The sequence below is a fragment of the Croceivirga thetidis genome (assembly GCF_012272815.1).
Lineage (GTDB): Bacteria > Bacteroidota > Bacteroidia > Flavobacteriales > Flavobacteriaceae > Croceivirga > Croceivirga thetidis.
Genome location: NZ_JAAWWL010000003.1, coordinates 1 through 57,671, shown reverse-complemented (window position 1 = coordinate 57,671; position 57,671 = coordinate 1). Strand labels below are relative to the sequence as shown.

General features: G+C 39.7%; 39 protein-coding genes (1 of these 39 running past the window's edge). 20 read left to right on the top strand and 19 right to left on the bottom strand.

Annotation, left to right across the window (positions count from 1 at the left end; translation table 11 throughout):
- Nucleotides 1–232, top strand: partial view of a LytR/AlgR family response regulator transcription factor gene (locus HCU67_RS15510; protein WP_168553584.1) — the end only. Its footprint begins 878 nt before the window's first position; the window shows 232 of its 1,110 coding nt (coding positions 879–1,110); its start codon lies beyond the left edge, outside the window; the stop codon is at nt 230–232.
- A gap of 4 nt (nt 233–236) precedes the next feature.
- Here the strand turns inward: HCU67_RS15510 and HCU67_RS15505 are convergent, their stop codons facing one another.
- The 15 genes from HCU67_RS15505 to HCU67_RS15440 form a co-directional block, all read right to left on the bottom strand.
- Complete coding sequence (locus HCU67_RS15505; RefSeq protein ID WP_168553583.1) at nt 237–1,139, bottom strand: DUF5777 family beta-barrel protein; 903 nt, start codon at nt 1,137–1,139, stop codon at nt 237–239.
- Nucleotides 1,132–1,686, bottom strand: coding sequence for a YceI family protein (locus tag HCU67_RS15500; protein WP_210423752.1), 555 nt, complete (start codon nt 1,684–1,686; stop codon nt 1,132–1,134). The genes HCU67_RS15505 and HCU67_RS15500 overlap by 8 nt, the downstream gene beginning before the upstream one ends.
- A complete protein-coding gene (locus HCU67_RS15495; RefSeq protein ID WP_168553582.1) occupies nt 1,667–2,185 on the bottom strand; it encodes an OB-fold protein in 519 nt (172 codons plus the stop codon). Before HCU67_RS15495 ends, HCU67_RS15500 begins: the two co-directional genes overlap by 20 nt.
- A 147-nt stretch (nt 2,186–2,332) precedes the next feature.
- On the bottom strand, nt 2,333–3,217 hold the full coding sequence (locus HCU67_RS15490) for a dienelactone hydrolase family protein (RefSeq protein WP_168553581.1): 885 nt from the start codon (nt 3,215–3,217) through the stop codon (nt 2,333–2,335).
- A 72-nt stretch (nt 3,218–3,289) separates the two neighbouring features.
- Entirely contained in the window at nt 3,290–4,270 is a 981-nt protein-coding gene (locus tag HCU67_RS15485) for an SMP-30/gluconolactonase/LRE family protein (protein ID WP_168553580.1), read from the bottom strand.
- A 12-nt stretch (nt 4,271–4,282) separates the two neighbouring features.
- Nucleotides 4,283–4,909, bottom strand: coding sequence for a hypothetical protein (locus HCU67_RS15480; protein ID WP_168553579.1), 627 nt, complete (start codon nt 4,907–4,909; stop codon nt 4,283–4,285).
- Between the two features lie 51 nt (nt 4,910–4,960).
- Nucleotides 4,961–5,572 (bottom strand): hypothetical protein, encoded by a 612-nt coding sequence (locus tag HCU67_RS15475; protein WP_168553578.1) that lies wholly within the window; start codon nt 5,570–5,572, stop codon nt 4,961–4,963.
- A gap of 642 nt (nt 5,573–6,214) precedes the next feature.
- On the bottom strand, nt 6,215–6,349 hold the full coding sequence (locus HCU67_RS16740) for a hypothetical protein (protein WP_282597832.1): 135 nt from the start codon (nt 6,347–6,349) through the stop codon (nt 6,215–6,217).
- A gap of 155 nt (nt 6,350–6,504) precedes the next feature.
- A complete protein-coding gene (locus HCU67_RS15470; RefSeq protein ID WP_168553577.1) occupies nt 6,505–7,029 on the bottom strand; it encodes a hypothetical protein in 525 nt (174 codons plus the stop codon).
- A gap of 223 nt (nt 7,030–7,252) precedes the next feature.
- Nucleotides 7,253–7,942: a BAR domain-containing protein gene (locus tag HCU67_RS15465; protein WP_168553576.1), complete on the bottom strand. Its 690-nt coding sequence runs from the start codon at nt 7,940–7,942 to the stop codon at nt 7,253–7,255.
- Between the two features lie 177 nt (nt 7,943–8,119).
- On the bottom strand, nt 8,120–8,974 hold the full coding sequence (locus HCU67_RS15460) for an MBL fold metallo-hydrolase (RefSeq protein ID WP_168553575.1): 855 nt from the start codon (nt 8,972–8,974) through the stop codon (nt 8,120–8,122).
- A gap of 38 nt (nt 8,975–9,012) precedes the next feature.
- Nucleotides 9,013–9,699: a LytR/AlgR family response regulator transcription factor gene (locus HCU67_RS15455; protein ID WP_168553574.1), complete on the bottom strand. Its 687-nt coding sequence runs from the start codon at nt 9,697–9,699 to the stop codon at nt 9,013–9,015.
- Nucleotides 9,696–10,694, bottom strand: coding sequence for a sensor histidine kinase (locus HCU67_RS15450; RefSeq protein WP_168553573.1), 999 nt, complete (start codon nt 10,692–10,694; stop codon nt 9,696–9,698). Before HCU67_RS15450 ends, HCU67_RS15455 begins: the two co-directional genes overlap by 4 nt.
- Before the next feature lie 143 nt (nt 10,695–10,837).
- Nucleotides 10,838–11,260, bottom strand: coding sequence for a hypothetical protein (locus tag HCU67_RS15445; RefSeq protein WP_168553572.1), 423 nt, complete (start codon nt 11,258–11,260; stop codon nt 10,838–10,840).
- A 77-nt stretch (nt 11,261–11,337) separates the two neighbouring features.
- Nucleotides 11,338–13,968 carry a valine--tRNA ligase gene (locus tag HCU67_RS15440; protein ID WP_168553571.1) on the bottom strand — a complete coding sequence of 877 codons (2,631 nt, stop codon included), beginning with the start codon at nt 13,966–13,968 and terminating at the stop codon, nt 11,338–11,340.
- A gap of 193 nt (nt 13,969–14,161) precedes the next feature.
- On the opposite strand from HCU67_RS15440, the gene HCU67_RS15435 reads away from it, so the two are divergent.
- Complete coding sequence (locus tag HCU67_RS15435; RefSeq protein ID WP_168553570.1) at nt 14,162–14,545, top strand: DUF1573 domain-containing protein; 384 nt, start codon at nt 14,162–14,164, stop codon at nt 14,543–14,545.
- A 33-nt stretch (nt 14,546–14,578) separates the two neighbouring features.
- Here HCU67_RS15435 and HCU67_RS15430 read toward each other — a convergent pair whose 3' ends face one another.
- Nucleotides 14,579–15,931, bottom strand: coding sequence for a PDZ domain-containing protein (locus HCU67_RS15430; protein WP_168553569.1), 1,353 nt, complete (start codon nt 15,929–15,931; stop codon nt 14,579–14,581).
- A gap of 135 nt (nt 15,932–16,066) precedes the next feature.
- Between HCU67_RS15430 and HCU67_RS15425 the strand changes: the two genes are divergently transcribed.
- From HCU67_RS15425 to HCU67_RS15385, 9 genes are all read left to right on the top strand, one after another.
- Nucleotides 16,067–17,257 (top strand): pyridoxal phosphate-dependent aminotransferase, encoded by a 1,191-nt coding sequence (locus tag HCU67_RS15425; protein WP_168553568.1) that lies wholly within the window; start codon nt 16,067–16,069, stop codon nt 17,255–17,257.
- Nucleotides 17,253–18,269, top strand: coding sequence for a UDP-N-acetylmuramate dehydrogenase (murB, locus tag HCU67_RS15420; protein ID WP_168553740.1), 1,017 nt, complete (start codon nt 17,253–17,255; stop codon nt 18,267–18,269). The genes HCU67_RS15425 and murB overlap by 5 nt, the downstream gene beginning before the upstream one ends.
- A 180-nt stretch (nt 18,270–18,449) precedes the next feature.
- A complete protein-coding gene (locus HCU67_RS15415) occupies nt 18,450–19,019 on the top strand; it encodes an RNA polymerase sigma factor (protein ID WP_168553567.1) in 570 nt (189 codons plus the stop codon).
- A complete protein-coding gene (locus HCU67_RS15410) occupies nt 19,016–19,774 on the top strand; it encodes an anti-sigma factor (RefSeq protein ID WP_168553566.1) in 759 nt (252 codons plus the stop codon). The genes HCU67_RS15415 and HCU67_RS15410 overlap by 4 nt, the downstream gene beginning before the upstream one ends.
- A gap of 59 nt (nt 19,775–19,833) precedes the next feature.
- Nucleotides 19,834–20,040 (top strand): membrane or secreted protein, encoded by a 207-nt coding sequence (locus HCU67_RS15405; RefSeq protein WP_168553565.1) that lies wholly within the window; start codon nt 19,834–19,836, stop codon nt 20,038–20,040.
- 12 nt (nt 20,041–20,052) lie between these two features.
- Nucleotides 20,053–20,616 carry an RNA polymerase sigma factor gene (locus HCU67_RS15400; protein ID WP_168553564.1) on the top strand — a complete coding sequence of 188 codons (564 nt, stop codon included), beginning with the start codon at nt 20,053–20,055 and terminating at the stop codon, nt 20,614–20,616.
- A 50-nt stretch (nt 20,617–20,666) separates the two neighbouring features.
- Entirely contained in the window at nt 20,667–21,542 is an 876-nt protein-coding gene (lipA, locus tag HCU67_RS15395; protein ID WP_168553563.1) for a lipoyl synthase, read from the top strand.
- Between the two features lie 18 nt (nt 21,543–21,560).
- A complete protein-coding gene (gene gap / locus HCU67_RS15390; RefSeq protein ID WP_168553562.1) occupies nt 21,561–22,580 on the top strand; it encodes a type I glyceraldehyde-3-phosphate dehydrogenase in 1,020 nt (339 codons plus the stop codon).
- A complete protein-coding gene (locus HCU67_RS15385; RefSeq protein ID WP_246865818.1) occupies nt 22,573–24,804 on the top strand; it encodes a hybrid sensor histidine kinase/response regulator in 2,232 nt (743 codons plus the stop codon). Before gap ends, HCU67_RS15385 begins: the two co-directional genes overlap by 8 nt.
- Here HCU67_RS15385 and lpxK read toward each other — a convergent pair.
- Complete coding sequence (gene lpxK / locus HCU67_RS15380) at nt 24,782–25,795, bottom strand: tetraacyldisaccharide 4'-kinase (protein WP_168553561.1); 1,014 nt, start codon at nt 25,793–25,795, stop codon at nt 24,782–24,784. The two genes, HCU67_RS15385 and lpxK, sit on opposite strands and share 23 nt — an antisense overlap.
- A 43-nt stretch (nt 25,796–25,838) precedes the next feature.
- Here lpxK and HCU67_RS15375 point away from each other — a divergent pair, with 43 nt between their 5' ends.
- The 3 genes from HCU67_RS15375 to HCU67_RS15365 are packed head-to-tail and all read left to right on the top strand — an operon-like array spanning nt 25,839 to nt 28,133.
- Complete coding sequence (locus HCU67_RS15375; RefSeq protein WP_168553560.1) at nt 25,839–26,933, top strand: Nif3-like dinuclear metal center hexameric protein; 1,095 nt, start codon at nt 25,839–25,841, stop codon at nt 26,931–26,933.
- A 3-nt stretch (nt 26,934–26,936) separates the two neighbouring features.
- Nucleotides 26,937–27,716 carry a zinc ribbon domain-containing protein gene (locus tag HCU67_RS15370; protein ID WP_168553559.1) on the top strand — a complete coding sequence of 260 codons (780 nt, stop codon included), beginning with the start codon at nt 26,937–26,939 and terminating at the stop codon, nt 27,714–27,716.
- Nucleotides 27,717–27,749: 33 nt separating this feature from the next.
- Nucleotides 27,750–28,133, top strand: coding sequence for a DUF4174 domain-containing protein (locus HCU67_RS15365; protein ID WP_210423751.1), 384 nt, complete (start codon nt 27,750–27,752; stop codon nt 28,131–28,133).
- 1 nt (nt 28,134) lies between these two features.
- Here the strand turns inward: HCU67_RS15365 and HCU67_RS15360 are convergent, their stop codons facing one another.
- On the bottom strand, nt 28,135–29,481 hold the full coding sequence (locus HCU67_RS15360; RefSeq protein WP_168553557.1) for an FAD-dependent oxidoreductase: 1,347 nt from the start codon (nt 29,479–29,481) through the stop codon (nt 28,135–28,137).
- Nucleotides 29,482–29,595: 114 nt separating this feature from the next.
- Between HCU67_RS15360 and HCU67_RS15355 the strand changes: the two genes are divergently transcribed.
- Genes HCU67_RS15355 through HCU67_RS15345 form a run of 3 tightly spaced genes read left to right on the top strand, consistent with a single transcriptional unit; the run spans nt 29,596 to nt 32,560 of the window.
- Nucleotides 29,596–29,733, top strand: a complete 138-nt coding sequence (locus HCU67_RS15355) for a DUF2256 domain-containing protein (RefSeq protein ID WP_168553556.1) — start codon at nt 29,596–29,598, stop codon at nt 29,731–29,733.
- On the top strand, nt 29,709–31,031 hold the full coding sequence (locus tag HCU67_RS15350) for a DASH family cryptochrome (protein WP_246865817.1): 1,323 nt from the start codon (nt 29,709–29,711) through the stop codon (nt 31,029–31,031). Before HCU67_RS15355 ends, HCU67_RS15350 begins: the two co-directional genes overlap by 25 nt.
- The gene (locus HCU67_RS15345) at nt 31,028–32,560 is read left to right on the top strand and encodes a cryptochrome/photolyase family protein (protein WP_168553554.1); all 1,533 of its coding nucleotides are present in this window, start codon (nt 31,028–31,030) and stop codon (nt 32,558–32,560) included. Before HCU67_RS15350 ends, HCU67_RS15345 begins: the two co-directional genes overlap by 4 nt.
- 123 nt (nt 32,561–32,683) lie before the next feature.
- Here the strand turns inward: HCU67_RS15345 and HCU67_RS15340 are convergent, their stop codons facing one another.
- Nucleotides 32,684–33,232: a ClpP family protease gene (locus HCU67_RS15340; RefSeq protein ID WP_168553553.1), complete on the bottom strand. Its 549-nt coding sequence runs from the start codon at nt 33,230–33,232 to the stop codon at nt 32,684–32,686.
- A 427-nt stretch (nt 33,233–33,659) separates the two neighbouring features.
- Here HCU67_RS15340 and HCU67_RS15335 point away from each other — a divergent pair, with 427 nt between their 5' ends.
- The 3 genes from HCU67_RS15335 to HCU67_RS15325 all read left to right on the top strand — a co-directional run.
- On the top strand, nt 33,660–53,795 hold the full coding sequence (locus tag HCU67_RS15335) for a Calx-beta domain-containing protein (RefSeq protein WP_168553552.1): 20,136 nt from the start codon (nt 33,660–33,662) through the stop codon (nt 53,793–53,795).
- 244 nt (nt 53,796–54,039) lie between these two features.
- Nucleotides 54,040–54,954 carry a PorP/SprF family type IX secretion system membrane protein gene (locus tag HCU67_RS15330; RefSeq protein WP_168553551.1) on the top strand — a complete coding sequence of 305 codons (915 nt, stop codon included), beginning with the start codon at nt 54,040–54,042 and terminating at the stop codon, nt 54,952–54,954.
- 77 nt (nt 54,955–55,031) lie between these two features.
- Nucleotides 55,032–57,671, top strand: a 2,640-nt coding sequence (locus HCU67_RS15325) for a Calx-beta domain-containing protein (RefSeq protein WP_168553550.1), incomplete at its 3' end; no start/stop codon positions are given.

Here is a 57,671-nt window from a genome sequence, read left to right as displayed (position 1 = left end):
GAATGGCAAACGGTCAACCACCAATAGTAGTTTAGACGAGCTGTATTCCGGTTTTGACAGCAATTATTTTTATCGGGCCAATCGGCAATTTATCATTGCTATTACAGCCATTGATAAAATCATCCGGTACGGTAACAACCAATTGAAAATTGTGGTCAATCCGAATTCGGAATTGGATATCATCATTGGAAAAAACAAGGCTGCAGAATTCAAGCAATGGTTGAATAGCTAGCCCTCTATTTAAGCTTTTGTTTTTTCAGGTGAAGAATAAAAATGGCGTTCACTCCAATATGCAAGCCACCATCTTCAAAATTGAAGTTATTGGGTGTCAAGAGAATACTCGAAGCCTCATCAAAACTTTTGGTATTGGTCATATGCATTTGCATGGTCACATCACCAATTTCCCAATTTAAACCGATAGCGAATGAGTTATAGCCTTCCGGACCTTGGTCTCGATTCGCCACCCAATGGTATTCACTGGTCAATTCGGTATGCTTGCCGATACGATAACGCCCACCTAGACCCAATGCGAAAAAGTCAGTTCGCCCTAAGGTAGGTTGCGGCCAAGTCGCATGAATATAGGTCGGTGCTATCTGCAGGGAAAGGTTTCTATTAAACTTTCTGGCAATAATCAATTGCTGGGTAAAGAAAAAACGATCGGACTGCATTCTGGGTAAACGAATACCATTGTACTCTCGCGTTAATAATGAGGTGCTTTGCAAGGCGGTTATACCAAAAGGCACCTTATTATCATCCGTTTGGCGTAACAGACGATATTTTAAAAAGCCGTTTAAAACCCCATCAAATGTATTTACAGAAAATGAGGTGGTAAACCTATCGGTAAAGGCATAGTCAAAACCAAATTGTGCTGAAAAACGATCTACTAGAAAACTATTTCGTGGCTCTTCCATGGGAATGTTCCAATAACGTGTGCCGAAATAGAGCTGTAAAGCCCCTTTTTTACGGGTTTCCACAGATTGAGCCACAGAGAGTCTTGTGGTCTTGAAGGTGGCCATGGTAAGTAAGGTGGTGTCCTTACGCTCCTTGGCCAAAATATCCAATAGACTGTCTTGTGCTCTTATCCCAGATAGGCCCAAAAAGCACACAAAAACGAAAATTATGTTAGCTGACCTATTCATATGGAAAGTATTCAAATCTAAATTCTACTTGTATGTTCTTTGCGATGTTGGGAGATAACAATGCCGGTATTTTGATATTGAAATCACTGACCGGAACTTCGAACTCCCCCTGAAAAACCGTACTGTCTGCTGTTTTATTGACCTTGGTCTTCAGTTCTATCTCTTTCTTAACCCCATGAAACTCCATTTCACCACTCACCAAATAGGTACCGTTTTCCAATTCGGGATTTTTCATGCCCTGAATCTTTCCAATAAAATTCAATTCCGGATACAGGTCCGACTCCACATAACTCTCATTAAAATGCTCTTCCATCAGAGCCTTTTTAAAGACAAAGGCCCGCATCAACATGTTGACCACAATTTCCCCCTTTGGCACATCTATAATGCTCAATACTTGATTGTTGGTCGCTTCGATATCCTCCACTGAAGTATAGGAGAAGAAAGACACACTACCCTGTCGGGCAATGATTTGTTCGCTCTCTTGGCCATTCACCCCAAAGTGGAGCATTGCCAATAAGAACAGTATTCTATGGATTGGTGTTTTCATTGATTGGAACGCAATTTAACATTATTACATCTAATAGATAGCCCTTACAAATACCACGCAACTTTAAGGTATCGCCCACGGCCAAATTCTCGATATTCAAATTTTTTGAAGCCATCTCACACATCACAAAACTCTTGGTGAAGTTTTTACTTTTCAATAAGATGGTATAGCGGTCATTTATGAATGAGATTTCCTTGATTTCGCCTTGTACTTGCACCACTTGTTCTACCAAGGCATCAGAAGCAGTCTCCTTATCTTCTTTAAATAGTTGTATCAAATCGTCGGTATCAAGAACGGCAGCCACCTCCAATTTCGTGACATCTTTTTGCGCCGGTTTCTGAAATTCATTGTAGAAATAGAGTAGCCCGACCACAAGGGCCACCAGCGGTAGGTAGTAGATTATTTGTAAGATTTTTTTCTTTCGCACGGTCTTCATGTAAAACGGGCAAGGCAAGTTACGCTCTTGCCCGATTCTTTCATAGCAATGGAATTTTCCCATTATTGCCACAAATGAACCACGACAGCAGCGTAAATACACTAGAAATATGGTCGAGGAGGAATTTTCGGCCTTAAAAGTGAATTCCCTACCTCAAAAATTAGATGAACTTACCAAAGTTCAATCCAAAAACTTCTTTGTTATTCTACGCTACGATAAGTGCTCGTTAAAGAAATCAATGGTCCGACCCCATGCCAGCTCGGCGGCTGGTTTATTGTAACGGGGCGTTGACGTATTATGAAAACCATGGTTAACATCAGGATAGGTAAACGCCAGATAAGCCTTGTCATGTTCCTTTAAAGCCTCCTCATAGGCAGGCCAACCAGCATTGACCCGCTCGTCCAATCCGGCGAATTGAAGCATTAAGGGCGCATTGATTTTATCGATGTCCTCTTTGGGTTGCCCACCATAAAACGGAACGGACGCGGCCAAATCAGGAACTTTAACAGCCATCATATTGGAAATCCATCCACCGAAACAAAAACCGACAACCCCAATCTTACCAGAGCAATCTTCGTGATTTTTAAGGTATTCAAAAGCGGCAATAAAGTCTTCCAGCATTTCACCTCGGTTACGTTTGCGTTGCATGGCCCGACCCTCATCATCATTGCCAGGATAACCGCCCAAGGGACTTAAGGCATCAGGTGCCAAGGTGATAAACCCAGCCAAAGCTGCCCTTCTGGCCGTATCCTCAACATAAGGATTCAAGCCTCGGTTCTCGTGTACCACCACAATACCGCCCAATTTGCCTTTTGCATTTTTGGGTTTGGAAAGCAGCCCTTTGATTTCGCCACCGCCTTTAGGCGAATCGTAGCTGATAAAACCAGAATCCAAATCAGGGTCCTTTGGGTCTACCAAAAGCGTATTCACATAATCGGGCATCATAAAGCTCATCAAAGAAGCAACCGTTATGCCGCCTACAGCATAGGTAGACAGTTTTTCAATAAATTCTCGGCGTTGTAGTTTGTTGTGGGCGTAATCGTCGTAAAGGTCAAAAACCTCTTGGGAGACATCTTCGCGTTTTAATTTTTTCATTTTTATAGGGATTGGTGACTCCCTTAAAAATAAGACATATTCCGCCTTGAAATTGGATTATACTCGAAAAGCTTAGTTGATTTTATAAACCAACAAGCTACTTTTCTTGATGGAATCGGCTACAGCAAACTCAAAAGTCTCCTGATTTAGATATTGCAAGTTGGAGTTACCGATTACTACAGCCTCATCTTCCGTGATACAAAAAGTGAGCGGAACATCTAATTTGGGCGTATGGCTGTCTATTACCTCAACACCAAGAATACTATCTTTTTCATTATTGAGCAGAAGTTTTCTAAAGTTAAAAGAGTTAGCCCCAACGCTGTTTTGAACACCAAACAAATGGCCATTATAAAACTCGAGTCCGTCGATACCCTGCGATATGCCTAGGGTATCTTGTTGGTTTAAAATGGTCTTTGTGGCAATGTCCATAATTCGAACCCCTTTAGGTATACTGGCGATATACAATTTCTTGTCATCGTCTGAAATGGCAATACCGTTGGGAAATTCTATCTCAGGTGATTTATAAAAGAGTTCCAGACTATCGCTGTTCTTTTTAAGGATGTGGATTGAGGAATCTTTCGAATCCGTTAGGTATAAATTTCCCTTACCGTCTTCTATAAGATCATTTAAAAAGTGGTCACGCCCGTCGTTCAGGGCATATTTTCGAATTAATTTTCTGGTCTTTAGGTCAAAAGAAAAAAGGGTACTTAAGGAATCGGCAATGCGGTAATACCCGCCAATGGCATACAATACCTTCTCGGCCTTATCAACATATATACCAGCTCCCGGCATATACCCAAAAGCGTTCTCTTGAATAAAATCGGTTTGGACACCGGTCTTTCTATCGACTTGAACAATTTTGAATTTACCGACACCCGTTAGGTAAAAGGCATCATACTTTTTTGAATAGGCTATACCTTCTGGCACCAAGTCAATTTCATCAATTACATATTCTCTAATAATGGGTGATAGCTCTGGCTTGTTCGATTTTGAAGAACAATTGCTTAACAACGCTATCACCAAAATCATCAGTACGTACCTAAGGAAGTTCATGATAAACCTGGTTTAGTTCAAAGTTGGACACTGTTCTTGGTAATCTTTAATCAAGTCCATTAGACCCGCCTCTGTGTTGGTATATGTATTCTCCTTTACATTCTTTACAATTACCGGACAATCATTTGAAAATGCCTTTTTTGCCGTACGGTTAAAAGACCCCATGTTTCGTATCGCAACCATTTTTCCATTGTCTAAAGTTCTTGGTTCACCTTTTTTTGCAATAAAATAGGCATCATACAGCATAGGGCTTATAGCCTTGTACAAAATGCAGCAGTCACTTTCATTATACTTTACAACCAAGGTCTTATGAATGGGCCTTTTGCCCGTAAAGGCAACAAAATGAACGGTATCTTTATCGAGCATTTTAAATTCGCTGAAGTCTTTCACGATACGCCAGTCTTTTGTTTTTTCTTCAACTGGCTTGGACTCCATAAAGATGATTTCCCTATGGTTAAGTGGATGGATAAAACCGTACCCCTTCACAAGTTCTTTTGTTGTTGAAACAATCTCAATGGGCTTAAATTGATCACTCGATTGTTCATCTTCTAAATAGGCTGTCCCTAATTGGGAATAGGATGAAACAGCCGTTACCAGAAAAAGGAAAACCAATAAGGTATTTCGGTTTATTACTAACATTTTTAATCCGATTTACATGAATCCTAAAGTTAAGGTTTAATTGAAAATGATTTATGCTGCATAGAGCTTATTGACCTTCGGTTGAATAATCCATATGCCAACAAAGTAAAACCACAAGAGAAAGAATTCGCCTGCAAAATCCCCAAAATTCACTTCGCGCTGTAGCTCTGCTGTCTTAATGGTTTTGGCGACAAAGTATAAGGAATAAAAAATGCAAAACATTGATAGAAAGTGGAGCGGCAGCATAATCGAGATTATCCAAAAGCCATTACCAAAACCATTCGTTCCCAAACCAGAAAATAGGCCACCCAAATACATCATTAAAAAAATGATATACAGAAAAGGAATAAAGAAGAAAACTTTAAACTTTTTCACCTTCATTTTTACCTGTGGGGGAATTTTAGGTTGAAGCCCAATCGCGATTGACCAAAACCAACCAAAAAACAGAAGGCTAAAAAAAATCATCAAAACTGGAAACATTAAATCCAATTGAAGGAACCGCTCATTTAAAACTTCTGAAAAACCATTTTCATTAGCAACTGGTTCAGGGTTTAATTTATACCCCCAAATTTGAAACAAAAAGTAAAGCTGGTATAGCAGCGGAATCCCTATCATCAAAACAAATAACTGCCAATGTTTGGCTTTTAAAAACAGTCGAATCATTTTAAGGTTTTGGTTGGAATCTACTTAAATATAAGCTTTTGGCTATGGCCTCATGGCCCAAAGCATATAGTTCTCAATTAATTTAAATTAGGTATAATTGACTAGGTGATAGCCATTATCTATAGCCATTGTTGTAACTCGTTTTTTTTCGCTTATTTGGTGTTCTTTACCTTTTCATAAATATTCATGACAATCTGTGCTAATAACCCAAATGAGAGTAACGAAGCCAATATTATTGACCAAGGATACATTCCTACATCAATAAGTTTTTGTTTATCTGTGAAAAAGAGCCAGATTGGATAGACAGTCACCAATAATGTACAAATCAAAACAAATGTCATACTGAAGATTAAAGGTATCCACATGTAGATTAAAGAAAATATCTTTTTAAATACCTTCTCCACGCCTAGTCAAATTTCCGATTTTCCATTTCTACAAACTTTTGTTTTTATGTTGGCAAAATATCAGTCAATTCGAATTGATTTTGTCCAAAACATCCAACTGGACCAAACTATAGTATTAAGCCATAATATTTCCGATAATAATTATTTTTCCTCTACCTACCCAATATCGGTCAGCCCAATTTTTCTTAATTCCAGAAACCCAGTATTCATCACAGTTTTCAATATCAAAATAGTTATACTAACTTCGTTGTGCATTGGAGTTTTTCAGTGCTTTTCTGTTAAAATAAATAGTCCTTGCAGATTTAGAAAATTCTACCAATCCAATCCATGCTGGTCCGTTACCTTTAAATCCCCTTTTTAATTCAAGTTTCATTGCATTTTAAAATTCATTGTAACGTTTCAGGCTATGATTTCGGCGAGTTCAAAATCGATAGATTTTCAGTCAAAGAAATCAGTCATATTTAAATCGCTATTTCTTTTTCTTTACCCATTATTCTAAGGGAATTATAGCCTTTTTTGTAAGTAGTTTCACTCAAAATCTTTTATCTCAAATAATTGTTCTTTAATATCTTTTAATTTAAAATCTTTGGACTCAAATACTTTTCTCGCCCCACTATATCCATCATAACCAAATACTAAAACTCTTAATCGGGCACTTTTTAAACTTAATAACTGTTCAAGGCTATAACCATTCAAAGAATCAGGCAATTTGTTTAAATTAATTGATAAGGCCCAGCGACCATTTTTTTTAAGTTTAGGAAGTTTAGGTTTGTTTAAATTTAACTTAATGTAAGATGTATTCGAAGGAACAGCTTTATCAAATCCCTTTACTACAAGTTCTAAAATAATATCAACGTCTAACATATCTCTTTTACCACTATTTTTAATTCCTATCCGATATTTGTATTTCTCAGAATTGGGGATTGCAACCTTGCTAATGAATTTTCCAAATGATACTTTTGGAACAATTTTGTGAGTTAATATCCACCAAGCTAATAGAGAAGTTAAAATCCCTAATGGGATACCAATTAAAAGTCCAATAATTTCCATCATATTTATGATTAAGAATACATTTTTCTAGATAATTATAGGTGTCAAAAAATAATGAATTGTTACAAATGTTGATTCATTTTCAATTACTTACAACGGTATAATGTATGAGTAGTAGCGGATTTCTGCTCATAAACCTTTCGGTTTTTCAAAGACTTTTGTTCTATGTTTATTTTTATCACTTAAACCACTATCACTTATACACCTTGTTTGCAAGTCGCTTTTATTACCAAATCACTTCACCAACGAGGTAATTCCTAATTAAAATCCTTACCCTTAATCCACTCGGAACATGAGCAATCGAATATGAATAATTTTTCTCTTGAACTTCTTTCCAATAAGCTCTGGGAATTCCCATTTCATCAACCATTGTTCTTTGGAACGCTCTACTTCCTATTTCTGGAAATAGTGTCAGTTCTTCATTCGCAAAAAAATCATCAATCTCCTCTTCAGTTAATAAATTAATTGGTTGAAACCATACTCTATAAGGTTCTTCAAATTGAGTTTCACTATTTTCAAACTTTGCGTGTCCTTGAGCTAGTTTTTTAATAACACGTTCTATTCTTTCCATCTCGCTTTGAAAGTGTGTTTCTCCGTCTATTGTTTTCCTAGATTTTTCAAGCCTTTCCCGAAGTTTGGGTTTTCTTTTCAGAATTTTTCCAATCTTCTCTTTTTGAATCAATTCAGGGACAGTAGTTCCACAAATAACACATTCAAGTAGACAAGCTAAATACTCTTCATCTAATGAGAATCCTTGATTACATTTTTTACAAGCTTCGACTATGGGAAGGTTCTCAGGATAAGGTTTATCCAATAAAACTTTGGAAGGGACATGTTCCCTTGTTTCTGGTTCATTGAAACAGTAAATACAATGACCATCAAGTCTATTATCACTAAATGGCCTAATCTGTTCCAATTTTCAAATTTTGTTTTCTTAAATGCTCGCCATCACATTAATAAATACAACTCGCACGAAATTTCTCAAGTATATAAAGTATGTTGATTTAAAGGAACTTACCACTTAGATTCGATTAAAACGTTTACAAACATCTACAAACGACCAAAAAGCCTTATCGGTTCGTATTGTATTCTGCTAATCCGCAGATTTATAAATAAACTCTACGATGCGTAAGGGGTTGATAAAGCCAGTGCCATGGGTAAGGTCCCATTCTTTTGAGAGCCCCATTTTTTGGGTTTCGTCAAGGGTTTTACCTTCACTTCGGGCTTCAGTAACCCTATCCCGCAATATCACTAATAAATCGTAATAGGCCCGTAAGTCTTCTTTGGTAGCCACTGGCCCATGCCCTGGTATAATTTTGGTACGGTCATCAATCAACCCTAAGGTCATGGAGACATTGGCAATCAAACCATCGATATCACCTCCTGATTTTAAATCAAGATACGGGTATCGACCCGCAAAAAAGTTATCGCCCATATGAATCACATTTTCTTCTGGAAAATAATAGTAGGTATCACCGTCGGTATGGGCCGGGTTAACGTACATGGCATGCAAACTATTGCCATTGCCCAAATACAATTGCATTTTATCGTTAAAGGTGATGACCGGGTAAGAGGCTTTTGGTTTTTCAGCTTCTACCAACCGCTTTCGCACATTTTCATGGGCAATAATTAGAGCGCCGGCATTGCCAAAATTTTCATTGCCGCCGGTATGGTCGCCATGATGGTGCGTGTTCAACACAAAAGCTATGGGTTTATCGGTCAGGGTCTTTACGTGGGCGACAATTTTTTCGGTCAAGGGCCCAAATTGGTCATCGATGATATAGGCCTCCTTATCCCCAATGGCCAAACCTATGTTACCCCCAGAACCAAAGAGCACATGAATATTTTCAGCTAATTGTTCTGAAGTGATTTCTACTTTACTAAAATCGCGTTGGCCTTGGCATAAAAAGACGGTTGCCAACCCAAGTAGGGTCAATATTTTTTTCATTCTGACTAGTATTTGCTTAAAAATAAAGAATCTTGCCTTCACGAAGTGAGGCGATTCATAAATTGCTCTTTATAGGCACGGCCAATGGGTACCACCACCTCAAGCTCCATAAAGACCTGATTGCCCGATACCCTAGCAATTTTAGAGGTGTTGATGATGTACGATTTGTGCAATTGAATGAACTTTTTAGAATCAAGCACCGCTAACCAATGCTTTAAGGATTCGTTGGAAAGGACCTTCTTATCACCCAATTGTATTTCGGTATAGTCAGAATCTGAATTGATAGATATGATGTCTTCAATATTCACCTTAATAAATTCATGACCCGATTTGACATACAACTCTTTCGTATCAGCTTGAGCTTCATTGCCCCCTAGCGCTGGAACTTTGTTTATGGCCTGTAAAAAACGTTGGAACGAAAAGGGTTTCAGCAAATAATCGATAACATCGAGGTCGTAGCCCTCCAAGGCATATTCTGAAAATGCGGTCGTCAAAATAACATAGGGGCGATTCTTGAGGCTTTTCAAAAACTCAATGCCGCTTATTTTCGGCAAGTGAATATCCAAAAACATCAGGTCTACCTGCTCGGTCTTTAAAAACTCCATAGCCGATAAGCCGTCAGAGAAGACCCCTTTTAACTCCAAGCTACCAGCGTCTTCTATAAACTTTCGAAGAATGCGCTGGGCTGGGGGTTGGTCTTCAACAACGATACATTTGATGCTCATGCTTTTTGTAATTCAAGGCTTAAATTCACTTCGTAAGAACCGGTTTCCTCGTTAATATCCAATTTATGCTTCTTTGGGTAAAGGAGTGCCAATCGTTTTCTAACATTAGCCAGGCCAATGCCTTTGGCCACGGTATCCAAGCCCTCATTTTTTTCAAAGTTGTTACGGCATTGAAACTTTAAGGTGTTCCCTTCCATTTCTAAGTTAATGGAAATTTCAATATCCGATGATTGTCCTGACTGGCTGTGCTTAAATGCATTTTCAATAAAAACAATAAGAATCAAGGGGGCTATTTTATACCCCCGCCCAATGGCTTTGGTGTGAAAATCAACATTGCCACGTTCTTCTATTTGCAGTTTATACAAGCGGATAAAATTGCCGAGTTGTTCCAATTCTTTATCCAAGGGTACCAGTTCTTCTTTGCATTCATAAAGCATGTAGCGTAAGACACCACTAAGCTCCAATATAATCTCAGGGGTCTTGGTAGAACCCTCCAAGGCATACGAATAGAGGTTGTTTAGGTTATTGAACAAAAAATGTGGATTTACCTGCGAGCGCAAAAACTGAAGCTCACTTTCTTGAATAACCGATTGTAAATCGTCTATTTCGAGTTGTTTTTGAAAGGAATCCCAAGCAAATTTACCTCCAGTCAAAACGGCCATTACCGGCAATACTCCGGCAAGACTGGGTAAAATACCTGGAAATCTTTTCGCTCGACTGGAATCGGGGAATAGTGCTGGTTCTAAAACAAGTTCTTCCAACCCTATGAGAATGCCAATGAGCACAACGAGGAGTCCTGCAAATACATAATATTTTTTGGTGTAGAAAAACTTGGGCATCATGTAGTAACTCACAAAAAAGGACGCCAACGCATACATGATAAAGAACCAAATGCGGTCAGGTCGAAATTCTTGTGCATACCAATTGTACACAAAAAATGTCAGCACCAAAGCATGGAACACTAGCTGAAATAAAACTTCTCTTTTCTTGACCAAGGGTTCTCCAAATTATTCAAAATCAAAACTATAGTTAAAGGAGTAGCTTTCAAAAATGGTTCTTGCCAACGACAGTTTTTATTTGACGAACAACATAAGAACAATTAACCAAGCAAGAACTCTCAAGGCCTAGTAGACGTTAGCTATAAATCAGACTCTTCGATAACAAATTTGGCTTTTGCTTCCCATTTACCGGTAGTTCGGAGCTCCCAATCGCTTGATGTATTGAATATATTTTTAGAAGGGGTATTTGGTTTCCAAGTCTTTAAAAGTTGATTTTGAATTGTAAACACCGAAACTGAATCGAAAACCTTATAATAGGGTTCAGTTGGTAAGCCTCCAATATCAGAAATACCTTGTTCTTCAATGAGTTGCGAACTGCCCTGTTCGATGGTTTTAGAATAACTATACTCCTCTAAATTGGAATACCATTGTATTTGAAGGTTTTGGCTTGAAGCGTTTTCAATCGTAACATCTAAATCACCCACTGGGTCACAGCTTTGAAGTAAAATGCAAACACTTATCGCAATGGCATGAATCGCCGTCTTTGTAATAAATTTTCCCATCGTTTTAATGGTAGAACACCTCAATATTGCTAAATCCCTACTTTAAGAAGCAATACTTAACACGCTGTTAACCCAAATCAACTTAAAGAAGCCAAGCTTTTCTCTAAAGTCTCAATCTTTGCCTCAGCGTCAGCAGCTTTTTTTCGTTCGATTTCCACTACTTGCGCCGGAGCGTTGTTTACAAAGCGTTCGTTCGAAAGCTTCTTCTGTACCGATTGTAAAAACCCTTTGGTATAGTCCAACTCTTGGTTGATTTTGGCCTTTTCAGCTTCAACATCGATAGCCCCAGAAATTGGAATAAAATATTCATTACTCTTCACGCGAAAACTCAAGGCACCATCGACATTTTCTTTGGCTGTTTCAATCTCTGAAATATTACCCAGCTTTTTTATAATGGCATCCATACTAGAAACGGTATGTTCCGTACTTAGTTCCAGTAATTGCAATTCATCCTTATTGGGAATATTTTTCTCTTTACGAATGGTTCGTATACCCGAAATCACCTCAGCGGCAAAATCAAATTCGGCAATCAATTTTTTATCGGCCGGTCCGGATTTTGGCCAATCGGCAATGCAAAGGGCATTTTCCACCTTACGTTCAGCGATATGCTGCCATACCTCTTCGGTAAGAAAAGGCATAAACGGATGTAACAACTTTAGGTTTTGCTCAAAAAGTTCAATTACCGACTCCAATGATTTTCTGTCAATAGGTTTTTGATACGCAGGTTTTACGATTTCGAGTAGCCAGGAACAGAAATCATCCCAAATCAATTTGTACATCGCCATCAACGCGTCAGATATGCGATACTTGCTAAAATGGTCTTCAACCTCAGCCAACACTTGATTGAACCGAGCCTTGTACCAATCAATACCAATTTTTGAAGCTTGGGGTTGTTCTAAATCAGCAACTTCCCACCCTTTGACCAATCGAAAGGCATTCCAAATCTTGTTAGCAAAGTTTTTGCCCTGTTGGCATAAGGCTTCATCAAAAAGCAAATCGTTACCCGCAGCCGAACTCAATAGCAATCCCACACGAACCCCATCTGCACCAAACTCCTCAATTAATTTTAAGGCATCAGGAGAATTACCAAGCGATTTCGACATTTTTCGACGTTGTTTATCGCGAACCAGTCCGGTTAAATAAACGTTCTCGTAGGGCCGCTCCCCTCTAAACTCGTAACCAGCGACAATCATTCGCGCCACCCAGAAAAACAGGATGTCGGGTCCGGTTACCAAGTCATTGGTAGGATAGTAATAGTTTACTTCTTCGTTGTCAGGATCTAATATTCCACCAAAAACACTGATAGGCCATAACCATGAAGAGAACCATGTGTCGAGTACATCAGAATCTTGTGTAAGATCTTCTTCCTTTAGATTTGGATTTTGCGATTTGGATTTTGCGATTTCCAGCGCTCGCTCTAACGAATCTGCCACGACAAAATCGTCTTGTCCATCACCGTAGTAATAGGCCGGAATCTGTTGGCCCCACCACAATTGGCGAGAGATGTTCCAATCTCGAATGTTTTCCACCCAATGACGGTAGGTGCTTTTAAACTTTTCTGGAAAAAGCTTTACCTCACCCGTTTCCATAACCGCCTCTAAGGCTGGTTTTGCCAGACCTTCCATTTTCAAAAACCATTGGTCGGAAAGTCGAGGTTCAATAACGGCCTTTGTGCGCTCAGAAGTGCCCACTTTATTGGTGTGCTGTTCCGTTTTTACCATAAAGCCCTTTTCTTCAAGCTCTTTTGAAATTTCTTTGCGTACAACAAAGCGGTCCTTGCCTTGGTAATGCAATCCGTAGGAATTTAAAGTGGCATCTTCGTTAAAGATGTCAACTATTTCAAGATTATGCTTTTCCCCAAGGTTTTTGTCATTTTCGTCATGGGCCGGGGTCACCTTTAAACAACCGGTACCGAATTCGATATCAACATATTCATCTTCTATAATTGGAATAACCCGTCCGCATATTGGTACAATGGCTTTTTTCCCCTTAAGATGACCGTATCTTTCGTCATTGGGGTTGATACAAATAGCAGTATCACCCAAAATGGTTTCAGGTCTTGTGGTTGCTATGGTTACCTTTTCATCAGAACCTTCAATCTGGTAGGCCAAATAATACAAAAGTCCTTGCCGTTCTTCATAAATAACCTCTTCGTCAGAAAGTGTGGTTTTGGCCTCGGGGTCCCAGTTGACCATACGATGCCCCCTGTAAATCAGTCCTTTATTGAATAAATCGACGAAAACTTTGATTACCGAAGCTGACATATCGTCATCCATAGTGAATTTGGTGCGTTTCCAGTCACAGGAAGCACCCAGTTTTCGCAATTGTTTTAAAATAACGCCACCATATTCATCGGTCCAGTCCCAGGCATGCTTTAAGAACTCGTCTCGGGTCAAATCGGCCTTTGAAATGCCCTCTTCCTTCAATTTTGCAACAACCTTGGCCTCTGTAGCTATGGAAGCATGGTCCATACCTGGCACCCAACAAGCATTTTTACCCTCTAAACGCGCCTTACGAATCAATACGTCTTGAATTGTATTGTTCAACATATGGCCCATATGCAACACCCCAGTAACGTTTGGCGGTGGGATTACTATGGTATAGGGTTCCCTATCGTCTGGTTTTGAGGTGAAAAAGTCGTTTTCTTCCCAGTATTGGTACCAACGTTCTTCAACGTTTTTTGGGTCATATTTGGATGGAATCTCCATTAATGGTATAGTTTTTGTCTAGGTGTGTTGGCTTGTTAAATTATGGTGACCAAAGTTAAATTTTAGTGTCATAAGACCAGAAGCCAAGTTCATTTAATACGAAACAAAAATAAGTAACGTTATTACAAGACAAAATAATTTTGGAGGTAGGCCGTCAAGGTCTAAATTTGAAATTGTACTAAACAGAAAAATGATGAAAAAACTTGCACTTTTATTATTTGTTGGCCTTTTTTCTTTTGCAGTAACTGCTCAAGATCAAACGGCACAGATAGAATTTAAGGAAGAGACCATTGATTACGGTAACATTTCCAAAGGAAGTGATGGTGTTCGAATTTTTGAATTTACCAATACAGGGAGCGCACCTTTGGTAATCAGCAACGTAAAGTCTAGCTGTGGTTGTACCATCCCCAAAAAGCCAGATGCACCAATTGCACCAGGTGAGACCGGAGAAATTCAGGTTAAATACGATACCAAAAGGGTTGGTCCGATTCGTAAAACGATTACAGTAACCTCAAACGCGGCAGATGCGCCGACAAAAGTTTTGAAAATTAAGGGAACTGTAATGGAAGACTCTTAATGAGAAAAAAATACAATTAGCAAAAGCCTCGATTTATCGGGGCTTTTTTGTTTTAAAGACATCTTCAACAATAAAACTATAAACTAAGTCTTTGTTGTAACGCTCGATAAGGAGTTTTACCCGTTTGCCGTCGTGTTCATTGATCATTTGAAGAATCTCTTGCAGCTTATAATTGTAGACCCTTTTACCGTTTACTGCCAAAATCACATCGCCTTCTTGCAAACCAGCCCTATCCGCAGGGCTACCAGCCCGAATGGCTGAAACCACAATTTCAGGAACAAGGCTAAGTCGCGTTCTATTTTGCATTAATATCTGTACGTTACCGAATCCACCCTTATCTTTTTGGGTGACAAAACCATTGGAATCGGCAATTCGCTCTGAAATATAGCGCATGCCGTTGTGCTGTAAATCGATACCTGCGAAGTTGTACTGAAATGGAGTTTTGAACAATGAATTTTTTCGAAGCGTTAATTGTCGTTTGGAATAATCAATTATAAAATTGAAACGTTTTAGTATCTCGCCACCAATACTTCCGTTTCGCCCGTCCAATTCAGTTAAGAGTCCAAACGATTCTTTATACGGAAAAGCTGTTTTGGCATCGAATAAGGAAAAACTACCCAATCGAAAACCTTTTAATTTGGAGCGTTTACCGTAAATGTTACCGCTCAAACCCTTCCCCAGAAAGTCTTCATAATAATCTTCGGGTACTTCCAACCCCAATTCCGTGTCATGAAATAACCAGAGGGCGTCACTACTGCCAGTATCCAGTAAAAGACGAACAGGAATATTGTCTTTTTTCTCGGTATCAATTGAGCCGACCACATATGCCTTCTTATCCACTAAGGAAATAGGTACCGTTTCTTGCTTGCCCTTGGTCTTATAAACATAGCTGCTGGGAGGAAATAACTTTAAAGTCTCATTTGCATAATTGACCTCAACAACAAAACTCTTGAACAATTCGTAACCAATAATACCATGAATAGTCATCCCCATTGAGGTGGAAAAATTGATTTCCTTGTCCAAAACAACAAATAAGCGCTGGTCCAAATTGGTAGCATTGCCCAAACGTACCCTGTTATGCTCAGATTTTAATGCTTTAATGGGTTCTCCTTCCCCTAACCCACGTAAGGTTATCTCCGATACTTGGTTTATTTGAACGGAATCTTGATCGGTGAGGTTAAATAGAATGGGGTTGCTCACCCCGGTATCCAAAACAAATTTGAGTTTGGCGCCATTGATTTCAACTGGCACCACCATGAGGTTATTTATCAGCTCAAAACGTACCTTCTCAAATTTTTGTCCTTTTGGCAATACAAATTGCTGTCCAATACAAAATTGAATACTCAAAATCAGCCAAAAAAGAAGTATAGGAAAACGACGTATCATTCTGAAAGAAAATTGATTGACTTCTTTAAAGTTAGTAAAATAATAGGTTCGTAACCTAAATTTAACATTGCTGAAAAGCCACATCTTATTTGTGCAAACAGGTCGCATTCACCATTTTTGCAAAAATATTTTTACATGCCAAGGATATCTAAAAAAGGAGCGCAAATGCCACCTTCACCGATTCGAAAACTGGTTCCTTTTGCAGAAGCAGCTAAGAAACGTGGTATTAAGGTGCTCCATCTAAATATTGGGCAACCGGACATCAAAACCCCACCTCAGGCCTTGGATGCTATAAAAGATGCCCAAATCGAGGTACTGGCCTACAGTCAAACCGATGGCTCGGAAGAATACCGAACAAAAATAGCAGCATACTACGCCAAAAATGGGATTGCGGTTACTGCAAACGACCTTATCGTTACAACCGGTGGTTCAGAAGCACTATTGTTCGCTTTGGGTACCATTCTTGATCCAGAAGACGAAATTATTATCCCTGAACCTTTTTATGCCAACTATAATGGTTTTGCCACATCAAGCGGTGTCACCATAAAACCGATTACCTCAAAATTTGAAGATAATTTTGCCTTACCCCCAATTTCCGAATTTGAGGCCTTGATCAATGAGCATACGAAGGCAATATTGATTTGTAATCCAGGAAACCCAACTGGATATCTATATACCCACGAAGAAATTCTTCAACTGGCTGAATTGGTAAAAAAGCATGACCTTTTTCTGATTGCAGATGAAGTTTACCGTGAATTCGCCTATGATGGAAAACAACATCATTCCATTTTAAAAGAACCTGGTCTAGAAAATCACGCTATCGTGGTTGATTCAGTATCAAAAAGGTACAGCATGTGCGGCGCTAGAATTGGGTGCATGGTTTCAAAGAATCCTGAAGTTATTCAAACCGCACTGAAATTCGCACAAGCACGATTATCACCTCCTACCTTGGCACAAATAGCCAGTGAAGCTGCTTTGGAAACCCCTGATAGTTATTTTGAAGAAGTGGTTACCGAGTACGTTGCCAGAAGAAACTTCTTGGTAAGTGAACTAAGCAAAATAGAAGGCGTTAAAGTGGCCAAACCAAATGGTGCCTTTTATTGTATTGCAGAATTGCCGATTAAAAATGCTGACCATTTTGCCCAATGGCTGCTTGAAAATTTTGAGATTGATGGTGAAACGGTCATGGTGGCACCGGCTGCTGGATTTTACGCTTCAGAAGGTTTAGGTCAAAACCAAATTCGAATTGCCTATGTTCTCAACCAGGAGAAATTGAAAAACGCGGTGGCCATTCTGGCAAAAGCATTAAAAGAATATCCAAATTAATATTCAGGAAAATATATCACTAAAGGAATTCAATACCTTCGGTATTGATGTCAATGCCCGATTTTATTTAAAAATCGAGAGTGTTCTGCAACTTCAAAAAGCACTGCAGCTGGAATCTTTCACCGAAAAATTTATTCTTAGCGGTGGTAGTAATATTTTATTGACCAAAGACATAGAATCTTTGGTTCTGCATATTGCCATACCGGGTATTTTCATTGAAGAGGAAAACCAGGAGCATGTTATTGTACGTGCCATGGCGGGTGAGAACTGGCATGAGCTCGTTTTATGGACCTTAACTCGGAATTTTGGCGGTTTGGAAAACCTTTCATTGATTCCAGGTTGTGTGGGTACTTCGCCCATACAGAATATTGGAGCCTATGGGGTAGAACTTGTCGATGTATTCGTTTCTTGTGAGGCCATGGACCTCGAAACCCATGAACTGGTTGAATTCTCGAAAGAGGAATGCGAATTCGGTTACCGAGATTCCATCTTTAAAAATCAGGCCAAGGGCAAATATGTGATTACATCCGTTGCCTTCAAATTAACAAAGGATAAGCATCAATTGTTTACCCAATACGGTGCAATAGAAAATGAATTGCAAGAAATGGGAGTGGTGCAACCCACCATCCAAGAAGTTTCCAAGGCAGTGATTAAAATCCGTCAAAGCAAACTTCCAGACCCAAAAGAACTGGGTAACAGTGGTAGTTTCTTTAAAAATCCGGTATTGAACAAGAAACAGTTTGATGGTTTTAGAAAAAAATTTCCTGAAGCGCCCTTTTATGAATTAGAGGATTCAAATTATAAAGTGCCGGCAGGTTGGCTGGTTGAACAATCAGGCTTTAAAGGTAAACGCTTTGGAGACGCCGGAGTGCATGAAAAACAGGCCCTAGTTTTGGTAAATTATGGCAATGCAAGCGGTAACGAAGTTGTAGAATTATCAGAAAAAATAAAGGACACTGTACTCGAAAAGTTCGGCATTGCCCTAGAAACGGAAGTGAACATAATAAGATAACCCCGACTTCGAGTCCGAACGCCGGGGTTATACCAAACCAAACTAACCAAAATTTTTATATTGTCTACGCCGTTGAATTTCTTTGTAATAATGCTATTACTATCTTAGCGTTTCCTTATCTACGATGAAAAGCACTAACACGGATTTTTTTAAGTCTTATTTTTCTACACCCTTCAATTGATGAGTACAACACTTCTTGAAAAACATATCGTAGAATTACTGGCCGAACGCAATGAAAAAGCAATTTCATTGTTATATGACCATTATGCGGATACGTTATTGGGTGTAGCCTATAAAGTGGTCAAGGATGAGGATTTGGCACAGGACGTTTTACAGGAAAGTTTCGTCAAAATCTGGAAAAAATCGGATTCTTATGATGCTTCAAAGGCTAAACTTTTTACTTGGTTATTTCGGATTACCAGAAATACTGCAATTGATAAGTTGCGAAGTATTAGCACAAAAACCGATAAAGAAATCCAAATCGATGTTTCTGACGTATATAATTTAGGTGAAAAAGCCATCTCACCAGAGTTGATGGATATGAAGGAGAACCTTGATAAAATCGAGGACAAGTACAAGATTGTACTAGAAGCCTTGTTTTTTGAGGGTATGACGCAGCAAGAAGCTAGTGAAGAACTAGACATTCCCTTGGGAACCATAAAGTCTAGATTGAAAATTGGCCTTCGTGAAATGCGGAAAATTTATGGAGCAAGTATGGTGGTGGCGTTTATTATAAATGTATTGATATGAAAGAAAAAATACACTCTTTTTTAGAAACCGATATTCTAGAGCGATATCTTTTAGGTGACACTTCAACCGAAGAGTCATTGCGTGCTGAGCGATATATTGCGATGTATCCTGAGGTTCACAAAACTTATGTTGAACTTCAAGAAAATCTTGAGTTGTATGCTAAGATGCATGCCCTAAAGACACCCGAGAATCTAAAAGGTCAAATTCTTGCAAAAATCAGAGCCGAAAAGAGAGCTGGAAACAAATTTTTCCGATTGGCCATTGCAGCTAGTTTCATTGCATTTCTTTTTGCAGGGGCGACCTACTTTTTCTGGAATCAGAACCAAGACCTACAGGAAAAGAATTCAATGGTCAGCAACCAAATCAAAGATTTGCGTGCAGACATGCGCGTACAATTGGAAGACTTGCGTAACCAGTACATTGTATTGAATAACCCAAATACGCGTAGACTTCAAGTTAGAGGCAATCAAAGAGCCGAAGAACTGAAGGCCGTTGCGTATGTAAATCCGGTTAAAAAGCTTTCTTATATCAACGTAAGTAACTTACCACAACTGCCCGAAGAGCAGTGTTACCAAATGTGGGCAGAAGTTAATGGCGAATTGGTCAGTCTTGGCATTATCAATGAATTCGATAATGCTGAACAATTACTTGCGTTACCATATGCGGATAATGCCGTAAGTTATATCACCATTGAACCAAAAGGTGGTAAGATGACACCATCGGTAGACAAGATCGTTGCCAACATCAAGTATTAAGTTTTTCTTGATTCTTTTTTAATTCCCCCTTTTGTACCTTTGCATCAAAGAATTTTGGTGTGAAATTGATATTGCTTACAGTTGGAATTTTAGCCCTGGCATTTGCTGGAATCGCCATTAAGATTTGGTCAAAGAAGGACGGTAAGTTTGCAGGTACCTGTGCAAGTCAAAATCCTTTTCTGAACAAAGAAGGAGAAGCTTGTGGATTCTGTGGTAAGTTGCCAGACGAACAAGACTGCAAGAAGGATATCGTTGCCCAAACCTAACGTCTCCCCCACTTGAAAGTAAGTTCTGAAGACCTTCCCCATATAATTGAAAAAGCAAAAAGTGGCCAACAAATAGCTTTTAGCAAACTGTTGGAGTCTTTTTGGGATGATGTATATCGTTTTCAGCTTTCGCGAAGTAACAATGAAGTAGATGCGGAAGATATAACCATACAAACCTTTTCTAGGGCATTTGATAAAATCGGAAGCTATAATCCCTCTTACGATTTCAAAAACTGGTTACTTACAATTTCAAAGAATCTTCACGTAGACCTAATTCGTAAACAAAAAAAGGAGATAACGGAAGGTTTGAAGGGCAAGGGTTCCGATGCAGCGAAGAAGGTATTGGATGAAACGCCAACTGCCGAAGACAACCTAATCATTGAACAAAATTTAGCTTCATTATTGGCTGATATTAAAAAATTGAAGAAGGGTTATCAAGAAGTAATCAATCTAAGGTATTTCAATGAGATGAGCTATGATCAAATAGCGACCCAATTGGGAGAACCTTTAAACAATGTGAAGGTTAAATTATTGAGGGCCAAAAAGCTATTGGCCGAGATTATCAAAGCAAAGTAAATACCCATTGCTCGATAGGGCATTTTGTATATTTGTAACAAAGAATTGTTATGTCGGTAGAAGTTGTTGAAAAAGCAGAACCAATACGAAAAAAACCAAAATGGCTACGTGTAAAGTTGCCCACGGGCAAGAAGTATACACAACTGCGCGGATTGGTTGATAAATACGATTTACATACCATTTGTACCTCAGGAAGTTGCCCTAATATGGGTGAATGCTGGGGAGAGGGCACGGCAACTTTCATGATTCTTGGAAATATCTGCACGCGCTCATGTGGATTTTGTGGCGTTAAAACAGGGCGCCCTGAAAGCGTGGACTGGGAGGAGCCCGAAAAAGTGGCACGTTCTATAAAAATTATGGGGATAAAGCATGCGGTCCTTACTTCGGTCGATAGGGATGACCTTAAAGACATGGGTTCAATAATCTGGGCAGAAACCGTGAATGCGGTTCGTCGCATGAATCCCGAAACGACCTTAGAGACACTAATTCCAGACTTTCAAGGTATAGAAAGGCATCTCGACCGAATTCTAGAAGTGGCACCGGAAGTTATTTCGCATAACATGGAAACCGTTAAAAGATTGACGCGCGAGGTCCGAATTCAAGCGAAATACGAAAGAAGCCTTGGCGTTTTGAAATATCTAAAGGACAACGGCGCCAATAGAACCAAATCAGGAATTATGCTTGGTCTTGGTGAAGAAGAAGAAGAGGTTATCCAGACAATGAAAGATTTGAGGGAAGCAGGCGTCGATGTGGTCACTATAGGTCAGTACCTACAACCTTCAAAAAAACACCTTCCGGTCAAACAATTCATTCTTCCAGAACAATTCAAGAAGTATGAAGAATTAGGATTGGAAATGGGCTTTCGTCACGTAGAAAGTGGAGCGCTAGTTCGATCTTCGTATAAAGCGCACAAGCATATTGATTAGTCTTTACTAAGTTCTTAGATGGCAAGCTCAGAAGTCATTACTATTGGAATCAACGGCTTCGGACGAATTGGCCGAACATTGTTCCGCCTTTTGTCAAATTTTCCACAATTTAAAGTTGTGGCCATAAATGACCTTGCAGATGCACGAACCTTGAGCCATCTGCTGAAGTACGATAGTATTCATGGTGTTTTCAATCAGGAAATTACCTATGAAGAAAACAACATTATTTATAAGGGTAATAAAATTCCCGTAAGTAATAGTTCACATCCGAAACACATTAATTGGTCTGAAAATGATGTGGACATCGCTATTGAATCAACTGGCAAGTTCAAAGAATCAGAAGACTTACACCATCATTTAAACAATGGTGCAAAAAAGGTGATATTATCAGTACCCCCTATTTCAGATGACGTAAAAATGATTGTAATCGGGGTCAATGAAACTGATATTGACAAAAACGACCATATAATTTCAGCGGCATCATGCACCACGAATAATGCTGCCCCTATGGTCCAAACAATCAATGAACTCTGTGGTATCGAACAAGCCTACATTACTACTGTTCATTCCTACACTACCGACCAAAGTCTTCACGACGTACCCCATAGGGATTTAAGAAGGGCTCGAGCTGCAGGTCAATCGATTATACCGACCACCACCGGAGCGGCAAAAGCATTGACCAGAATATTTCCTGAACTATCAAATGTTATTGGGGGATGTGGAATTCGAGTTCCAGTACCGAACGGCTCTTTAACAGATATCACATTTAATGTGAAAAAAGAGACATCAATAGAAGAAATTAACTCAAAATTCAAGGAAGTCTCTGAAAATCAATTAAAAAACATACTTTTATACACAAGTGAACCCCTAGTATCCATTGACTTAAACAATAGTACGTATTCTTGCACGTTTGATTCTCAGATGACTTCGGTAATCGGAAAAATGGTAAAGGTCATTGGTTGGTATGATAATGAAACAGGATATTGCTCTAGAATCATTGACCTGCTGTCATTATTGACCATCAAAAAGTATGTATAGGATTGCCAAACATAACAACCCCCCACTACGAAACAAGCTAATTGTTTTCGCAATCCTCCTTTTTGCCTTCAACCTTGGTTTAGGTCAAGATTCAACCGGACAAAGTCAAACGATAAACTCTTACCAGAGAAAGGCTTTGCGCTTTATGCATATGGATGATTTAGGTGCAGCTCTTGAGGCCTTGAACAAAGCAGCTGAACTAGCCGAGAAGGGGGAAAATATCAAACCTGCAATTGACAACTTCAACAAATTTGGTTTTATAAACTTGGAACTCGGGAAAAGGGAAAATGCAATTTTCTATATTGACCGTGTTGCCCGTTTACTTAAAAGTGTTCAGTACCCTTACGGCGAAGCAGTTCACAAATATTTAATGGCACGCCTTAAACTGGAAGAAAACTACCCGTTACAGGCCATGGAGCTTATCGATGAGGCCACTAAATTGTCAAATGATAAAAACCTAACCAACAACTTGCAAATGTCTTTGGCCGACATCTTTCTATTTCTTGATAGGTTTGATGATGCTGAGAAAATTTACAACTCATTATTGGTCAACTCTGACGATTTGGAGCGATTTTATCTGGAGGCGAAAGCAAATCTTGGTTTGGCCAATCTGAATTTTGAAATATCCAACCTTGAAAAAAGTGTTGAATATGGCGAAAGAGCATTACAGATAGCAAATCAGAACAACTATCATAAATTGGCTTTCCAAGCCAACGAATTCTTGACCACAGGTTACGAAAGTTTAGGGCAATACGATAGGTCATTGTTACACCTTAAAAACCTGGTCAAGGTTAAGGACTCTTCTTTTACTATTGAAAAGGTAAAGGAACAGACCAAAACAACAGATCGAATTACCATTGAACAACTTAAAAATCTAACTTCGGTTCAAGAGGAAAAAATTGAGAAACTCAGTCAATCGGAGAACAGGGCAGAAATTACAGCGATATTGACTTCGGCCTTTTTGACGATAATATCACTACTCGCAGTTTCATTGTATAGAAACAACCAAATAAAAATTCGTACCAATGACCTATTACAAACTAAAAATAGTGAGTTGGAAAAAGCACGTGATGATGCGATTTCAGCGATGAAGGCCAAGTCTAATTTTCTATCAACCGTTACTCACGAATTACGAACACCACTTTATGCTGTTACCGGACTCACGCATATCTTGCTTGAAGAAAATCCGGCGGCACATCAAAAAGAACATTTGAAATCTTTAAAGTTTTCAGGGGATTACCTCTTAAACTTTATAAACGATATCCTTCAAATCAATAAAATTGACGCGGATAAGGTTGAACCGTTGAAAGTTGAATTCAAATTGAAAAACGTCTTGACCGATGTTATTGATTCACTGCAACAAAACGCAGTTGAACAAGAAACCAAATTGATTTTAAATTATGACAATACCATTCCAATGAATATGTTGGGAGACCCTCTAAAACTCTCCCAAATATTTATAAACCTGGTTGGTAATGCTTTAAAGTTCACCAAAAATGGTAATGTCGATGTCATGGCCAAATTAATACGTCATGAAGGTGAACAAGTCAAGATTCATTTCGAAGTCAAAGACGACGGTATAGGAATATCTGAAGAACAACAGAAAAAGATTTTCGACAGTTTTGAACAAGGCTCCATTCAAATCAACAGAGAATATGGTGGCACTGGACTGGGGCTGACGATTGTAAAGAGTTTATTGGGCTTATTTGATAGTAAAATTCAACTGGAAAGTCAACCTGGTTTTGGTAGTCGATTCTTTTTTGAAATCGAATTCAAGTCTGAAGAGCCGAAAGTTGTGGAGGTTACACCAAACGTAATCGATCCGGAAAAAGTGGACTTTTCAGGTATGCACCTACTTATTGTAGAAGACAATAAAATCAATCAGGTCATTACCAAGAAGATGCTGGTCAAAAAAGAAATGACCTGCGATATTGCAAATAACGGATTTGAAGCTGTAGATAAAGCAAAAGAAACCTCGTATGACTGCATATTAATGGACATTCATATGCCAGGTATGGGCGGAACCGAGGCCACAATGGAAATTCGCAAATTCAATAAAGAAGTTCCCATAATTGCCTTAACCGCGATTTCAATGGAAGACAGCGTAGAAGAATTCATAAACGCTGGTTGCAATGATGTTGTGACGAAACCTTTCAAACCAGAAGTATTCTACGAGAAAATTGCTGAAAACATTATTAAAGTCAAGACTGCCAGTCAGGCTTAGTCAAATCTTCGATTTTCTTAAGCAGTTCTTCTTCTCCCCCATTCAAAAAATGGTGTGCAATTGGTAAGTAATAAAGATTGTTCAACTTATTGCCTAATCGAGCAAAGTCTTTTTCAGTAGTTAGAACAACCTCAAATTGAGAAAAGTGTTCGATGTCCTTCGCTGAAAAGAAATAATGATCCTTGAACTTTAAGTGCTCAAACTGTAGTTCTTTCGATTTCAATTGGGCCACCAATGGTTCAGGTTTGGCGATTCCGGTAACCAAAGCCAATTTTTTATTGGCCAATTCTTCGAAAGTTAAAGTTTGCTCGTCGTTGATAAAGTTTTCAGCATAACGCAAAGAAGCAAACAGGACATTTTGATGTTCCAACGGTTTTATCTTATTTGAAAAAGCTTTACAATCTTTTTTTGACAAACTTGAAGGACATTTTGTTACAATAATTAAATCAGCTCGCTTTGATTGATTTTTAGCATCTCGAAGACTTCCGGTTGGTAAATAGAAATCGTTCGTATATGGTTTATCGAAAGTCGTTAACAAAATGGAAAGTGTTGGCTTTACCTTTCTATGTTGAAAAGCATCATCCAACAGAATTAAATCGAAGTCTCCTAATTCTTCCAGTTTTTGAATTCCGTTGACCCTATCTGCATCCACTGCAAGAGTAACATCAGGGTGCTTTCGATAGAGCTGAAAGGGTTCGTCTCCTAAAACTTCAACAGTTGATTTTTCGGTTGCAAGCTGAAATCCTTTAGATTTTCGCCGGTAACCTCGACTGAGCACAGCTATTTTCTTTTTTTGCTTCAAGTTGCTTACGAGAAAATCAATCATGGGGGTTTTACCCGTTCCACCCAAACTCAAATTCCCTACACAAATCGTGGGTGTATTAGAGATAGTGGACTTAAAAAAACCAACATCAAAAAGAAAATTCCTGAGGTATACCACCAGAGCATAAATCAGGGCAATCGGAGCGGCAATAATTCTAAGCCATCGCATTCGACGAAATTATGATATTTTAGCCTTACGTTTTTCCGAGAGAATGAAGATTAAATCAGTTTGTACACTTCTTAATGAACTTGCCCCATTGCATTATGCTGAAGATTTTGACAATGTGGGTCTTTTGGTTGGTAATTCAAATGATGAGCTTAAGGGAATATTGGTTACGTTGGACACTTTGGAAGATGTAGTCGAAGAGGCCATTTCCAAAGGATGCAACTTAATCGTTAGTTTTCATCCCATCATATTTAAGGGTTTAAAGAAACTTACCGGAAGTAATTATGTTGAAAGGGTTGTACAAAAAGCCATAAAAAATGACATTGCTATTTACAGCATTCATACCGCCTTGGACAATAGTCATTTAGGAGTGAGTGCTAAAATTTGTCAAGTACTTGGGCTCAAAAATCAAAAAGTTTTGATTCCTAAAAAGGGGACAATCAAAAAATTGGTAACCTATGTGCCGGTAGAAGCGGCAAAAGAACTCAAAAATCAACTCTTCAAATCAGGTGCAGGTGCCATAGGCAATTATGACAACTGTAGTTTTGGTGCAGTGGGGACAGGTAGCTTTAAAGGGAATGAAGAATCAAATCCGACTTTAGGGGTAAAAGGTCAAATTCATTTTGAACAAGAAGAACAGCTTCATATAACCTTTGAAGCATCAAAAGAAAAGAAAGTCTTGAGTGCACTTTTTGAACATCACCCCTACGAAGAAGTAGCTTATGAGCTAACAACTTTAGAAAATACAAATCAAAAAATTGGTATGGGAATGTTTGGTGTATTGGGATCCGAGCTTTCCGAGAAAGAATTTTTAAATCTTGTCAAAGATAAATTTGGGATTCAATCAATAAGACACTCTAAATTATTGGGCAAACCCATTAAAAAGGTGGCGGTTCTTGGTGGTAGCGGGGCATTTGCGATTGGGGCAGCCAAAGCAATAGGGGCCGATATATTTCTCACTGCCGATTTAAAATACCACAACTTTTTTGAGGCAGAAAATCGACTGGTTTTGGCAGATATTGGACACTTTGAAAGTGAACAGTTTACAAAAAACCTTTTGGTCGATTTCCTTACCGAAAAAATTCCTAATTTTGCAGTCGCTTTATCGGAAAGCATTACGAATCCTGTGAATTATTTTTAAAGTATGGCTAAAAAAACCGAAACGACCGTTGAAGACAAGTTAAGGGCATTGTATGATTTGCAATTGATTGATTCAAGGGTTGACGAAATACGAAATGTTAGGGGTGAACTTCCATTGGAAGTTGAAGATTTAGACGATGAAGTGTCAGGATTGAAAACCCGAATTGACAAGCTAAAAACCGATATCGAAACGGTTAACTACGAAATCACTGCGAAAAAGAATATGATTGAAGAATCAAAAGCTTTAATCAAAAAATATTCAGAGCAGCAAAAGAACGTAAGGAATAGCCGTGAGTTCAACTCATTGAGCAAAGAAGTTGAGTTTCAAGAGCTTGAAATTCAACTAGCAGAAAAGCACATAAAAGAATTCAAGGCACAAATAGATCAGAAGAAAGAGGTTATCTCTGAGACCAAAGAGCGTTTAACCGAGCGTGAAAGCCACCTTAAACACAAAAAAGGGGAGCTCGATGCTATTTTGGCCGAAACCGAAAAAGAAGAAAAAGCACTTCTTAAAAAGTCTGAGGAATTTGAAGACAAAATTGAAGAGCGCTTAGTTAATGCGTACAAAAGAATCAGAAGTAGTGTTAAAAACGGATTGGCAGTAGTACCTATTGAAAGAGGTGCTTCTGGTGGTTCTTTCTTTACGATTCCGCCACAGGTTCAAGTTGAAATTGCTACGAGGAAGAAAATTATCACTGACGAACATAGTGGTCGTATCTTGGTTGACCCGGTTTTGGCCGAGGAAGAGTTAGAAAAGATGACAAAAATGTTTGCAAAACTTTAAAAACAAGCCACCGTAACGGTGGCTTTTTTATTTATGGCTAAAATCGGATTGGTAGCAATTGCTTTTCTTTTATTTTCTCATATGGCATTCTCCCAGAGTTTAGCTGATTACCAATGGAAGAACCGCATACTAGTATTGGTTGCGAAGACAGAAAACTCAAGTCTACTAGCACAGAGAAAATCGTTCAGTACGCTTAAAAAAGAACTCGTAGAACGTGATTTAGTGCTCCTGGAATTATCATCAGACAAGAAAGAACTCAAGGAGCGATTTGATATTTCTGAAAGATTCGAAGGGGTTCTTTTAATTGGAAAAGATGGCGGCCTTAAATTGAAGAAACAATTCTTTGTTGACCCAAAAGATGTATTCGCCCTGATTGATTCAATGCCTATGCGAAGGGCTGAAATGAGGAAAAACTAGCTTACCTATCCATTAACTTCAAGATTTTTTCTTCGACCATCTTGGAATCCCATTTTTCTTTAATATCGGCAATTTGCATCACCTCTTGCATAATTTTTTCTTGCTTATCCCCAATTTTAAGCGCTTCTGAATAAGGTCGGTCTGAAAAAGTTACACGACTGTAAACAGGAATCCATTTATCAGGATACTTGGCAGCAAAACGCTTTTCTATTTGTTTTTGCAACAAAAACATCGGGTCCGCTGTTTTACTGCTCATTTCTATAAAATTGCGATAACTCAATTCTGCAATGGCATCTGCATTTGGCTTTCTCGACTTTTGATAAGTGGAAAATATGGAATCCCAGTCATCGCCGAGTTCATTCATCAAATCATCCAAAACGCTAATATCTTCGAAACCTGCATTCATTCCCTGTCCATAAAACGGTACGACTGCATGGGCTGAATCACCTACCAAGGCGACTTTGTTCCAATATGTCCAAGGATAACATTTCATGGTAACCATGGCACTGGTTGGGTTTTTGAAAAAGTCTTCTATTAAATTCTCAATCTGGTTACGCACATTCGGAAAGTACGTTTCGAAAAATGATTTGGCTTCTTTTTTGGTGGATAATTGTTCAAATGAAATTTCTCCCTCAAAAGGCAAAAACAAGGTACAGGTAAAACTTCCATCTAAATTGGGAAGCGCGATAAGCATAAATCTGCCCCTTGGCCAAATATGAAAAGAATTCTTATCTAAAAGATGATTCCCATTCTTATCTGGTGGTATGGTCAACTCCTTGTACCCTACGTCTATAAAATCTTGTGAATAATCAAATCTACTTCTTCGTTGCATTTTATGACGAACTCTAGAAAAAGCCCCATCACAACCAAAAATTAAATCGAATTGATATTCTTCCCAAACTCCTTTTTCGCTATCACCGGTATATAACTTGGCCTCAGGTAAATTTACATCCCAAACTTTTTCATTGAATTGAAAACGCACACCTTCACTCTCGGCTAAATCAATCATTTTACGATTAAGAATACCCCGACCGATACTCCAGATGGCCTCTCCTTCCTTGCCATATTTCTGAAAATATACAGGCTTTTCATTGACGTGCATTGCCCTTTGGTACATCGGAATGGCGATTTGCTTTATTTCATCCTCCAGACCGAGTTTGCCCAAAGTTCGCCAGCCTCGATTGCTCATGGCCAAATTAATGCTGCGTCCAGAGAATTCAATCGTACGAATATCAGGTCTACGATCAAAAACTGTTACGGTATGACCATGTCGCTTTAGAAAAATTCCAAGTAATGACCCTACTAGTCCTGAACCTACAATGGCAATATTCTTTGGAGATTGACCCATAATTTGAGAAAGCCTTTAAATATCGAAAATAGACAATTTTGAGAATTGTTTAACGACATTCAACTCCATCAAATTTAATTTTTGTTTATTCTTTTGTTAGTTTTGTTAAACAATATGCACAAGAAAGTTCATCTTCCACAAAAAACGTGTTTGGTTTGTAATCGTGCCTTCTCTTGGCGCAAAAAATGGGAGCGTGATTGGGAAAATGTCAAATACTGCAGTGAAAAATGCAGAAGAAGCTCAAAAAAATGAATACGAGTCTAGTTTGGTTTACCAACAACCTTCGCGTAAACGATAATCAATCACTAACTAAAGCATGCGCTTTTGATAAGGTTATTGCGGTATATTGCTTTGATCCACGCCAATTTGATATTGGAGATTATGGTTTCGTAAAAACCGGCAAATACCGCACTAAATTTTTATTGGAGTCCATTCGTGATGTACAAAAGTCACTTACCGAACTTAACATTGCCCTATTAATCTATTTAGAAAGACCTGAAAAGGTTTTGCCAAAAATTGTTCAAGAATATGATATTAAGTCCATTTTCCATCAAAATGAATGGACTAGAGATGAAAATGAAGTTATCGATGGGGTTCGGCAAAATCTTGAAAGTAATGTACAGATGATAGGTTCGTATGAACAATTTTTATTTCATCCTTCAACCATTCCTTTTGATTCAATCCAACAGTTGCCTAATGTGTTTACAAATTTTCGGAAGAAATGTGAGAAATATTCCAAAGTTGAGCCACCCTTGCCCATCCCTGATAAAAAAGAGATTTCCAATTTAATTGCGAAAGAAGTTGAACTTCCGACCTTAGAACAATTGGGACATCAAGATTTCGAGCTTGATTCAAGAACGGCCTTTCCATTTAAAGGTGGTGAAGATGCCGCCCTTGAACGAATACAGCATTATTTCTGGGAGACCGAAAAATTATCATTTTACAAAAAAACACGAAATGGCCTCATAGGAATCGACTATAGTTCAAAACTATCGCCTTGGCTTGCAAATGGTAGTATATCATCTCGAACCATTTATAATCAAGTCAAAAAATACGAAAGACAAATAAAGAAAAATCAAGATACCTATTGGCTCATTTTTGAGCTTATTTGGCGTGACTATTTCAAGTATGTAAGCCTCAAATACAAAGACAGAATTTTCTATTTAGGAGGAATTCTGAACAAATCATACGAGTGGGCCAATAATTCAAAAGTACTGGACTCATGGATTAATGGAACTACTCAAGAACCCTTTGTAAACGCCAATATGCTAGAGCTGAAAGAAACAGGTTGGATGAGCAATCGAGGCCGACAGAATGTAGCCAGTTATTGGGCCAAAGAACTCAAGCAAGATTGGAGAATTGGAGCAGCTTATTTTGAAAGCCTACTTCTTGACTACGATGTTCACAGCAACTGGGGTAACTGGATGTACAATAGCGGTGTGGGTAATGACCCTCGTGACCGTAAATTCAATATAAAGCGCCAAGCTGAGATGTACGACAAGGCTGGAAAATTTCAGCGCATTTGGCTTCAAGAAACCTTATTTAGATGAAAACATTACGACTTATTCTTGGTGATCAGCTGAATAGCAATCATTCTTGGTTTCAAACTGTTGATGATGAGGTTATTTATGTAATGGCCGAAATGCGGCAAGAAACCGATTATGTAAAACACCATATTCAAAAAGTGGTCGGTTTCTTTCTTGCTATGAGACAATTTTCAAATCAACTATCTTCAGCAGGACATAAGGTGCGTTATTTTAGAATTAACGACAAAGACAATCCCCATAAATTACCTGATCTTATTGATGACCTCATCGATGAATATGATGCCCAGCATTTCGAATATCAGCTACCTGATGAATGGCGTTTGGATAAGCAGTTAAATGAAATATGCGATTCACTTTCAATTACATCACAAGCTGTTGATTCTGAACACTTTTACACATCTAGATATGATTTGAAAAATTTCTTCGCCGGTAAAAAGCAATTGATTATGGAAAGCTTTTACCGCATGATGCGAAAAAAACACGACATCATGATGGTCAATGGGCAACCTGATGGCGGCAAATGGAATTTTGACCATAGTAATAGAAAGAAATGGTCGGGTGAACCTGAAATTCCCAAAGAGCTAAATTTTCAAAAAGACGTTTCTGAAATTTTAGATGAAATTGAGGACAGTGGAATAAAAACATTTGGAAACCTTAATTCAAAATCATTCAATTGGCCTGTTTCTAAAAAAGAATGTACCAAATTATTGAACTACTTCTGCGAGCATTTATTGGTGCATTTTGGTGATTACCAAGACGCTTTCCATACCCAAGAGAAGTTTCTTTTTCATTCCCGTCTGTCTTTTGCGATGAATTCAAAAATGCTTTCACCAAAAGAAGTGATTGATTATGTATTGGACCATTATTATTCGAATACAGCAAACATTGACATTTCTCAAGTTGAAGGTTTTGTGCGTCAGATATTAGGCTGGAGAGAATACATGCGAGGTATTTACTGGAAAGAGATGCCAGAATATGCCCAAATGAACAAATTGGAGAATTACAATCCACTTCCTGAATTTTTCTGGACAGGTAAAACCAAAATGAACTGTTTAAAACATGCTATTGGTCAAAGTCTTGATGAAGCGTATGCGCACCACATTCAACGCCTAATGATCATTGGTAATTTTGCCCTTCTTGCACAAATACACCCAGATGAAGTCGATGCCTGGTATTTGGGTGTTTATATCGACGCACTACAATGGGTTGAGATTACCAATACGCGCGGTATGAGCCAATTTGCTGATGGTGGTATCGTTGCGACCAAGCCCTATGTCAGTAGTGCAAATTACATTAACAAAATGGGCAATTATTGTAAGGAATGTGTGTATAGTACTACTAAGAAAACAGGTGATGAAAGTTGTCCTTTCAATTCGTTGTATTGGAACTTTTTAGATGATAAAAAAGAACATTTTCAAAAGAATCAGCGAATGGGCATGATGCTCAATTTGCTCGCAAAAAAAGAACCAAAAGAATTAAAAGAGTTAAAAGAACGTGCCAATGAGATAATCGAAAATCCAGATAGGTTCTGAAACTTTTAACATCTTCAATCGTCTTACTCACGTATATAAGTAAGAAACTATTCCGCGAGAGCGTCTATATATAGAAAGCCCTTCACAGCAAACTGTGAAGGGCTTTTCATTTTGGTGTTTTCTTTATGCCAATATGCCGTCTACAATCCCATATTCGAGTGATTCTTTAGCATCCATCCAGTAATCACGATCAAAATCTTTCATTACTTTTTCAAAATCCTGACCACAATTTTCCGCCAAAATCCTTGCTCCGATTTCTTTGGTTTTGATTATCTCCCTAGCTTGAATTTCTATATTTGAGGCTTGACCCTGTGCACCGCCACTTGGTTGGTGTATCATTACCCTGGCATGGGGCTGAATAAAGCGTCGTCCCTTCTCCCCTACCGATAATAAGATAGAGCCCATTGAAGCGGCCAATCCTGAACAAATGGTTGAAACCGGACTTTTTATCTGTTTTATGGTGTCGTACATTGCAAAACCAGAGGTTACGTAACCACCTGGGCTATTGATAATCAATTGAATTTCGTCATTACTTTGTAGGTCAAGATAAAGTAAACGGTCTACCACATGCTTGGCAGATTCGTCATTGACCATACCCCATAAAAAAACCTTTCTTTCTTCTAAAAGTTTTTCTTGAATAAGGTCTTGTATTTTCCCTTTTTTAGAGCTCATTTACTATTTTTTAGAAGCTCAAAAATAACCAATTTCGACAATAGTAGATATCACTAAAGGCAGTCAAAAGCAAGAGGGTAATCTTATTGGGAAAAATTAACATACTTCTTGAAATTCCCTAAATGACCTACAAATAAGCCTGTTACACAACAATTTACTGCACAGGACTAAAAATTTAACTTTTTTTGTCTAACGTTAATTGTAAGAGGTCTTTGCACCATTTTCAACTAGCGTTAACCAAACAAATAAGTGGGTATTGAAAAATACCTTTGTATGACCCAAATCATACGTCAACAAAATCCAACATAGTAGAACTTAACCTAATGCTGAACCAATTTACATCCCTAATTTTTGCACGGGCAAAAGCTTTAAGGTGGGCTGTTCTCTATGTTTTTAACAATCAACAGAACAGACTAACCTTAATTTTATGTCGTCAAAAATTACACTATTAAGTCGAGGCCTTTTCGTTATTGCTTTTTTGACCCTTTCAAACCTAATGGGTCAAGTTCGGGCTGATGGTAACATCCGCTCGTTCGGCAAAACCAAGGATGGTAATTTCAGACAGTGCTTTTCAGTACGTTTATTCAATGATGATTCTGATAATGACGTATGTTCGCCTCAGATTACCGTTGATTTATCTTCACTGCCAAATATTGATAATATCAGCATAACCGATTTAAGCGGTTCAGGCTTTGATATTAGCGATTTGGATACCAGTGCATCTGGCTTTAGCACGACCAACCCCTCAGGAACTATTATCGACCCCACGACAGGTAAATGCCTAGGTCCAAATTCGAACCTTACGATTGTTTTCACAATTACTTCGACTACTGCGCTATGGCCCGATGGCAACATTTACAACTGGTCTGGTACCGTATCTGGTAATAATGTGGTTGACGGCCCACAAACCGATACCGATAATGAAGACACCCAGCCCATGTATGATTCGGACATCATACCGGGTGGTGCATTGGAAGTTTTTCAAGGAGGTAGCCCTCTAGGTTATAATGGCTTGATTCAGCCAAATTTAGACGGTACTTATGATTTTGTATTCAGAGTGACGCTTGGTAACTATGACAATGATGCAAATACAGGTGGTACGGCAAACAATATTACATACACTGATGAACTGAATCAGTTGTACAATAATATGCCTATCAATTCCATCTCCGTATCAAATTCTGCGAACGGATTGCTAACTGTAAACCCGAATTATAATGGTAATGCAAGTACAATAGGTGGCAGCAGTGTTACACCTGACCAAACTTTAGTAACTGATGGTACCTTGGCACCCGACCAAGAAGACTATGTCGATATCACTTTAAATGTGGGGCCAATTCCTCTAAATGGAAGAAGACATAGCCGATGGACGACTGGATTCATCAATATGGATGATACCTTGGGCACAACGGTATTCGCAAGAACAACAGATGGTGAAGACCCGACATGGGGATTACCCGAAGGACCTTCAGGAACTTGTAGAAACGGCTTAGGTGTTCAATTTGATTACCAAGCCGATTTTAACGTTTCAAAAACCTTGGTCGGTGATGTCGTTGCCTCAAGTGGAACGAGTGGAAATCGCGACCTTACCTATAGAGTGACGATTGAGGCTGATGCAACAAACGATGTTAATGTATATCGACTGTCTGCAATTGACCCTGTAGCCAATATTTTTGGTGCCAGTTTTGTGCAATTGGTTTCAGGCCCTACGGTTACAAATGTAAGTGCATCAAATCCTCCATCCGCAAATACAGGTTTTGACGGTGCTACTGGTAGCACATATGGTGACGGGGTTGACCTTTTGGTAGGAAATAGCAGTGATATTCTTGCTCCAGGTCAAAGTTTATATGTCGAATATACCATTGAAGTTAGCCCTGACAACAACATAACCCAAAATTTGGTGAATGGTGTTGATGTAACCGGTGACAATGTATTAAATGAACAATATGTTAGCGGAAGCGCAAACTATAGCTATGTGCTTAGTTCAGTTGATCCATGTGATCCAGTTGCCTCTGGAAATCCTGATTTTGATAATGACGGAATCGCGGATATTTGTGACCAAGATGATGATAACGATGGAATATTGGACACCAATGAGGTGACCGATAGTTTTAATGGTGCCATTCTATATTCACATAACGAAGCATCCAACCCTAGAAACATCGAAAATGCTTTTCCAGAGTTAACCAATTGGGTATTGACCACAACAAACGACGAGTCTTATGGTAGCGGTATCAGCGCAACCATGGTCGGTAACGAATTGCATCTTTCAGACCCTGGTTACGCGACCTACGCAGATGCCTTCGCCAATGATGCGTATATAGAATACAGCTTTACTACATCTTCAGAGATAGACCAGTTCATTTTTACCCAGGTCTATCTTTTGACATATGAGGACGCTGGTTTTAATAATGACAGAAATGGTGACAGCTTTAAGGCAACGGCCTTATGGTCAACCGATAATTTTGCCACCTCATTCACTTTAGCGAATGGAGTACAGCATGGAGAAACGAATACTCCTGATGCATCGGATACTTTTATTTATTTGGATGGTAGCGGAAATCCCATTGTCGCACAACCAAATACGACTTATAGCATTCGATTTTACATTTTTGACTATCAAGACGATGATGCTACAAAAGCGTACGGCCTTTGGGATGATATAATTATTACCCTTGAGGGTTTACGTTTTCGTGATACTGACCGGGATGGCAACGCTGATTATGTGGATACCGATTCAGATAATGATGGTTGTTTTGATACCGTAGAAGCTGGTCATACAGATGGTGACAATGATGGTTTTTTAGACGGCACGGGAACGGATGCAGATGGTCAAGTAACCGGTTTTGCCACAGGTTATAGCGGCGCTACCGGCAATGAAATTGTAGCAACCGAAGCTGCTGTTGATACCGCACCAACCAATCAATCAGCAAACGAAGGTAGTGCTGCTAGTTTTACAGTAGCGGCCACTGCAACTAATACTATAACATTTACCGGTGCAGGGGCACCTAATTATAATGGGTCCAACGGTATTGATAGTTCAGCCCAATTAAATTATCAATGGCAAGAAAATGGTGCTCCATTGTCAGATGGTGGTGTATACTCAGGAACCGGCACAGCTACTTTGGTTATTTCAAATGTTACGGGATTAGATGGTAATACTTATACGGTCATTATTACACATGGTGAAAACAACTGTATTTCATTATCTGAAAGTGCTACGCTTACAACCATTGATCCTTGTGACGCATTGGCTTCCGGAAATACAGATACCGATGGAGATGGAATTTCAGACTTCTGCGATGTTGATGATGACAACGATGGTATTTTGGATGTTAATGAATGTGACTTTTCAGATAGTGGTTTAACGGGACCATTACCATTTACTTTCGATATTACTTCTTCGAATCCAAATGATCAGACTGTACCACACATATTGAATAGCATTACCTACGGCGGTACCACTTATTCCGATTTTATCGTTCCTGATTCCTACATGACCATGTTTACGGTTAATGATGAAGCGAATATCCGGTATCATGAAAACGGAAGTCAACCTTTTAATAGGTCATCAAATCCCAACTTTGATAATGATGTTTTAATTGGTTTCCAAAGTAGAAACCTGAACAATTATGTTCGGTTAGAATCCGGGGAGGATTATTCAAATGGGGATTATTCTGAAGTACGATATAACACCCCAATACTATCTACTGATGGTGGTTTTGTTGCTGTAACCGAGCAAGGTGGAAATAATCCTCAGGTAATTCAAGCCCTTGATTTTAATGGAAATGTAATTGGTAATTCCATTTCAGTGGCGACAACTGACTACTCTGATCTAGAACATAGAGTAAATAATGGGCAAGATATTCATATGGCCTTATATCCCGTTGATGATTTAGTTACTCCTGGAACCCAACTTTATGGTATCAGAATCTCTTACGGTCCCTCGTCAACAAATGATGGGGCTGATGCAAAGGTTTTCTTTTTTGGTAATCTAAGTTCAGTTGGTTGCGATAATGATGGTGATGGCCTAGCAAATTATTTGGATTTAGATTCGGATAATGACGGTTGTTTTGATACGGTAGAAGCCGGTCACTCTGATGGGGACAATGATGGTCGATTAGGTAATTCTCCGGTAAGTGTTGATGCAAGCGGTCAAGTAACAGGGCAAGGTGGATACACCGGTACCAATAGTGCAGTGACCAACGCCCCTATAGCTGTAACATTTGATACCCAACCTGCCGATCAACTGACTAATATCGCTGACAACACTAGTTTTACTGCCAGTGTTTCCGGTGGGGCAATATTGAGTTATCAATGGCAAGAAAGCACCAATAATGGAACTAGTTGGAGTGATATTACTGATGGAGGTATCTATTCTGGTGCTACGACCAATAGTCTTACACTAACTGCTGTGCCGGCAGGGGAACATGATAATGACTATCGATTGGTTGTTACTTCTTCTGATAACAACTGCGCCAGTTACACAAGTGACGCTGCAAATCTATTTTTAAGACCTAGTCTTACAGTAGCTGACGCGAGTGCCGCTGAAGGGGCTTCATTGGCATTCGTGGTAACCCCTTCGCATGTGGTTGCCCAAGATATAACCTTTGACTTGACCTACACTGACGTTACGACCTCAGCAACCGATTATACTCCGGTAGCTAGTGGCGTTTTAGGTGCTAGTGCAACATCAGTGACCATAAACGTTCCAGCATTTGACGACGCTTTAATTGAGGCCGATGAAACCTTTACTCTTGGCATGACCAATGGCAATGGTTTTGCTGGTGACATTTCAGATACGGCCACTGGAACCATTACCGATAACGATGCTTCTGGTCCTGGCCAAGGTATATCAGTAGCTGATTTTACCATTGGCGAAGGCGACGGTTCGGTCGATTTTGTCATTTCTTATGTAGGTCCTGACGTTCAAGATAGTTTTACTATGGATTATGTCATCAATGATGACACGGCAAACTCAGGTACTGACTATACGGCTACATTAACCGGCCAAGTTACTTTCCCAGCTGGCACCACAAACGGAGATCAACAAACCATAACAGTCACTATAATTGATGATTCCGATTTTGAAAGTGACGAAACCTTGGATATTATCCTATCAAATATCTCAAATACTTCTATCAATTTTGTGGACTTCGATGCTGAAGGTACTATTCAAGACGATGATTCGGCAGGTTCGGTTGGTTTCGACAACAATGCAGTCATTGTAACCGAAGGCACGGACACCTTTGCGCGATTTACAGTACGTTTTACAGGTGGGTTTATTCCATTTTTTAGAACAGTCGTTGTCGATTACAACACCACTGATGGCTCTGCTGTAGCCCCAGGTGATTATACCTCAGCTTCAGGCACCCTGACCTTCCACAGTTTTAACTACTCCGATAATATTGACATACCAATAAGTGACGATGGTCTTATTGAAGCCCAAGAGTCATTTAATTTAATTCTATCAAATCTCCGCTCTTCGATTGGTGCTGTTTTTGTGGGAGGTCAACCAACGGAAACTGCTTCTGGAACGATAAATGATAATGATGGTGATCCTACCGCCGGTCTTTCAGTTTCAGATTTCACTGTCAACGAGAATGCCGGAACAGCTGATTTCACGATAACTTACAATGGAGCAACCGTACAAGACGCCTTTACGGTTGATTATGATATTACAGATGGTACGGCCTTAGCAGGTTCTGATTATAATGCAACCATTTCTGGGCAGCTGTCCTTTGCTGCTGGCACTTCAAACGGAAACCAACAGACCGTGACCATAAATATTGCTGACGATACTTTGGTTGAAGACAACGAAACTTTGAATATTCAGCTTTCAAACCTTTCAACTACACTTATAAACCTTGTTGATGCTGATGGTGTTGGAACCATAAATGATAACGATGGCTCACCGACAACAGGGCTTTCCGTTTCTGATTTTACAATTGCCGAAACCGGTGCAACAGCTGACTTTATCGTATACTATAACGGTGCTACGGTTCAAGATGGTTTTACCGTGGATTACACCATTACTGACAATACAGCTACGTCAGGTTCTGATTACTCTGCAACCTTAAGTGCACAACTGACATTCCCAGCAGGTACAACAAATGGTGATTCACAAAACATTACGGTAACCATAATGGATGATACCATTTTGGAGGGAGATGAAACTCTTGACATTGTTTTGAGTAACCTTTCTACAACACTTATCAATTTGGTAGATCCAAATGCAGTTGGTACCATCAACGATGATGAAATGGCGGGCCCTACCGATGGTATAGCAGTATCGGATTTTACAGTTAATGAAAATGTGGGAACTGTAGATTTTGTGGTTAGTTACACAGGTCCTTCATTACAAAATGCATTTACCGCAGATTATACCTTTTCAGATGGCACCGCAATTTCAGGCAACGACTTTACAGCTGCGTTAACAGGCCAGGTATCGTTCCCGGCAAATACAGTCAATGGAGACCAACAAACGATTACCGTAACGGTTATTGATGATGCCCTTATTGAAGGTGATGAAGACCTTTCCATTAACTTGACGAACTTATCTACTTCCATTATTAGTTTGGTTGACGATACAGCTACGGGAACAATAACTGATAATGATGTTGCTGCGCCGACAACTGGGCTTTCAGTCGCAGACTTCTCTGTTAATGAAAATGCAGGTACAGCTGATTTTGTAGTTAGTTATAATGGTGCTGATGTACAAAGCGCATTTACAGTAGATTACGCAATTTCTGACGGTTCGGCTACCAGCGGTTCTGACTACACCGCAACTTTAAATGGACAGTTGACCTTTGCAGCTGGTACAACAAATGGTGACCAACAGACAGTTACCGTGACCATCACTGATGATACGATTATTGAAGGTGATGAAAATCTTTCCATTTTACTATCCAATCTATCAACTAGTTTGATCAACTTGGTTGATGCGGATGCAGAAGGGATTATACTTGATGATGATGTCGCTTCTCCCACAACTGGTTTAAGTGTCGCAGATATTTCTGTAAATGAAAATATTGGTAGCACTCAATTTGTAATTACCTACAATGGGGCAACGGTTCAAAGTTCATTTACTGTTGACTATGATATCACTAACGGAAGTGCAATTTCGGGGACGGATTATTTTGCAACCCTGTCCTCACAAATCACCTTCCCAGCAGGTACGATAAACGGAGATACCCAAGTTGTGAACGTTTCAATTGCTGATGACGCCATTATTGAGGGTGATGAAGATTTAAACATTTTACTATCCAATCTTTCAACTCCATTATTAAACTTGGTAGACGATAGCGCTTTAGGTACTATCATAGATAATGATGTCGCTAGCCCAACGACCGGTTTAAGTGTTGGTAATTTCAGTGTAAATGAAAATGTAGGCACCGCGAACTTTGTGGTTACGTACAATGGTCCAGAGGTTCAACAAAGTTTTACAGCGGATTACTTGATATCAGATGGAACCGCAATATCGGGATCGGATTTCAATGCAACCCTTGCGGGTCAGGTAATATTTCCTGCAGGTTCAACTAGCGGAACACAACGTAACATTTCAGTTACCATTCTAGAAGATGCAATTATAGAAGGTAATGAAACGCTAACTGTTCAATTAAGCAACCTATCAACCACGTTATTGAATTTGGTTGATGCTGATGGAACTGGTACTATCATTGACAATGATTTTGCAACTCCCGCTACTGGTCTTGAAGTTACCGACCTTGCCGAAAATGAAAATGCCGGTAATGTAAACTTTGTGGTTACCTATCGTGGGGCAACCGTTCAAAATTCGTTTACAGTTGACTATGCCATTATAGATGGAACCGCAAACTTCGGTACTGATTTTTCGGGTACCGTTAGTGGTCAACTGACTTTCCCAGCAGGTACAGCCAATGGCGATACGCAAAACATTCCATTTAGCATTATCGACGATCTTGTCATTGAGGGAAATGAGGACTTATCCGTACAGTTATCAAACCTCTCTACACCGCTATTAAATATTGTAGATGGGCTGGGTGATGGAACAATTATCGATAACGACTTAGCCGCACCAAATACTGGTCTTTCTGTAGCAGATTTTACGGTTGACGAAAGTGCTGGTTCGACCAATTTCGTGATTACCTACAATGGAGCAACAGTTCAAGATAGTTTTACGGTCGATTTCGATATTACCGACGTAACAGCAACTAATGGCACGGATTATAATGCCGTAGCCAACGGAACATTGACATTCCCAGCGGGCACTAGTAACGGAGACCAACAATCAATAGCAGTAACGATTAACGAAGATGTCTTCATAGAACAAGATGAACAATTAACCTTTACCCTTTCGAATTTGTCCATCTACCCTATCATCAATATTGTAGATGGAAATGCAGTTGGTACGATTACTGATAATGACAACACAGCTGATAAGGGTATTGACTTTCAAAACTTATCGGTATCGGTCACAGAAGGTGACCCTGGTGATACCGTAAGTGCAACTTTTACCATTACCTTCAATGGAGACTTAGAAGCTGCCGAAGTAGTTGAGGTTGATTATTTGGTAAATGGTGTAACCGCATTTAATTCGACGGATTTCACAGCCAGCCCAACACCAACTACGTTAACATTTACAAATGCAATTAAATCGCGCTCGATTACCATACCAATAATCAACGATAATGTGATCGAACCAAATGAACAATTTGATTTTGATTTAATAGCCATTCGTTCAAATGTTGGAATTCGATTATTGAACAATTCAGCAGTAGGAAATATTGCAGATGATGATGGTGGTACCGTTTCTGCTTCAGGTTTCACACTAATCGAACAAAACACCTCAGTAAATTTTGAAGTCCAGTACAATGGCGATACCGTAACTGCAGGTTTCACAGTTGATTATGTCGTAACAGATGGAACCGCCACAGCAGGTAGTGATTACACGGCGCCATTTGCCAGCGGCTCTTTAACCTTTACAGGTAACGACAACGAAGTAAGAGCTGTGACTGTAGACATTCTACAAGACAACTTTATTGAATTTGATGAAAACTTACAAATTACCATTTCTAATGCTTCAGACCCAGTTGTAAGCATTGGTACAGCAGTTGCCGACGGTATTATTCAAGATAATGATGGCGGCGCAATTGATGTTACCGGCTTCACGGTCAATGAAGTATTTACTACAGAAAATTTTGAAGTAACCTATACCGGGGACCCAATTGCCGGAGGATTTACAGTAAACTATCAGATAGTAGATGGTAGTACCACACAAGGAAGCGATTATACTGTATCATCACCTACGGGCACTTTGAATTTTTCAGGAGCTAATGGTGAAGTACTTCAAGTACCTGTGAATATTTTACAAGATGCTTTACTAGAAGGTAACGAGACCTTGGCCATTAACCTTACCGGGGTCAATCCAAATTTAATTACCATTACAAACAATAGTGCATCTGCAACTATAGTTGACATTGACCACCAACCAACTGCCGTAGATGATTCTTTTGTTGTATTCCAAGACAACTCGAATAAAGCGTTGGATGTACTTCCAAATGATGATTTTGGTTTTGACGGTCCTGCTGCAAGTAATGCGTTACAAGTCGTAACGAACCCAGTAAATGGAACTGTTACCGTTAACAATAACGGTACACCTGCGGACCAAACAGATGATTACTTCGATTATGCTCCAAGCCCGACCTTTAACGGTAGTGATTCTTTTGTTTACAGTATAACGGATAGTAATGGAAGTACAGTAACGGCTACTGTTAACCTTTATGTTAACGACACCAACCTTAAAAAGGATTTTGAAATCCGTTACCAAGGTAACATACACGGTGATTTTACAATGATTGCCAATAATGTACTCTCTAGAAATCAAACCACTGCGTATAATGGTGAAGATGGTAACCATGATTTCTGGGACAATGTATTTGTTGATATTGACAGTGACCCAACAACATTCAATTCAACAAATGCAAACCTGGTCAACCCAGAACCGACCTTGAGCTGTCTGAATATAGAAAGAGCCTATATCTACTGGGCTGCAGCAGACAAACCTTATGACGGTGTAACTGGTGGAGGTGCCACTGAACCAACCTGGAACTATAACGAAATCAAATTGATGTTACCAGGGCAATCTACCTATACCACGGTTGCCGCAGATGAAGTATTGTATCGCGGTCGTGACGAATCATTCCAGAATGATCCTTACGTCTGTGTGAAAGATATTACCGCCGATGTAAATGCACTTGCATCTCCGTTCGGAACCTATCAAGTTGGTAACGTAAAAGCAACTGAAATGCAAGTTATCAGCCATGGTGGAGGTATTATTGGAACTTCAGGTGGATGGCAGATTGTATTTGTCTATGAAAATATTTCCCTAGATCCCAAGAACATCACGCTTTACGATGGTTATGTACATACTTATGCTTCTAATGGTGAGGGTGAAACTGAATTTAACTTTAGTGGATTCCAAACAATTCCGGCCGGTAATGTAAATACGAAAATGATGATCGGATCATTGGAAGGAGACCGAGATTTAGGAGGTGATCAATTCTTGATAAACGATACCAGCAACAACTGGACAAATATCTCAACAGCATTAAGGCCTTCAAACAACTTCTTTAATAGCCGCATTACGTTGGATGGGGCGAATTTTGTAAATCGAAATGTTCCAAGTACCAATACGTTAGGTTTCGATGCCGGAAAATTTCAATTGAACAATACCGGAAACCTTTTGATTGGTAATGACCAAACGTTTGCACGTTTCAAAATAACCACGGATCAAGAATCTTACGGGCTTTACTTGATGGGTATGAGTGTTGATGTGTACCAACCGAGTTTAGGCGCATTGAGTTTGGATGCGAACACAGCAGGCCCACATAACCCAGGTGACATTGTGCCCATGACGCTCAATGTTAACAACGTGGGTAATGATGATATACAAGATTTGGTCATTAGCGTGGTCATACCGAATGAAGCTGAGTTCTCTAATGTTGGAACCTTGCCATCAGGGGTAACCCACTCTTATGATGCAATGACAAGAACATTACTGTTCGATGTTGCAAATGGTTTTATTAACATGGGTGATGCTTTTGACATCAACTTCGATATTCAATTAAGTCCTTCATGTTATTACCTTGAAACGGCTTGTACAAGTAGTTTCCCATTACAAGCAACTGCGACATTTAGTGGTGTCACAAATACAGATCCTATTACAACTGACAGTTCTGGTACAACCGACGCCTGTGGTATTGGAGAACATGACCCAACTATAATAGATGTTCAGCAACCGGCTCAGGTCAATTGGGCAACCGTTGCCAATAGTTTGGACAGAACGGTAAGCTGTGATGATACCGCCGGTTTAAATGCAGCACAAGCACTAGAACCAGTTCCAGCTTCTTGTAATTTTATACTAGACAAGGTGGCAGGAGTATTCACACCAGCTGGAGCATGTACCTCAGAGGGTACCTACACAAACACTTGGACTTTCACAGATGCTTGTGGTCGTATCAGTGCTACATATACCCAAGTCATTACAGTAGAAGATAACGCAGCACCTACGTTCAATGAGTCATTGCCAGCAGATTCTTTCGCTGCTCATACCAGTGTTCCTTCTCCACAGACACTAACAGCGAACGATAATTGCGATACAATTGCAAATGTTGTTTTCACTGAAACTTATATTGGTGATAATACCAGTACCACCTATACAATTGTAAGAACTTGGTCAACAACGGATTGTGCAGGTAATTCAAATTCACATACCCAACGAATTTTTGTTACCGAAGGCGGTCTAGCACTTGGTTTAAGCATTGATGATGTAACCGTGAACGAAGGTGACGGAACTGCTACCTTGACTGTATTGAATACAGGTGATGTTTCAGGAGGATTTACCGTTAATTTCAGCTCTACTAATGGTACGGCTGCTGAACCAGCTGACTATGTTCAAACTACTGGTATTCTGAACTTCTCTGGTGCACACAACGAATCACAAACCATTACGGTGACCATTAATGATGATAATCTTCTAGAACCGACCGAAGACTTATCAATTCTATTGACAAGTGGATCAAACACCCCTACGATTAATGATGATACAGGTATCATTACCATTAACGATAATGATAATGTTGCGGGTGTAGGAGTTTCATTCGACCCTAATGTAATAACCGTTACTGAGGGTATTGACCCTGCTGCAAGATTTACAGTGAATTTCACAGGAAATCTAGCACCTGGTCAAACTGTTACTGTTGATTTTGATTCTGCCGATGGAACTGCATTCCAAGGGCAAGATTATGTTGACTCTTCAGGTACATTGACCTTTAGCGATACTGTTACATCAATTTTTGTTGATGTACCCTTAATTGATGATAATATTATCGAACCGACTGAGAATGTGTTGCTAACATTATTCAACGTTCAATCCAATGTTGGAGTTGGGTTCTCAAACGGAGCCCCTGTGAATTCAGGTCTTGGTAATATTTTGGATGATGATTTTGTTCCCGGAGTTTCAGGTCTATCATTTCAGGCTGACCCAGTAACAGTAAACGAAGCTGACGGTACCGCAACCGTAAATGTGGTCTTGACCGGCAACGTTCAGGGTAGCTTTACTGTGGATTACGATTCCGCAGATAATACTGCTAATTCCGGTGTCGACTATACCGCTGTTTCAGGAACATTGACCTTTGCTGGAAACGATGGTGAAATTCAATCGATTACCATACCAATAGTTGATGATGTTCTTATTGAACCAACGGAAATGTTCAATATTGATTTATCGAACCTTTCGACAGCTCTAATTGTAATCAATGATTCCCAAGGGGAAGTTGAAATTATTGACAATGACAACGTACCTGGTGTTACCGGTATTTCATTCCAAAACGATCCAGTTACGGTTAATGAAGGTGCAGGAACTGTTACGGTGAATGTCCTTTTGACAGGGGAAGTTCAAGGTGGCTTCACAATTGACTATGATTCTGCAGATTTAGCTGCTATTGCAGGAGCTGATTATACGGCAGTCTCAGGTACATTGACATTTGCAGGTACCGATGGTGAAGTACAACCAATTGTCATACCAATAATTGACGATACTTCAATTGAACCAACAGAGCGATTCTTAATAGACCTTTCGAATCTATCAACGAGCTTAATCGCAATAAACGATTCTCAAGCTAGCGTAGATATTATAGATAATGACAATATCCCTGGTACAACGGGTATTTCATTCCAAAATGATGCAATAACAGTAAATGAAGCCGATGGTACTGCCACTGTTAATGTACTGCTATCTGGAAACGTTCAAGGTGGATTCACAATCGACTTTGATTCTGCAGATAATACAGCGTTAGCCGGTTCTGACTATACCGCTGTTTCAGGTACATTAACCTTTACAGGTAACGATGGGGAAGTACATCCGATAACTATTCCAATAACCGATGACAATGTTATAGAACCTACAGAGCAATTATTAATTGATTTGTCGAATTTATCGACAACCTTAATCGGAATTAACGATTCACAAGCTACTGTAGACATTATCGATAATGATAACATTCCAGGAACAACTGGAATATCTTTCCAGACAGACCCTGTTGTAGTGTACGAAGCTGATGGAACGGCCACTCTGAATGTACTATTGACAGGTAATGTTCAAGGCGGATTTACAGTTGACTATGCATCAGCCGATAATTCTGCAAATGCTGGAGCTGATTACACAGCGGTAACAGGTACTTTAACATTTGTAGGGAACGATGGTGAAATTCAACCTATCGTTGTGCCTATAACCGATGATAATTTCATCGAACCTACGGAGCAGTTCTTAATGAACTTGTTGAATCTTTCAACAACTTTAATTGCAATTAACGACTCTCAAGCAAGCGTTGATATCATTGACAACGACAATATCCCAGGAACTGGTATTTCATTCCAAAATGATGCAATTACAGTTAATGAAGCTGATGGTACTGCAACCGTAAACGTCTTACTGACAGGAAATGTTCAAGGTGGATTCACAATCGACTTTGATTCTGCAGATAATACTGCAATAGCAGGATTGGATTACACTGCAGTTTCTGGAACCTTGACTTTTGTAGGAAATAACGGTGAGATTCAACCTATTGTAATTCCAATTACAGATGATAATGTTATTGAACCAACTGAGCAATTCTTAATCGATCTTTCAAATCTTTCAACAGGATTGATAGGTATAAATGATGCCCAAGCCACGGTTGACATTATTGATAATGATAATATACCTGGTACAACAGGTATATCATTCCAAAATGATGCAATTACCGTAAATGAGGCGGATGGTACAGCCACGGTCAATGTGCTATTGACTGGAAATGTTCAAGGAGGTTTTACCATAGATTTTGCTTCTGCAGATGATTCTGCCTTAGCAGGTTCTGATTATGCAGCGGTTACTGGAACATTAACATTTATAGGTAATGACGGTGAAATAAGACCAATTACCATTCCAATAATTGACGATAATGTGATTGAACCAACCGAAAGACTGCTGATTGATTTATCCAATCTTTCGACTACATTAATTGCAATTAATGACTCGCAAGCTACAGTTGATATTTTAGATAATGACAATATTCCTGGTACAACGGGGATTTCGTTTCAGAATGACGCGATTATTGTCAACGAAGCTGATGGTACGGCAACAATAAATGTACTCTTAACAGGAAATGTTCAAGGTGGATTTACGGTCGACTACACAAGTGCAGATGGTTCTGCGGAAAATCCAAGTGATTATACCGCTGTTTCAGGAACATTGACTTTCACAGGAGTACACCGTGAAATGCAGTCGATTACCGTTCCGATTATCGATGATAATGTTATTGAGGCTACTGAAAGATTATTCATTAATCTTTCAAACCTCTCAACAACCTTGATTGCAATAAATGATGCCCAAGCTACTGTTGATATCGTTGACAACGATAATATACCTGGCACAACCGGTATTTCATTCCAAAATGATGCAATTACCGTTAACGAAGCCGATGGTACGGCAACAGTGAATGTATTATTGACTGGAAATGTTCAAGGCGGATTTACTGTAGATTTCGATACTGCAGATGCAAGTGCCGAGGCACCTAGCGATTATATTGCACAATCTGGCACATTGACTTTCGCTGGAAATGATGGTGAAATTCAACCAATAACCATTACTATCATTGACGATGATGTCATCGAAGCAACGGAAAGACTTCTGATTGATTTAACAAATCTATCTACCGGTTTGATTGCTATCAATGATTCTCAAGCTAGTATTGATATCATTGACAATGATAATATTCCTGGAGTAACAGGTATTTCATATCAAAATGATACGGTTACAGTCAATGAAGGTGATGGAACAATGACGTTTGACGTAGTACTAACTGGAAGTGTTCAAGGTGGTTTCTCTGTGAATTACGCAAGTGCAAATGGAACCGCTGTACAACCGAGTGATTATACTTCAATGGTCGGTACCTTAAATTTCGTAGGAATTGATGGAGAAGTACAGACCATTACAATTCCAATTATTGATGATTTGATAATTGAACCAACCGAGGACTTGACAGTAACCCTTTCTGGATTGTCGACCACTTTAATTACCATTAATGGTCCGAGTGTAGGTACAGGAAACATCATTGATAATGACAGCACAGGTGCGGGAGAAGGAATCTCAGTTGCTGACTTCACAGTTGATGAATCTGTTGGAAACGTGAATTTTGTTATCACTTATACAGGACCGGATGTTCAGAATTCTTTCACTGTTGACTTCCTTGTTGCTGATGGTACGGCTAACTATACATCAGATTACAATATGGCTAGTCTTTCAGGCACGGTTACATTCCCTAATGGAACAACAACCGGTGATACACAATTGGTCACGGTAACAATTCTAGACGACGACATAATTGAGTTCAGTGAGACTTTGGATATTACGCTATCGAATATTTCTCATGGTGCTATAGGCATGTTGGACGGAAACGCCATTGGAACAATTGATGACAACGACGCCATTCCTGGGGTGACCGGTATAAGGTTTGACAACAATAATGTAACCGTCAATGAGGATGCAGGTACTATGACCTTCGATGTCGTACTGACCGGTAGTGTTCAAGGTGGGTTCACCGTTGACTATGCAACTACCGACGGTACTGCAGAGCAACCTAGTGACTATACAGCTACTACAGGTACCCTTGCCTTCGTTGGTATCGATAACGAGGTGCAGACCATCACTATCCCGATTATAGACGACAACGTAATCGAGTTTACAGAAAATCTGACCGTTACACTTTCGGCTCTCTCAACTCCGTTGATTACAATCAATGGTGGTAACACCGCAACAGGTAATATCATCGATAACGACGCCATTCCTGGAGTGACGGGCATACGATTTGATTCCGACAATGTAACCGTTGATGAGGATGCGGGCACGTTGACCTTCGATGTAGTACTGACCGGTAACATACAGGGTGGGTTCACCGTTGACTACGCTACCGCAGACGGTACCGCAGAACAGCCAAGTGACTATACCCAGACAATCGGTACCTTGACTTTCGTCGGTAATGATGCTGAAGTGCAGACCATTACAATTCCGATTATAGACGATGACGTAATTGAATTTACCGAAGACCTGACCGCTACCCTATCGGCGCTTTCAACGACCTTGATTACCATCAATGGCCCAGATACGGCCACAGGTAATATCGTTGATAACGACGCCATTCCTGGGGTGACCGGTATAAGGTTTGACAACAACAATGTTACCGTCAATGAGGATGCAGGTACTATGACCTTCGATGTCGTACTGACCGGTAGTGTTCAAGGTGGGTTCACCGTTGACTATGCAACTACCGACGGTACTGCGGAGCAACCTAGTGACTATACAGCTACTACAGGTACCCTTGCCTTCGTTGGTATCGATAACGAGGTGCAGACCATCACTATCCCGATTATAGACGACAACGTAATCGAGTTTACAGAAGATCTGACCGTTACACTTTCGGCGCTATCAACTCCGTTGATTACAATCAATGGTGGTAACACCGCAACAGGTAATATCATCGATAACGATGCCATTCCTGGAGTAACGGGCATACGATTTGATTCCGACAACGTAACCGTTGATGAGGACGCCGGCACTTTGACCTTCGATGTAGTACTGACCGGTAACGTACAGGGTGGGTTCACCGTTGACTACGCTACCGCAGACGGTACCGCAGAACAACCAAGTGACTATACCCAGACAATCGGTACCTTGACTTTCGTCGGTAATGACGCTGAAGTACAGACCATTACAATTCCGATTATCGACGATGACGTAATTGAATTTACCGAAGACCTGACCGCTACCCTATCGGCACTTTCAACGACCTTAATTACCATCAATGGACCGGATACGGCCACAGGTAATATCGTTGATAACGACGCCATTCCTGGGGTGACCGGTATAAGGTTTGACAACAATAATGTAACTGTAAATGAGGATGCAGGTACTATGACCTTCGATGTCGTACTGACCGGTAGTGTTCAAGGTGGGTTCACCGTTGACTATGCAACTACCGACGGTACTGCAGAGCAACCTAGTGACTATACAACTACTACAGGTACCCTTACCTTCGTTGGTATCGATACCGAGGTGCAGACCATCACTATCCCGATTATAGACGACAACGTAATCGAGTTTACAGAAGATCTGACCGTTACACTTTCGGCGCTATCAACTCCGTTGATTACAATCAATGGTGGTAACACCGCAACAGGTAATATCATCGATAACGATGCCATTCCTGGAGTGACGGGCATACGATTTGATTCCGACAACGTAACCGTTGATGAGGATGCCGGCACGTTGACCTTCGATGTAGTACTGACCGGTAACGTACAAGGTGGGTTCACCGTTGACTACGCTACCGCAGACGGTACCGCAGAACAGCCAAGTGATTATACCCAGACAATCGGTACCTTGACTTTCATCGGTAATGACGCTGAAGTACATTCGGTGACCATTCCAATTATTGATGACACCATAATTGAAGAAACCGAATCCTTTAATTTAATTCTGTCTGGTTTGTCAACTACTTTAATTACAATAAATGGCACGGATACGGCCACGGGTAATATCGTTGACAACGACAACATTCCAGGAGTTACAGGTCTTACTATTGATGATGTTATCGTTGATGAAACCGACGGTACGGCCACACTAACGGTAACGCTAACTGGTGATGTACAAGATGGATTAATGGCAGAATTCAATACCGTTGACGATACTGCAGAAGCTGGTGAGGACTATACCCAATCATCAGGTATTGTGACCTTTGCAGGAAACGATGGAGAAACGCAATCGATAACCATACCAATTACGAATGATGTGCTATTGGAAACCGACGAACTATTCATGGTAGTTCTATCGAACCTTTCCACAACGGCAACTCAAATCAATGATGATACCGGTACAATTACGATAATTGATGATGAATTTGATACCGATGGCGATTTAGTGCCGGATATTGTAGATATCGATGATGACAATGATGGTATCTTGGATACTCTTGAAGACGACACTGCCACTGATTCAGATGGTGATGGATATCCTGATAGCATAGATATTGACTCTGACAACGATGGTATTCCAGATAACGTTGAAGCACAAACAACTTCTGGTTACATTCCACCAACCGGAATCGATTCAGATAATGATGGTTTGGACGACGCGTATGAAGGAGCAGGTGATGAAGGAGTTACCCCAGAAGATACTGATGGTGATGGCACCGATGACTTCAGGGACTTGGATACTGACAATGATACCGTTCCTGATAACAATGAAGGAAATGACTTTAACTTCGATGGAATACCTGACCAAACCTTGACTGGTGTTGATTCTGATGGGGACGGATTGGATGATGGTTATGAAGGAAGCGATGTTAACGATGGGTTCGATGTTAATGATGAGATTGATGATCCAGCTAATGATTTACCGGATACGGATCAGTTGGAAGATGTTAACTATCGCGACATAGACGACGATGGTGATGGAGTCAATACAGAAGATGAAGACCCTGACGGTGATGGTGACCCAACAAATGATGATACAGACGGCGATGGTATTCCAGATTATCTAGACCCTATCGATACCGATGGTGATAACGTACCTGACTATATTGATATTGACGACGATAACGATGGTGTTCTTGATATCTATGAAGGGGATGAAACAACGGATACTGATGGTGACAGTATTATTGATAGACTTGATATTGATTCTGACAATGATGGAATTCCAGACAATGTAGAGTCACAGACTACCGATGGCTACATTCCTCCTTCAGGAAACGATTCTGATAACGACGGACTTGATGATGCTTACGAAGGAAGTGGAGACGAAGGAACGATACCTGTCGATACGGATAATGACGGAACCGTTGATCAAAGAGATTTAGATTCAGACAATGACAATGTACCTGATAACAATGAAGGTAATGACTTCAACTTTGATGGCGTACCTGACCAATTCTATACAGGTGTGGATACTGATGGAGACGGATTGGATGATGGTTATGAAGGAAGTGATGTCAACGATGGCTTTGATGTTAACGATGAAATTGATGATCCTGCAAATGACCTTCCAGACACCGACGGTACCGAGGATGTTAATTATAGGGATGTTGATGACGACGGAGACGGCATTGATAGTATTGATGAAGACGCCAATAACGATGGTGATCCTACCAACGACGATACTGATGGTGATGGTACTCCAGATTATCTTGACCCAGAAGACGACAGGTTGTTTGATCCGAATTTTGAGGATATCACAATTATGTGTGGGGATGAGATTCCAGCCGTTCCGGAAATCGGAGATATTGGAGGCTGTACAGATCCAGTAATCACATTTACCGAAGAGACCATTTTCTCAGATGATACTGAAGATTATATGATAGAAAGAACTTGGTATGCCACAGATGAGTGTGGTAATGAAGTAACTTTCTATCAGACCATTTTCGTGATGCAAGCACAATTGGAAGAAGTCTTTATTGATATCTGTGTGCTGGATGATCCTATAGATTTGACTAACTATCTACCTGATCATTTTGATAAGAACGGAACGTTTACAAGCATAACACCTGGTACCTATCTTAATAATACGCAATTTGTGCCTTACGGATTGGTGGTAGGAGACTATGAAGTATCATATGCCGCGGTGAACGGAACCTGTACCTATTATGCTGATATAGTGGTTAGTGTTAATGATGATTGCTTGGTATGTAAGCCAGAGATCCTTGATATTTCTAAGACCGTAACACCTAATGGTGATGGCATCAATGAAGTCTTTAAAATTCGTAGCGAACAATACTGTGAGTGGACATTTGACGTCATGATATTCAATAGATGGGGTGATAAGGTTTATGAAGAAAAGAATTATCAAAACGATTGGGGAGGAACAGCACCTGATAATGCGGTAGGCCGTTCAGGAATTTTACCAGCAGGTACGTACTACTATATTATTGATATTGTAGGTTCTGAATTTAAACCAATCAATGGATATATCTATCTGGGTAATAGCCAATAACGGCTAAAACCAATAGGCATTAAAAAGAGGACATTCGTCCTCTTTTTTTGTTCACTCATCTATATTAAAAATCAATAATATGCATTCAAATTTGACTAGTTGTCCTAAAATTTAGATTTAGAACGATAAATATGCGTATTTGAACGTGAAAATTATTTGCTGACTCATAACATTTGTTCTTTTGATTCGGAGTTTCATCCCAAAGTTTAATTCCGTCAAAACGAACAACTTAACTTATTTTGTTATGAAATTTTGCTTTAGAATTTTTTCTGTTGCAATACTATTTCTTTCGGTTAATTCCTTTGCCCAGCAATTACCGCAGTTTACGCAGTACATGTTCAATACCATTTCAATAAACCCAGCTTATGCGGGTAGTCGGCAAGGAATGAACATGACCGCTTTACATCGCAATCAATGGTCTGGAATTGATGGAAATCCAACTACCAGTACCTTTTCTTTCCATACGCCATTGAACAACGAAAAAGTTGGATTGGGGCTCTCCTATATTTCTGACCAACTAGGTTTTGAGAATACGAATTTTGTTTATGGTGATTTCTCATACACCATACCAATTTCATATGAGGCAACCCTTTCTTTTGGACTTAAAGCCGGTTTTACCAATTATAATAGGGAACTTATTGATGCTACTGACCCAAATGCAGTTGCTGTCAATAACTGGAATCCTAATTTCGGCGCAGGGGTTTACATTACCACTGATCGATGGTATGCTGGTTTTTCATCGCCAAGAATTTTGAACAACAGTCTTAATATAGAAAGTCTAAATGCCGTTGAGGCCATTGAGCGGAATAGTTATTATGCAATTGCTGGATTGGTATTAGATCTTTCACTTGATATAAAGTTCAGGCCAGCTTTTATAACAAGATTTACAAATGGAGCTCCTATGTCCTATGATGCCACAGCCAGCTTTTTGTTTTACGAGAAGATTTGGTTTGGAGCTTCATACCGATTTAATGATGCTTCAAATTTTGGTGCATTTTTGGATTACCAAGTTTCGAATTCGATAAGACTTGGTTATGCCTATGATCTACCCACTTCAACAATTAGACCGTATTCAGGCGGCACTCATGAAGTGATTTTGATTTTTGAACCGAAGTCGATAAAGAGATCGAACCTATACCGTTCCCCACGATATTTTTAAGAATACTGTTAGTCTAGGCTAACTACCAATAAACCTTTAAAGTCAATAAAACCCCAATCTCTTAAGTAGAACAATTCATGATATCCAAAAAAATTTTCGCACAAAGGCTGCTATCTATTTCATTACTTGTTATTTCTTTCTTTTTTGGTGAAAAGGTAATTGGCCAAGCAAATTCAATTAGGACAGGTGTAGTTTTTAACTGGGCAGACGTACAAACTAATTTTAATCAGTCAGCAACATTAGAGTCTATTGAAATTAATGGAACGGAGTATAACACCTTTGTTATTCCAAGTACATATGAACTTACGAGATTGGGTGATGCAGGCCATAATGCAAACGATATTTTACTTAATGGAACTCAAATCGCTACCTCAAGTATTGTTTCTAATTGGGACAACCTGGCTTTAGATGCGTACCAATCACTGAATCTAAATCATTACTTTGTCTCTAATGGCAATGGAGATGAATTTTGTAATGATTTCGACGCTATTAATACTAATGTTGCTCAAATTCAAACAATTTCTTTTAGCCCTGGAATCCCTTCGAATCCCGACGGGATTTTAGCTGTAACGGAAAGAGGTGGTAATAACTGTCAATTCGTAAGAATTTATGGTATTCCAAATGGCGGGGGTTCTGAGCAGCTCTTAGGGCAGACGTTTGTCCGCACTTCAGGTAATATGAGCGGTATTCAACCACAAGCACCTCCAACTAGTGGTTCCGATTATTGGAGTAGTGGTAGAAATAATGAAAATGGACAAGTTATAGGTATTGGATTATATGAGTTATCAGACTTAGCACCAGTTGGCTCTACAATAACAGCAATTGAGTATTATGGCTCTTCAAATGATCATGGAGATGGAAAGTTTTTTCTTCTACAATCCTATGCCGTTGATGATATATTTGAAACTGAATTTAAAACTGAATTAAATGGAAATGTCGGTGAAAATGATAATGTTCCTGATGGTTCAGTTTATGTCATTGATACTTTTCCAACAAACGGCAGTTTAACCCTTAATCCTGATGGAACATTTACTTATACACCAGATAATGGGTTTGACGGAGTGGACACGTTCGAAATCGAAGTTTGTTTGCCTGCACCCAATCAAAATGTTTGTAACATATCTACGGTAACCGTAACTGTCAATGAAGATAATTTACCAGACGCGACAAATGACAATTTCACTGTAGCGGAGGATATTATAAATAATGCTCTAAACATTCTTCAAAATGATGATTTCGGTATAGATGGTCCGGCCATTTCCAATTCTTTAAATATCGTCTCTGGTCCATCAAATGGTTCTGCGATAATAAACAACAATGGGACTCCAAATAATCCACTCGATGATTTTGTTGAATACACCCCAGATCCTTATTTCAACGGTAATGATTCGTTCATTTATGAAATCATTGATTTTAATGGAACATCAGACCAAGCAACCGTCAACATTATTGTTACTCCAGACAGTAAAAACATTACTTTAACAATTAATAATCAATCAGTAAATGAAGATGTTGGATTTACAACAGTCTTGGTAACCATATTTGGAAATTACCAAGTTCCACCAACAATTAATTATGAAACCCGTGATGGAACTGCTAATAATACACAGGATTTTACTGGAATTAATAACTCACATACATTCATCGGGAATAACGGGGAGACTTTCCCTATAAACATACCAATAATAGACGATGAAATTATTGAATTTTCAGAATCATTTTTTGTAGATATAATTTCGAATACAGGGAGTCTAAATATAGATTTATCGAGCTCCATAACCATTATAGACAACGATGCCGATCCCGGCGTGACGGGACTTGCCTTCGACCCAACCGAGGTGACCGTCGATGAGGGTGCCGGAACCGCTACATTCAACGTCGTGCTTACCGGAAACTTCCCACAGGCATTTACCGTCGACTTCGCAACAAGCAACGGCTCGGCAACTGCAGGGGACGACTATACCGCACAGAGCGGACAGCTCAACTTTGACGGTAACGATGGTGAGGTACGCACCATTACCATTGACATCCTTGAAGATGATATCATAGAGGCGACAGAGGACTATACCCTTACCCTTTCAAACCCTTCACTTGCACTTGTGGCCATCAACACCGCCAATGCAACGGGCAACATAACCGACAACGATGCCGATCCCGGCGTGACGGGGCTTGCCTTCGACCCAACTGAGGTCACCGTGAACGAGGGCGATGGGACCGCTACTTTCAACGTGGTGCTGACGGGCAACTTCCCACAGGCATTCACCGTCGACTTCGCAACAAGCAACGGCTCGGCAACTGCCGGGGACGACTTTACCGCACAGACAGGTCAGCTAAACTTCGCAGGAAACGATGGTGAGGTTCAGACCATTACCATTGACATCCTTGAAGATGATATCATCGAGGCTACCGAGGACTATACCCTTACACTTTCAAACCCTTCACTTGCACTTGTGGCCATCAACACCGCAAATGCAACGGGCAACATCACCGATAACGATGCCGATCCCGGCGTGACAGGGCTTGCATTCGACCCAACCGAGGTGACCGTCGATGAGGGTGCCGGAACCGCAACATTCAATGTCGTGCTTACGGGTAACTTCCCACAGGCATTTACCGTTGACTTCGCAACAAGCAACGGCTCGGCAACTGCAGGGGACGACTATACCGCACAGAGCGGACAGCTCAACTTTGACGGTAACGATGGTGAGGTACGCACC

Coding starts and splice junctions, on each gene's coding strand:
- HCU67_RS15505 (WP_168553583.1), bottom strand. CDS start 1,139: ATGAATAGGTCAGCTAACATAATTTTCGTTTTTGTGTGCTTTTTGGGC.
- HCU67_RS15500 (WP_210423752.1), bottom strand. CDS start 1,686: ATGAAAACACCAATCCATAGAATACTGTTCTTATTGGCAATGCTCCAC.
- HCU67_RS15495 (WP_168553582.1), bottom strand. CDS start 2,185: ATGGGAAAATTCCATTGCTATGAAAGAATCGGGCAAGAGCGTAACTTG.
- HCU67_RS15490 (WP_168553581.1), bottom strand. CDS start 3,217: ATGAAAAAATTAAAACGCGAAGATGTCTCCCAAGAGGTTTTTGACCTT.
- HCU67_RS15485 (WP_168553580.1), bottom strand. CDS start 4,270: ATGAACTTCCTTAGGTACGTACTGATGATTTTGGTGATAGCGTTGTTA.
- HCU67_RS15480 (WP_168553579.1), bottom strand. CDS start 4,909: ATGTTAGTAATAAACCGAAATACCTTATTGGTTTTCCTTTTTCTGGTA.
- HCU67_RS15475 (WP_168553578.1), bottom strand. CDS start 5,572: ATGATTCGACTGTTTTTAAAAGCCAAACATTGGCAGTTATTTGTTTTG.
- HCU67_RS16740 (WP_282597832.1), bottom strand. CDS start 6,349: ATGAAACTTGAATTAAAAAGGGGATTTAAAGGTAACGGACCAGCATGG.
- HCU67_RS15470 (WP_168553577.1), bottom strand. CDS start 7,029: ATGATGGAAATTATTGGACTTTTAATTGGTATCCCATTAGGGATTTTA.
- HCU67_RS15460 (WP_168553575.1), bottom strand. CDS start 8,974: ATGAAAAAAATATTGACCCTACTTGGGTTGGCAACCGTCTTTTTATGC.
- HCU67_RS15455 (WP_168553574.1), bottom strand. CDS start 9,699: ATGAGCATCAAATGTATCGTTGTTGAAGACCAACCCCCAGCCCAGCGC.
- HCU67_RS15445 (WP_168553572.1), bottom strand. CDS start 11,260: ATGGGAAAATTTATTACAAAGACGGCGATTCATGCCATTGCGATAAGT.
- HCU67_RS15440 (WP_168553571.1), bottom strand. CDS start 13,968: ATGGAGATTCCATCCAAATATGACCCAAAAAACGTTGAAGAACGTTGG.
- HCU67_RS15435 (WP_168553570.1), top strand. CDS start 14,162: ATGAAAAAACTTGCACTTTTATTATTTGTTGGCCTTTTTTCTTTTGCA.
- HCU67_RS15430 (WP_168553569.1), bottom strand. CDS start 15,931: ATGATACGTCGTTTTCCTATACTTCTTTTTTGGCTGATTTTGAGTATT.
- HCU67_RS15425 (WP_168553568.1), top strand. CDS start 16,067: ATGCCAAGGATATCTAAAAAAGGAGCGCAAATGCCACCTTCACCGATT.
- HCU67_RS15415 (WP_168553567.1), top strand. CDS start 18,450: ATGAGTACAACACTTCTTGAAAAACATATCGTAGAATTACTGGCCGAA.
- HCU67_RS15410 (WP_168553566.1), top strand. CDS start 19,016: ATGAAAGAAAAAATACACTCTTTTTTAGAAACCGATATTCTAGAGCGA.
- lipA (WP_168553563.1), top strand. CDS start 20,667: ATGTCGGTAGAAGTTGTTGAAAAAGCAGAACCAATACGAAAAAAACCA.
- gap (WP_168553562.1), top strand. CDS start 21,561: ATGGCAAGCTCAGAAGTCATTACTATTGGAATCAACGGCTTCGGACGA.
- HCU67_RS15385 (WP_246865818.1), top strand. CDS start 22,573: ATGTATAGGATTGCCAAACATAACAACCCCCCACTACGAAACAAGCTA.
- lpxK (WP_168553561.1), bottom strand. CDS start 25,795: ATGCGATGGCTTAGAATTATTGCCGCTCCGATTGCCCTGATTTATGCT.
- HCU67_RS15375 (WP_168553560.1), top strand. CDS start 25,839: ATGAAGATTAAATCAGTTTGTACACTTCTTAATGAACTTGCCCCATTG.
- HCU67_RS15370 (WP_168553559.1), top strand. CDS start 26,937: ATGGCTAAAAAAACCGAAACGACCGTTGAAGACAAGTTAAGGGCATTG.
- HCU67_RS15365 (WP_210423751.1), top strand. CDS start 27,750: ATGGCTAAAATCGGATTGGTAGCAATTGCTTTTCTTTTATTTTCTCAT.
- HCU67_RS15360 (WP_168553557.1), bottom strand. CDS start 29,481: ATGGGTCAATCTCCAAAGAATATTGCCATTGTAGGTTCAGGACTAGTA.
- HCU67_RS15355 (WP_168553556.1), top strand. CDS start 29,596: ATGCACAAGAAAGTTCATCTTCCACAAAAAACGTGTTTGGTTTGTAAT.
- HCU67_RS15350 (WP_246865817.1), top strand. CDS start 29,709: ATGCAGAAGAAGCTCAAAAAAATGAATACGAGTCTAGTTTGGTTTACC.
- HCU67_RS15345 (WP_168553554.1), top strand. CDS start 31,028: ATGAAAACATTACGACTTATTCTTGGTGATCAGCTGAATAGCAATCAT.
- HCU67_RS15340 (WP_168553553.1), bottom strand. CDS start 33,232: ATGAGCTCTAAAAAAGGGAAAATACAAGACCTTATTCAAGAAAAACTT.
- HCU67_RS15335 (WP_168553552.1), top strand. CDS start 33,660: ATGTCGTCAAAAATTACACTATTAAGTCGAGGCCTTTTCGTTATTGCT.
- HCU67_RS15330 (WP_168553551.1), top strand. CDS start 54,040: ATGAAATTTTGCTTTAGAATTTTTTCTGTTGCAATACTATTTCTTTCG.